Origin of the sequence: Streptosporangium fragile, from assembly GCF_039534445.1 — a bacterium.
GTDB classification, from domain to species: domain Bacteria; phylum Actinomycetota; class Actinomycetes; order Streptosporangiales; family Streptosporangiaceae; genus Streptosporangium; species Streptosporangium fragile.
Genome location: NZ_BAAAVI010000030.1, coordinates 1 through 57,671 on the forward strand (window position 1 = coordinate 1; position 57,671 = coordinate 57,671).

Annotated in this window: 50 protein-coding genes (1 of these 50 running past the window's edge); 38 read left to right on the forward strand and 12 right to left on the reverse strand. The window is 72.9% G+C overall.

Going from position 1 to position 57,671, the window contains the following annotated elements; genetic code table 11:
* The first annotated feature begins 107 nt into the window (after nt 1–107).
* Together allB and alc are read left to right on the forward strand one after the other, a co-directional pair.
* Nucleotides 108–1,421 carry an allantoinase AllB gene (gene allB / locus ABD841_RS20750; protein WP_425582014.1) on the forward strand — a complete coding sequence of 438 codons (1,314 nt, stop codon included), beginning with the start codon at nt 108–110 and terminating at the stop codon, nt 1,419–1,421.
* Nucleotides 1,418–2,437, forward strand: coding sequence for an allantoicase (gene alc / locus ABD841_RS20755; RefSeq protein ID WP_344974146.1), 1,020 nt, complete (start codon nt 1,418–1,420; stop codon nt 2,435–2,437). The genes allB and alc overlap by 4 nt, the downstream gene beginning before the upstream one ends.
* Before the next feature lie 182 nt (nt 2,438–2,619).
* Here alc and pknB read toward each other — a convergent pair whose 3' ends face one another.
* From pknB to thiO, 4 genes are all read right to left on the reverse strand, one after another.
* Nucleotides 2,620–4,593 (reverse strand): Stk1 family PASTA domain-containing Ser/Thr kinase, encoded by a 1,974-nt coding sequence (gene pknB / locus ABD841_RS20760; RefSeq protein ID WP_344974147.1) that lies wholly within the window; start codon nt 4,591–4,593, stop codon nt 2,620–2,622.
* Nucleotides 4,594–4,668: 75 nt separating this feature from the next.
* Nucleotides 4,669–5,427 carry a thiazole synthase gene (locus tag ABD841_RS20765; protein WP_344974149.1) on the reverse strand — a complete coding sequence of 253 codons (759 nt, stop codon included), beginning with the start codon at nt 5,425–5,427 and terminating at the stop codon, nt 4,669–4,671.
* A gap of 46 nt (nt 5,428–5,473) precedes the next feature.
* A complete protein-coding gene (gene thiS, locus ABD841_RS20770; protein ID WP_344974151.1) occupies nt 5,474–5,674 on the reverse strand; it encodes a sulfur carrier protein ThiS in 201 nt (66 codons plus the stop codon).
* Nucleotides 5,671–6,792 (reverse strand): glycine oxidase ThiO, encoded by a 1,122-nt coding sequence (gene thiO, locus ABD841_RS20775; RefSeq protein ID WP_344974153.1) that lies wholly within the window; start codon nt 6,790–6,792, stop codon nt 5,671–5,673. Before thiO ends, thiS begins: the two co-directional genes overlap by 4 nt.
* Nucleotides 6,793–7,119: 327 nt before the next feature.
* On the opposite strand from thiO, the gene ABD841_RS20780 reads away from it, so the two are divergent.
* From ABD841_RS20780 to thiE, 3 genes are read left to right on the forward strand one after another with little or no spacing between them, the layout of a single operon-like run.
* Nucleotides 7,120–8,298 (forward strand): NAD(P)/FAD-dependent oxidoreductase, encoded by a 1,179-nt coding sequence (locus ABD841_RS20780; protein ID WP_344974155.1) that lies wholly within the window; start codon nt 7,120–7,122, stop codon nt 8,296–8,298.
* A gap of 51 nt (nt 8,299–8,349) precedes the next feature.
* Entirely contained in the window at nt 8,350–8,724 is a 375-nt protein-coding gene (locus ABD841_RS20785; protein WP_344974157.1) for an Rv2175c family DNA-binding protein, read from the forward strand.
* Nucleotides 8,702–9,340 carry a thiamine phosphate synthase gene (gene thiE, locus ABD841_RS20790; RefSeq protein WP_344974159.1) on the forward strand — a complete coding sequence of 213 codons (639 nt, stop codon included), beginning with the start codon at nt 8,702–8,704 and terminating at the stop codon, nt 9,338–9,340. Before ABD841_RS20785 ends, thiE begins: the two co-directional genes overlap by 23 nt.
* Nucleotides 9,341–9,391: 51 nt before the next feature.
* On the opposite strand, the gene ABD841_RS20795 is transcribed toward thiE, so the two are convergent.
* Nucleotides 9,392–10,462, reverse strand: coding sequence for a polyprenyl synthetase family protein (locus tag ABD841_RS20795; RefSeq protein ID WP_344974161.1), 1,071 nt, complete (start codon nt 10,460–10,462; stop codon nt 9,392–9,394).
* 387 nt (nt 10,463–10,849) lie between these two features.
* On the opposite strand from ABD841_RS20795, the gene metF reads away from it, so the two are divergent.
* Complete coding sequence (gene metF / locus ABD841_RS20800; protein WP_344974163.1) at nt 10,850–11,782, forward strand: methylenetetrahydrofolate reductase [NAD(P)H]; 933 nt, start codon at nt 10,850–10,852, stop codon at nt 11,780–11,782.
* 71 nt (nt 11,783–11,853) lie between these two features.
* On the opposite strand, the gene ABD841_RS20805 is transcribed toward metF, so the two are convergent.
* The gene (locus tag ABD841_RS20805) at nt 11,854–12,402 is read right to left on the reverse strand and encodes a GNAT family N-acetyltransferase (RefSeq protein ID WP_344974166.1); all 549 of its coding nucleotides are present in this window, start codon (nt 12,400–12,402) and stop codon (nt 11,854–11,856) included.
* Nucleotides 12,403–12,547: 145 nt separating this feature from the next.
* On the reverse strand, nt 12,548–13,024 hold the full coding sequence (locus ABD841_RS20810) for a YbaK/EbsC family protein (RefSeq protein ID WP_344974169.1): 477 nt from the start codon (nt 13,022–13,024) through the stop codon (nt 12,548–12,550).
* Nucleotides 13,025–13,143: 119 nt separating this feature from the next.
* Between ABD841_RS20810 and ABD841_RS20815 the strand changes: the two genes are divergently transcribed.
* Nucleotides 13,144–13,986 (forward strand): L,D-transpeptidase family protein, encoded by an 843-nt coding sequence (locus tag ABD841_RS20815; RefSeq protein WP_344974172.1) that lies wholly within the window; start codon nt 13,144–13,146, stop codon nt 13,984–13,986.
* Nucleotides 13,987–14,351: 365 nt separating this feature from the next.
* The gene (locus tag ABD841_RS20820) at nt 14,352–14,798 is read left to right on the forward strand and encodes an SAV_6107 family HEPN domain-containing protein (protein WP_344974175.1); all 447 of its coding nucleotides are present in this window, start codon (nt 14,352–14,354) and stop codon (nt 14,796–14,798) included.
* Nucleotides 14,799–14,957: 159 nt separating this feature from the next.
* Here ABD841_RS20820 and ABD841_RS20825 read toward each other — a convergent pair whose 3' ends face one another.
* The 3 genes from ABD841_RS20825 to ABD841_RS20835 all read right to left on the reverse strand — a co-directional run bounded on the left by ABD841_RS20825 (nt 14,958) and on the right by ABD841_RS20835 (nt 18,491).
* A complete protein-coding gene (locus ABD841_RS20825; RefSeq protein ID WP_344974178.1) occupies nt 14,958–16,088 on the reverse strand; it encodes a PP2C family protein-serine/threonine phosphatase in 1,131 nt (376 codons plus the stop codon).
* Between the two features lie 218 nt (nt 16,089–16,306).
* Nucleotides 16,307–16,801 carry a transcriptional regulator BldD gene (bldD, locus tag ABD841_RS20830; RefSeq protein WP_030910010.1) on the reverse strand — a complete coding sequence of 165 codons (495 nt, stop codon included), beginning with the start codon at nt 16,799–16,801 and terminating at the stop codon, nt 16,307–16,309.
* Nucleotides 16,802–17,246: 445 nt separating this feature from the next.
* Nucleotides 17,247–18,491: an arginine deiminase gene (locus tag ABD841_RS20835; RefSeq protein ID WP_344974181.1), complete on the reverse strand. Its 1,245-nt coding sequence runs from the start codon at nt 18,489–18,491 to the stop codon at nt 17,247–17,249.
* Between the two features lie 492 nt (nt 18,492–18,983).
* Between ABD841_RS20835 and pyrR the strand changes: the two genes are divergently transcribed.
* From pyrR to metK, 14 genes are all read left to right on the forward strand, one after another.
* A complete protein-coding gene (pyrR, locus tag ABD841_RS20840; protein ID WP_344974183.1) occupies nt 18,984–19,553 on the forward strand; it encodes a bifunctional pyr operon transcriptional regulator/uracil phosphoribosyltransferase PyrR in 570 nt (189 codons plus the stop codon).
* Nucleotides 19,550–20,479 carry an aspartate carbamoyltransferase catalytic subunit gene (locus ABD841_RS20845; protein WP_344974186.1) on the forward strand — a complete coding sequence of 310 codons (930 nt, stop codon included), beginning with the start codon at nt 19,550–19,552 and terminating at the stop codon, nt 20,477–20,479. The genes pyrR and ABD841_RS20845 overlap by 4 nt, the downstream gene beginning before the upstream one ends.
* A 1-nt stretch (nt 20,480) precedes the next feature.
* A complete protein-coding gene (locus ABD841_RS20850) occupies nt 20,481–21,818 on the forward strand; it encodes a dihydroorotase (RefSeq protein ID WP_344974189.1) in 1,338 nt (445 codons plus the stop codon).
* Nucleotides 21,819–21,987: 169 nt separating this feature from the next.
* Nucleotides 21,988–23,178: a glutamine-hydrolyzing carbamoyl-phosphate synthase small subunit gene (gene carA / locus ABD841_RS20855; protein WP_344974192.1), complete on the forward strand. Its 1,191-nt coding sequence runs from the start codon at nt 21,988–21,990 to the stop codon at nt 23,176–23,178.
* On the forward strand, nt 23,171–26,467 hold the full coding sequence (gene carB, locus ABD841_RS20860; RefSeq protein WP_344974195.1) for a carbamoyl-phosphate synthase large subunit: 3,297 nt from the start codon (nt 23,171–23,173) through the stop codon (nt 26,465–26,467). Before carA ends, carB begins: the two co-directional genes overlap by 8 nt.
* A 35-nt stretch (nt 26,468–26,502) precedes the next feature.
* On the forward strand, nt 26,503–27,348 hold the full coding sequence (locus ABD841_RS20865) for a dihydroorotate dehydrogenase electron transfer subunit (protein ID WP_344974197.1): 846 nt from the start codon (nt 26,503–26,505) through the stop codon (nt 27,346–27,348).
* The gene (locus ABD841_RS20870; protein WP_344974200.1) at nt 27,338–28,312 is read left to right on the forward strand and encodes a dihydroorotate dehydrogenase; all 975 of its coding nucleotides are present in this window, start codon (nt 27,338–27,340) and stop codon (nt 28,310–28,312) included. The genes ABD841_RS20865 and ABD841_RS20870 overlap by 11 nt, the downstream gene beginning before the upstream one ends.
* Complete coding sequence (gene pyrF, locus ABD841_RS20875) at nt 28,309–29,019, forward strand: orotidine-5'-phosphate decarboxylase (RefSeq protein WP_344974203.1); 711 nt, start codon at nt 28,309–28,311, stop codon at nt 29,017–29,019. Before ABD841_RS20870 ends, pyrF begins: the two co-directional genes overlap by 4 nt.
* Nucleotides 29,020–29,446: 427 nt before the next feature.
* Nucleotides 29,447–29,770: an integration host factor, actinobacterial type gene (mihF, locus tag ABD841_RS20880; RefSeq protein ID WP_184543660.1), complete on the forward strand. Its 324-nt coding sequence runs from the start codon at nt 29,447–29,449 to the stop codon at nt 29,768–29,770.
* Between the two features lie 185 nt (nt 29,771–29,955).
* Nucleotides 29,956–30,555 carry a guanylate kinase gene (gene gmk / locus ABD841_RS20885; RefSeq protein ID WP_344974207.1) on the forward strand — a complete coding sequence of 200 codons (600 nt, stop codon included), beginning with the start codon at nt 29,956–29,958 and terminating at the stop codon, nt 30,553–30,555.
* Between the two features lie 12 nt (nt 30,556–30,567).
* Nucleotides 30,568–30,831 carry a DNA-directed RNA polymerase subunit omega gene (gene rpoZ, locus ABD841_RS20890; protein ID WP_184543662.1) on the forward strand — a complete coding sequence of 88 codons (264 nt, stop codon included), beginning with the start codon at nt 30,568–30,570 and terminating at the stop codon, nt 30,829–30,831.
* Nucleotides 30,832–31,121: 290 nt separating this feature from the next.
* Entirely contained in the window at nt 31,122–32,312 is a 1,191-nt protein-coding gene (gene coaBC / locus ABD841_RS20895; RefSeq protein WP_344974213.1) for a bifunctional phosphopantothenoylcysteine decarboxylase/phosphopantothenate--cysteine ligase CoaBC, read from the forward strand.
* Between the two features lie 78 nt (nt 32,313–32,390).
* On the forward strand, nt 32,391–32,759 hold the full coding sequence (locus ABD841_RS20900) for a hypothetical protein (protein ID WP_344974216.1): 369 nt from the start codon (nt 32,391–32,393) through the stop codon (nt 32,757–32,759).
* A 339-nt stretch (nt 32,760–33,098) separates the two neighbouring features.
* Nucleotides 33,099–34,286 carry a methionine adenosyltransferase gene (gene metK, locus ABD841_RS20905; protein WP_344974219.1) on the forward strand — a complete coding sequence of 396 codons (1,188 nt, stop codon included), beginning with the start codon at nt 33,099–33,101 and terminating at the stop codon, nt 34,284–34,286.
* Between the two features lie 125 nt (nt 34,287–34,411).
* Here the strand turns inward: metK and ABD841_RS20910 are convergent, their stop codons facing one another.
* A complete protein-coding gene (locus tag ABD841_RS20910) occupies nt 34,412–34,879 on the reverse strand; it encodes an ATP-binding protein (RefSeq protein WP_344974222.1) in 468 nt (155 codons plus the stop codon).
* Between the two features lie 220 nt (nt 34,880–35,099).
* Between ABD841_RS20910 and ABD841_RS20915 the strand changes: the two genes are divergently transcribed.
* The 3 genes from ABD841_RS20915 (at nt 35,100) to ABD841_RS20925 (ending at nt 38,355) form a co-directional block, all read left to right on the forward strand.
* Nucleotides 35,100–36,689 carry an NsdA family TPR-like regulatory protein gene (locus tag ABD841_RS20915; RefSeq protein WP_344974225.1) on the forward strand — a complete coding sequence of 530 codons (1,590 nt, stop codon included), beginning with the start codon at nt 35,100–35,102 and terminating at the stop codon, nt 36,687–36,689.
* Nucleotides 36,690–36,813: 124 nt separating this feature from the next.
* Nucleotides 36,814–37,287 (forward strand): hypothetical protein, encoded by a 474-nt coding sequence (locus ABD841_RS20920; protein ID WP_344974227.1) that lies wholly within the window; start codon nt 36,814–36,816, stop codon nt 37,285–37,287.
* Between the two features lie 456 nt (nt 37,288–37,743).
* Entirely contained in the window at nt 37,744–38,355 is a 612-nt protein-coding gene (locus ABD841_RS20925) for an FMN-binding negative transcriptional regulator (RefSeq protein ID WP_344974230.1), read from the forward strand.
* Between the two features lie 195 nt (nt 38,356–38,550).
* Here the strand turns inward: ABD841_RS20925 and ABD841_RS20930 are convergent, their stop codons facing one another.
* Nucleotides 38,551–39,900, reverse strand: a complete 1,350-nt coding sequence (locus tag ABD841_RS20930) for a M14 family zinc carboxypeptidase (RefSeq protein ID WP_344974233.1) — start codon at nt 39,898–39,900, stop codon at nt 38,551–38,553.
* Nucleotides 39,901–40,169: 269 nt separating this feature from the next.
* On the opposite strand from ABD841_RS20930, the gene ABD841_RS20935 reads away from it, so the two are divergent.
* From ABD841_RS20935 to ABD841_RS20995, 13 genes are all read left to right on the forward strand, one after another.
* Nucleotides 40,170–41,825 (forward strand): PucR family transcriptional regulator, encoded by a 1,656-nt coding sequence (locus ABD841_RS20935; RefSeq protein WP_344974236.1) that lies wholly within the window; start codon nt 40,170–40,172, stop codon nt 41,823–41,825.
* A gap of 107 nt (nt 41,826–41,932) precedes the next feature.
* Entirely contained in the window at nt 41,933–43,402 is a 1,470-nt protein-coding gene (locus ABD841_RS20940; protein ID WP_344974239.1) for an amidohydrolase, read from the forward strand.
* A 381-nt stretch (nt 43,403–43,783) separates the two neighbouring features.
* Nucleotides 43,784–45,406, forward strand: coding sequence for a peptide ABC transporter substrate-binding protein (locus ABD841_RS20945; protein WP_344974242.1), 1,623 nt, complete (start codon nt 43,784–43,786; stop codon nt 45,404–45,406).
* 12 nt (nt 45,407–45,418) lie between these two features.
* Nucleotides 45,419–46,348, forward strand: a complete 930-nt coding sequence (locus ABD841_RS20950; RefSeq protein ID WP_344974245.1) for an ABC transporter permease — start codon at nt 45,419–45,421, stop codon at nt 46,346–46,348.
* On the forward strand, nt 46,314–47,339 hold the full coding sequence (locus ABD841_RS20955; protein WP_344974248.1) for an ABC transporter permease: 1,026 nt from the start codon (nt 46,314–46,316) through the stop codon (nt 47,337–47,339). Before ABD841_RS20950 ends, ABD841_RS20955 begins: the two co-directional genes overlap by 35 nt.
* A 36-nt stretch (nt 47,340–47,375) precedes the next feature.
* The gene (locus ABD841_RS20960) at nt 47,376–48,386 is read left to right on the forward strand and encodes an ABC transporter ATP-binding protein (RefSeq protein WP_344974251.1); all 1,011 of its coding nucleotides are present in this window, start codon (nt 47,376–47,378) and stop codon (nt 48,384–48,386) included.
* The gene (locus ABD841_RS20965) at nt 48,383–49,459 is read left to right on the forward strand and encodes an ABC transporter ATP-binding protein (protein ID WP_344974254.1); all 1,077 of its coding nucleotides are present in this window, start codon (nt 48,383–48,385) and stop codon (nt 49,457–49,459) included. Before ABD841_RS20960 ends, ABD841_RS20965 begins: the two co-directional genes overlap by 4 nt.
* 52 nt (nt 49,460–49,511) lie before the next feature.
* Nucleotides 49,512–51,758, forward strand: coding sequence for a primosomal protein N' (locus ABD841_RS20970; RefSeq protein ID WP_425582015.1), 2,247 nt, complete (start codon nt 49,512–49,514; stop codon nt 51,756–51,758).
* Nucleotides 51,759–51,807: 49 nt separating this feature from the next.
* The gene (locus ABD841_RS20975; RefSeq protein ID WP_344974257.1) at nt 51,808–53,457 is read left to right on the forward strand and encodes a hypothetical protein; all 1,650 of its coding nucleotides are present in this window, start codon (nt 51,808–51,810) and stop codon (nt 53,455–53,457) included.
* Between the two features lie 40 nt (nt 53,458–53,497).
* Nucleotides 53,498–54,880: a hypothetical protein gene (locus ABD841_RS20980; protein ID WP_344974259.1), complete on the forward strand. Its 1,383-nt coding sequence runs from the start codon at nt 53,498–53,500 to the stop codon at nt 54,878–54,880.
* A 107-nt stretch (nt 54,881–54,987) separates the two neighbouring features.
* Nucleotides 54,988–55,536, forward strand: a complete 549-nt coding sequence (gene def / locus ABD841_RS20985; RefSeq protein WP_344974261.1) for a peptide deformylase — start codon at nt 54,988–54,990, stop codon at nt 55,534–55,536.
* Nucleotides 55,537–55,541: 5 nt separating this feature from the next.
* Entirely contained in the window at nt 55,542–56,471 is a 930-nt protein-coding gene (gene fmt, locus ABD841_RS20990; RefSeq protein ID WP_344974263.1) for a methionyl-tRNA formyltransferase, read from the forward strand.
* A gap of 5 nt (nt 56,472–56,476) precedes the next feature.
* Nucleotides 56,477–57,671, forward strand: the 5' portion of a protein-coding gene (locus tag ABD841_RS20995) for an RsmB/NOP family class I SAM-dependent RNA methyltransferase (RefSeq protein WP_344974265.1). It continues 563 nt past the right edge of the window; 1,195 of the gene's 1,758 nt are visible here — the first part of the coding sequence; the start codon lies at nt 56,477–56,479; the stop codon falls past the right edge of the window.

Genomic DNA, 57,671 nt, shown 5'->3' on the forward strand with positions numbered 1-57,671 from the left:
GCGCGGGCGGCACACCGGGGCCGGGGCGCCCGGGCCCGCCTGCGGCGGCGCGGGGACGGGGCGAGGCGGGCGGCCGGGACGGGCCGCGCGAGGAAAGCGGAGAGGTGATGAGCATGGGAGCCGGGGACGTGCCGGACCTGGTCGTCCGGTCGCGGCGGGCCGTGCTGCCGGACGGCGAGCGCCCGGCGGCGGTGGCCGTGCGCGGCGGAAGGATCGCCGGGGTGCACGCCTACGACGCGGACCTGACCGCCGCCGAGCAGGTCGACCTCGGCCACGTCGCGCTGCTGCCCGGCCTGGTCGACAGCCACGTGCACGTCAACGAGCCGGGCCGCACGCACTGGGAGGGCTTCGCCAGCGCCACCCGGGCCGCCGCGGCGGGCGGGGTGACCACGATCGTGGACATGCCGCTCAACTCGCTGCCGCCGACCGTGAACACCGCCGCGCTGGCCGCCAAGCGGCGGGCCGCGGACGGGCAGTGCCGGGTGGACGTCGCCTTCTGGGGCGGGGCGATCCCCGGTAACCTGGCCGACCTGCGGCCGCTGCACGAGGCGGGCGTGCGCGGGTTCAAGTGCTTCCTGTCCCCCTCCGGCGTGGACGAGTTCCCGCCGCTGGACCTGGACGGCCTGCGGGCCGCCATGGTGGAGATCGCCTCCTTCGACGGCCTGCTGGTCGTCCACGCCGAGGACCCCGCGCTGCTCGCCGACCCCGCCGGGCCGGGGTACCGGGAGTTCCTCGCCTCGCGGCCGGGCGAGTCCGAGCGCCGCGCGGTCGAGCGGGTCGCCGAACTGGCCGGGGAGACCGGGGTGCGGACGCACATCCTGCACGTGTCGTCCGCGCTCTGCCTGGAGCCGCTGGCCGACGCGCGCCGGCGGGGGGTACGGCTCACCGCGGAGACCTGTCCCCACTACCTCACGCTGGCGGCCGAGGACGTGCCGGAGGGCGCGACCCAGTTCAAGTGCTGCCCGCCCATCCGTTCCGCGGCCAACCGCGACGAGCTCTGGCGCGGGCTCGCCGACGGGCTGCTGAGCTGCGTCGTCTCCGACCACTCCCCGTCCACCCCGGACCTGAAGGTGCCCGACTTCGCCGCCGCCTGGGGCGGGATCTCCTCCCTGCAGCTCGGCCTGACCGCCGTCTGGACCGAGGCCTCGCGGCGCGGGCACGGCCTGGGCGACGTGGTCCGGTGGATGGCCGCGGGCCCCGCCGCGCTGGCCGGGCTGCGGGGCAAGGGCGCCCTCGCCGAGGGCGCCGACGCCGACCTGGTCGCCTTCGACGCCGACGCCCCGCACACCGTGGACGTCGCCGCCCTGCACCACAGGAACCCGGTCACCCCCTACCACGGCCGGACCCTCACCGGCGTGGTCCGCACGACCTGGCTGCGCGGCCGGGCCGTGGGGGAAGATCCGCGAGGGAGCCTCCTTTGACGCCCCGTCCCGCTGCCGGCGCCTCCGATGTCCCGCGCCCCTCCGGCCCGCCCGGCACCGCCGGGGCCGGTTTCACCGCGCTGCCCGACCTCGCCCTGCGCACCCTCGGCGGCTCCGTCATCGCCGCCAACGACGAGTCCTTCGCCGAGCGGGAGAACCTGATCCGCCCCGGCCGGCCCGGCTTCCGGCCGCACACCTTCGGCGCCAAGGGGCAGGTCTACGACGGCTGGGAGACCCGCAGGCGGCGCGAGCCCGGCCACGACTGGGCCCTGGTCAGGCTCGGCATGCCCGGCGCGATCCGGGGCGTGGTGATCGACACCGCCTGGTTCACGGGCAACTACCCGCCCCACGCCTCCGTCGAGGCCACCGCGGCCGGGGGCTACCCGACGGCCGCCGAACTGGAGTCCGCCGACTGGGTGGAGATCGTCCCCCGCAGCGCCGTCACGGGCGACGCCGAGCACTTCTTCGAGGTGGCCGACGAACGCCGCTACACGCACGTCCGGCTGAACATGTTCCCCGACGGAGGCATCGCCCGGCTGCGCGTGCACGGCGAGGTCAGGCCCGACCTGAGCCTGTACGAGGGGCTCGGCCTGGACCTGGCCGCCCTGGAGAACGGCGGCCTCGTCACGGGCTGCTCCAACGAGTTCTACTCCTCGCCCAACAACGTCATCGCCCCCGGCCTCGCCCGCCACCAGGCCGAGGGCTGGGAGACGGCCCGGCGTCGCGACGGCGGGAACGACTGGCTGGTGATCCGCCTGGCCGGCGCCGGCGTCGTCAGGCTTGCCGAGATCGACACGACCAACCTGGTCTTCAACGCCCCGGCCGCGGTCACCCTCACCGGCACCGCGGACGGGGACACCTGGTTCCCGTTGCTGCCGCGGACCCGCCTGCTGCCCGACACCCCGCACCGCTTCCGTATCGAGGGCGCGCCGCCGGCCACGCACGTCCGGGTGGACATCCATCCCGACGGCGGCCTCGCGCGGGTCCGCCTCCACGGTTTCCTGACCGGCGGCTGACCGCCCGGCCCCGGGCGGGGCCGCCGTCCGCTTCCCGTCGTCCGCCCGTTCCCCGCTGCTCGCGGGCCGGGTGCCTCCGGGCGCCGGTCCCGGTCATGACGCCGGCCCCGGCCGGCCCCGTATGCGCGGATCCCGGTTCCGGGCCCGGGAGCGGGCCCGGAACCGGGATCCGGAAGGTCAGCTCAGTGCCAGATGGTCACTTCGGTGCCGGGGGGAACCGGCTGGCCGCCCGCCGGGATCTGCGCCACGACCACCCCCCGGCCCAGGGCTTTTTTCACCTTCACCCGCATCCCCGCCGTCTGGAGCTCCTGCCTGGCGGCCTTGACGTCCTTGAACACGATGTTCGGGATGACGATGACGTTCTGGCCGGGGTCGTTGGGGTTCTGGCCGTTCTCCCACGGCCAGTGCCACTCGGGATTGGCGCACTGCGAGAGGGTCAGCCGGACCACGGCGCCCTTGTCGACCTCCGTGTTGGGCTGCGGGTCCTGGGCGATGACGGTGCACGGCTGGGCGGCGTCGACCTGCTCGACGAACTCGGGGACGAAACCCGCCGTGCGCAGCGTCTGGTCGGCCTGGTCGCGGGGCATGCCCTTGACGTCCGGCATGACGAGGCCCGCGCTGACGACCAGGTTGACCTTGCTGCCCTCCTTGACCGGGTTGCCCACGGCGGGACTGGTGCGCATCACCTGGTCACGGGGGACGGTATCGCTGGCCTGCCTCCGGACGCTCCCGGGGACGAGCCCGGCCTCGGCCAGTTTGACGCGGGCGTCGGGGGCACTCAGCCCCACCACGTTGGGCACGGCGACCCGCTTGGGGCCGGCCGAGGCGATGATGATCAGCTTGGTGCCCGGCTCGACCTCGGTGCCCGAGGTCGGTTCGGTGCGCAGCACGTTGCCCTTGGGCACCTTCTCGTCGTTCTCGGCCTTGCCCTCCTCGACGACGAAGCCGCGCTGTTTGGCCTCGGTGGCGGCGAGCGTGGCGTTCTGCCCGATCAGGTAGGGCACCTTGATCGAGGTGTCCTGCGAGAACAGCCAGCCGGTCACGCCGACCGCGATCACCATCACCACGGCCAGCCCGATCAGGAACCACCGGGCCCGCGGGCGCCGGCGCTCCTTCGGTGCCGCCGGTGCCGCCGGTGCCGCCGGCGGTGCCTGGCCGCCGGCCGGGCCGGTGAGCAGGTCGGCGCGGGGCTGGATGAGGGTCTGGTTGACCGGCCCGGGCGCGGGGGCCGCCGGGTGGACCTGCGTGGCCGCCGCCGGCCCGGCCGGGACCGGAGCCGCCGGGACCGCCGGGACCGGGCCGCTCTCGCGGGGGAGCATCCGGTGCGCGTCGACGGCGGCGACCAGCATCGCGGTGGCGTCGGCCGGCCGGCCGGCCGGGTCGCGGGCCGTCGCCTGGGCCACCAGCGTGTCGAGGAGCGGGTGGGAGCCGGGCAGCAGCGCCGAGGGCACCGGCACGGTGTCGTGCACGTGCCGGTAGGCCACCGACATGGGGGTGTCGCCCTCGTACGGCTGGCGGCCGGTCAGCAGCTCGAACAGCATGATGCCGGCCGCGTAGACGTCGCTGCGGGCGTCGGCGGCGCCCGAGGTCACCTGCTCGGGCGACATGTAGCCGATGGTGCCGATCATGACACCGGTGCGAGTCTGGTTGGTCGCCTCGATCGCCCTGGCCAGGCCGAAGTCCACGACCTTGACCCGCCCGTCGTCGGCGATCAGCACGTTCTCCGGCTTGACGTCACGATGGACCATCCCGGCCTGGTGGGCGGCGCCCAGCGCGGCGAGGACGGGGATCATGACCTCGAGCGCCTCGCGGGCGGGGAACCTGCCCCGGGCGCGAAGCACGTCGCGCAGCGTGCGCCCCGGCACGTACTCCATCGACAGGTAGACGTTGCCGCCGTCCGTGCCCTGGTCGAACACGTGCACCACGTTGGGGTGCGACAGGCTCGCCACCGACTTGGCCTCGCCGATGAAGCGCCGCACGAAGGCGGGGTCCTCGGCCAGTGTGCGGTGCATGACCTTCACAGCGACCATGCGGTCGAGCCGGATGTCCAGGGCCAGATAGACGGTCGCCATGCCGCCCCGGGCGATCCGGGACTCGACGCGATAACGCCCGTCGAGGAGTTTCCCGACTAGGGGGTCCGTAAGCGTCGTGTCCACGTGCCCGAGTTTACGGGCGATTTGAGTCCCGCCGGGTCTGCGAATCCCAAACCGATGCCGAGACGTGGTCGTTTTCTATCGATGAAGGGGCGAGGACGCCTCCGCGTAGCGACGCCGGGGTATCCGTCCGGCCAGGTGGGCCGCCCGGCCCGCGGCGACGGCCGACCGCATGGCCTGCGCCATCAGTTCCGGCTGCCGGGCACGGGTGACCGCGGTGGCGAGGAGCACCGCGTCACAGCCCAGCTCCATCGCCAGCGCCGCGTCGCTGGCCGTGCCGATCCCGGCGTCCAGGATGACCGGCACGTTCGCGAACTCCACGATGAGCTCGATGTTGTGCGGGTTGCGGATGCCGAGCCCGGAGCCGATCGGCGCGCCCAGCGGCATCACCGCCGCGCAGCCCGCCTGCTCCAGCCTGCGCGCCAGCACCGGGTCGTCACCGATGTAGGGAAGCACCGTGAACCCGTCGGCGACCAGGCGTTCGGCGGCGTCGAAGGTCTCCAGGGGGTCGGGCAGCAGGGTCCGCTCATCGGCGATCACCTCCAGCTTCACCCAGTCGGTCTCCAGCGCCTCCCGGGCCAGCCGGGCGGTCAGCACGGCCTCCCCTGCGGTGAAGCAGCCCGCGGTGTTCGGCAGGACCTTGATGCCGCGCCTGCGGAGCACGTCGAGCACCGAGCCGTGGGCGGAGGGGTCGAGCCGTCGCATCGCGACCGTGGTCAGCTCCGTCCCCGAGGCGACGAGCGCCGCGTCCAGGACCTCCAGGGAGGGTGCGCCGCCGGTGCCCATGATGAGGCGGGAGGAGAACTTCTCCCCGCCGATGATCAGATCGTCGTTCATGTCCGTCATCCTCTCCGCACCGCTCCCCGCGCCGTCGTGAGCACCGTCATCCTCCCTGTACCGCCGTGAGCACCTCGACCCGGTCGTCCTCGGCGAGCGCCGTGGAGTCCCATGCGCCCCGTGAGACGACCTCGTCGTTCACCGCGACGGCCACCCCGCTCCTGTTCGCGGTCAGTATCCGTACGGCCTGCGCGACGGTCGCCCCGTCGGGCAGTTCGTGCGCGGTCCCGTTGATGGTCACCTTCATGGGCGCTCCCGGAAGCGGAGGGGCGAGCAGATCGTGGAGAGTTCCCGGTCCGCCTCGCCCCAGCAGAGGTCGGCGGTGAGCGGGGCGAGCAGCACCCCGCCCCGGTGGTGGCCGGTGGCCAGCCACAGCCCCGGCACGGAGGCGGGGCCGACCAGCGGCAGGTTGTCCGGGGTGCCGGGGCGCAGCCCGGCGACCACGTCGGCCACCTCCAGCTCCGTCACGCCGGGGACGAGCTCCCGCGCGTCGCGCAGCAGCTCCCACAGCCCGCCGGCGGTGACGCGGGTGTCGAAGCCCATCTCCTCCTGGGTGGCGCCGAGGACGACCTCCCCGTCCCCGCGCGGCACCAGGTACACGTTCGAGCCGTGGACGGCTCCGCGCACGCACCGCCGGAGGACCGGCGCGGGGGAGCGCAGCCGCATGATCTGGCCCTTGACGGGCCGCACCGGAGGCAGCGCCTCGGGAGGCAGCCCGGCCAGGTTCCCCGACCAGGCGCCGGCCGCCAGCACGACCCGGTCGGCGCCGACGGTCTCGCCGGTCGCCAGCCGCACCCCGGTGACCGCGTCCGACGCCGTGAGCACCTCGGCCACCCGGGACCGGAGCAGCGCGCCCCCGGCGCGTTCCAGGGCCGCCAGGAGCGCCCTGGTGACCCTCCTGGGGTCGACCCAGGCGTCGCCGCCGGCCAGCATGCCGCCGCGGACGGCGGGGGCGAGCATCGGCTCGAGGCGGCGGCACTCGCGGCCGGTGAGGCGTTCGGCGGGCAGCCCCAGTTTGTCGACGAACGCGGCCAGGTCGTCCAGCGCGGCCAGGTCGTCGGAGCCGAAGGCGACGTCGAGCGTCCCGTCGGTGCGGTAGTCGAGGTCGTGCCCGCTCGCCTCGGCGAGCTCGGCGGCGAAGGCGGGCCATCTCTGCAGGGAGGCCAGGCCCAGCCGGAGCAGCGGCTCCTCCGTGTAGGTGACCTCGCTGACCGGTGCCAGCATGCCCGCCGCCGCGTGTGACGCGCCCGAGGCGGGCGCGGGGTCGGCCACCGCGACCCGCAGGCCGCGCCCGGCCGCGCGCCAGGCGACCGACAGCCCGATCACGCCCCCGCCGATGACGAGGACGTCGAAGCGGTGTGCCATGTGTGCTCCGCTCCCTTCGCCGGCATGACCCGGATCAGGTTCCTGGCGGTCGAGGGCTCGCTTGCGGCTCGCCCGGATCCTCGCGTCCCGCCCCGTGCCCGGCCGCGCCGTCATGCGGCGCCGTTCCCGGAACGTCGGTGGTCGCTGGGCTCCTCGCGTCCGCAGCCCTCCTCTCAGCCCGGTGCGTATCCGGGCTCCCGCGCGTCTTCTCCCCCCACCCTAAGGGTTCTCGCACCGCACTCAGTGCGTGGGATGTGAGCTAAATACCGTTTTCGTTATCAACGACCGTTGGTAGGAGGCGCCTCCTGACGCTTATCGTCGTGAAGTGTGAATCATGTCGTGGTAGTTGGGGCCGGTCTCGCCGGTGTGCGCAGCGTCGAAGCCTTACGGGCCCACGGGTTCGGCGGCACGATCACGATGATCGGTGAGGAGCGGCACCGTCCCTACGACCGCCCGCCCCTGTCCAAGGGCGTGCTGCTCGGGGAGACCGACTCCACGATCGTCGACTCCGACCTCGACGCGCTCGAGGTCGACTTCCGTCCCGGCGTGGTCGCCAAGGGACTCCATCCCGGCGTGGTCGAGACCACCGAGGGCGAGCTGGCCTACGACGGCCTGGTGATCGCCACCGGCGCGCGCCCCGTCCGGCTGCGCGGCGACGGCCCCCAGCACGTCCTGCGCACCATCGACGACGCGCTCGAACTGCGCTCCCTGCTCACCGAGGGCACCGGGGTCGCGGTGATCGGCGCCGGCTGGATCGGCGCCGAGGTGGCCACCGCCGCCCGCAAGGCCGGCTGCGCCGTGACCGTCATCGAGGCCGCCGACACGCCGCTGGCCGCCGCGCTCGGCCGGGTCGGCTCGTACACCGCCCCCTGGTACGAGGAGGCGGGCGTCGACCTGCGCCTGGGCACCCTGGTCGCCTCCGTCGACCAGGGTGGCGTCACCCTGGCCGACGGCTCCGCGGTCGAGGCCGAGGTGGTCGTCACCGGTGTGGGCGTGCGCCCCGCCACCGAGTGGCTGACCGGGTCCGGCGTCCGGCTGGACAACGGGGTCGTCACCGACGAGCACCTGCGCACCTCGCTGCCGGACGTCGTCGCCGTGGGCGACTGCGCCGCCTGGTGGTCGCGCCGCTACGGCCGCCGCCTCCGCGTCGAGCACTGGGACACCGCCCTGGGCGCCCCGGAGGTGGCCGTCGCCACGCTCCTCGGCGAGACCGCGGTCTACGACCCGGTCCCCTACTTCTGGTCCGAGCAGTTCGGCCACATGGTCCAGTACGCCGGGCACCACGACGGCGCCCGAATGATCATGCGCGGTGACCCGGCGGCCGAGGGGAAGGCCAGATGGGGGGTGTGCTGGCTGACCGACGACGATCGGCTCACCGCGATCCTGGCGGTCAACCGCCCCCGCGACCTGCTGCAGGGGCGCCGCCTCATCGAGAGCGGGCACCGGCTCGACGCCGGACGCCTCGCCGACCCCGCGGTGGCGCTGCGCGACTGCACGGTGGCCTGACCTCGCCTCCGGGGTGTTTGGCGGAGGGCACGATGTGGTAGTGGTGGTTTCGTGACGCTTTCTGTTGCGCAGATCGACCGGGAGACCGACCAGCTGGTGGGCGAGTGGCTCACCCTCACCGAGGTGGCCAGGAGGCTCAACCTCAGCACCGGTCGCGCAAAGCAACTTCTCAAGGACCACAAGCTCATCGGGGTGCGCCGGGACGGGGGAGAGCCCCAGGTGCCCGCCGCGTTCATCGCCGGAGGCGATGTCGTCAAGGGGCTGCCCGGCACCCTCACCGTGCTTCTCGACGCCGGATACGACGACGTCGAAGCCCTCCGCTGGCTTTTCACGCCGGACGACACCCTCCCGGGTTCGCCGGCCGAGGCGATCCTCGCGGGCCGCCACACGGAGGTCAAGAGGCGTGCCCAAGCCCTCGCTTTCTGACGCCCGCCTGTACCTGTGCACCGACGGGCGCCGTGACCGGGGAGACCTCGCCGACTTCCTGGACGCCGCTCTCACGGGCGGGGTCGACATCGTCCAGCTGAGAGAGAAGGGCCTGGAGGCGCGTCAGGAGCTGGAGCTGCTGTCCGTCTTCCGCGAGGCGTGCGACCGGCACGGCAAGCTCCTGGCCGTGAACGACCGGGCGGACATCGCGTACGCGATCCGCCCCGACGTGCTCCACCTCGGCCAGGACGACCTGCCGGTGGCCGTCGCGCGCGACATCCTCGGCGACGACATCCTCATCGGGCGTTCCACTCACGCCCCCGAGGAGGCGTCCGCCGCGGCCGTCGAGCCCGGCGTCGACTACTTCTGCTGCGGCCCGATCTGGCCCACGCCCACCAAGCCCGGCCGGCCCGCGCCGGGCCCCGGCCTGCTCCGGCACGCCGCGGCCCTGGGGACCGACCGGCCCTGGTTCGGCATCGGCGGCATCGACCTCGCCAACCTGGACGAGGTCATCTCGTACGGCGTGCGCCGGGTCGTGGTCGTGCGGGCCATCACCGAGGCCGACGACCCCAAGTCGGCGGCCGAGGAGTTCAAGCGGCGCCTGGCCGCCGTCTGACCCTCGCCCCGGCCGGCCGCCTCTTCCGGAGGTCCGGGCCGCGGCGGCCGGTCAGGTGCGGCGGGAGGTCGCGGCCACGGCCAGCTCGGCCAGGGCCGCGCGGGCGTCCTCGGTGATCGGGGAGCTCTCCAGGGAGACGAGCGCGTTCTCCAGATATCCCTTGATCATCTCCTCGCACGCCGCGAGGGCGCCCGTCTCCTCGATGATCTGCCGCAGTCGGTCGACCCCGGCCGTGTCCAGGTCCGGGTCGCCGAGCGTGCCGCGCACCGCCTCGGCCTGCTCCGGTGAGGCCGCCGCGAGCGTGCGGGCGATGAGCATCGTCCGCTTGCCCTCCCGCAGGTCGTCGCCCGCGGGCTTGCCGGTCTCCTCGGGATCGCCGAAGACCCCGAGGATGTCGTCGCGGAGCTGGAAGGCGATGCCCACGCACCGCCCGTACTCCTCGCAGAGCCGGTCGATCCACGGTCGCCCGCCCTGCGCGGCGAGCACCAGGCCGAGCCGCAGGGGCTGCTCCACGGAGTACTTGCCGCTCTTGAACAGGGCCACGCGCAGCGCGCTGTCGAAGGTGCCCTCACCGTGCGCCTGCTCCAGCAGGTCCAGGTACTGGCCGCACATCAGCTCGGTGCGCATGTCGTCGTAGACCTGCTGGGCCGCCTCCAGCGAGGCGCGGGGCAGCCCGCTGGTCCGCCACATCTCGCCGGACCAGATGAGCATCAGGTTCCCCAGCAGGATGGCCGCCCCCTCGCCGAACTGCTCGGCGGAGCCGTGCCAGCCGGCCTTCCTGTGCAGTTCCTCGAACCTGCGATGCGCCGAGGGCATGCCCCGGCGCAGGTCGCTGGCGTCCATCACGTCGTCGTGCACCAGGGCGCTGGCCTGCAGCAGCTCCAGCGAGGCCGCGGCGGAGAAGAACGCCGGGTCGTCGCCGCTTCCGCCCGCGCCACGCCAGCCCCAGTAGCAGAAGGCGGGCCGTAGTCGCTTGCCGGCCGAGAGGAAGTCCTCGACCGCGGTGATCAGAGGCACCACCTCGGGGGCGCCGACCTGCGGTCGCCGCCGGTCGACGAACTGCCGGAGGGAACGGTCGACCTCGGAGCGGATGGTGTCGAGCGCGGCTGCGGAAGCGGTCATGGTACGAGACTAACCGTCGAAGGAAGATATGCGGATCTAGGGTCTGTTCTGCTGATATTTCCACCAAAGTGGTCATCAGGCTTTCCGAAAGCGGCCGTCCGGTGGCTCCTGTCACGCGCCCTCGGTGTGGCGTCGCCTGTGACGTCGCCCACCGTTCGGTGGTTCCTGTCACGCGCCCTCGGTGTGGCGTCGCCCACCGTCCGGCGGCTCTGTCGTGCCGCCGTTGCCGCGGTCTCGGGCCCCCGGCGCCCCCGCGGTGCCGCCCCCGGCGGGGCGGCGGTCATCCGGCGTTCCCGGGGCCGCGTTTCCGTGGCCGGTTCCGGCCGGGGCGGGGCGGGGGCAGGGTGGGAACGACCACCGGGGCGGCCGGGCCAGTACCCTGGACCCATGGCTCTGGGTCGCCCGTCCGTCCTTCCCGATCGCGTTCCCACCGTCCGCGAGCTCCTCGCCGCCGGTGCCCGCTCGTTCTCCTTCGAGTTCATGCCGCCGAAGACCGAGGAGGGGGAACGGCACCTCTGGCGCGCCGTCCGCGAGCTGGAGGCGCTGCGCCCCACCTTCGTGTCCGTCACTTACGGCGCCGGCGGCAGCACCCGCGACCGCACGGTCGACATCGTGGAGCGCATCGCCCACGAGACCACGCTGACCCCGGTCGCCCACTTCACCGCCGTCAACCACTCCGTCCGCGAGCTGCGCCACCTGGTGGGCCGGTTCGCCGGGGCGGGCGTGCGCAACATCCTCGCCGTGCGGGGCGACCCGCCGGGTGACGTGACGGGTGAGTGGGTGCGCCACCCCGAGGGCGTCCTGTACGCCGAGGAACTGGTCCGGCTGATCCGCCAGGCCGGCGACTTCTGCGTGGGCGTGGCCGCCTTCCCGTACAAGCACCCGAGGTCGCCCTCGATCGAGTCCGACACCGAGTACTTCGTGCGCAAGTGCCGCGCGGGCGCCGACTACGCGATCACGCAGATGTTCTTCCGCGCGGACGACTACCTGCGGCTGCGTGACCGGGTGGCGGCCAGGGGCTGCGACACCCCGATCATCCCCGGCATCATGCCCGTCACGCAGATGAGCACGATCGCCAGGTCCGAGCAGCTCTCCGGCGCGCCCTTCCCGCCCGAGGTGGCCGCCCGGTTCGAGGCCGTCGCCGACGACCCCGCGGCCGTGCGCAGCCTGGGCATCGAGCACGCCGCCGAACTCTGCCAGACCCTGCTCGACGAGGGCGCGCCCGGCATCCACTTCATCACCTTCAACCGCTCCAGCGCGACCCGCGAGGTCTTCCAGGCTCTCGACCCCGCGCCGAGCGTGGCCCCGCTGCCCGTCTGAGCCGCCCGGGTCCGCCCCGCCCTCCCCGGCTGGGCGGCCCCGGCTGGGCGGCTGTTCCGGTTCGTTCCCGCTCAGCCGCGCAGCGGCAGCGCCGCCCCGAGGATCGCGTAGCGTTCGTAGCCGCCGGGGAAGACGAACCCGGTGAGCAGGTCGACGAAGCCGATGCTGCGGTAGAGGTGCCGGGCGGCGGTGGGCCGGTCGCGTGTCGACAGCACCGCGGTGCGCTCGGGGCGGCCCGCGCACATGCCCCGGACCAGCGACCGGCCGATGCCCTTGCCCTGGTAGTCGGGGTGCACGTGGATCTCGGCGAGTTCCAGCGCGTCGCCCAGCCACCCGCGGGCGCTTCCCTCGCCGCCCTTCTCCGCGAGGGCGCGGCTGACCACGTCGTGCCACCACTGCCCCGGGACCCCGTGGAAGCCGTAGGCGACCCCCACCGGCGTGCCGTCGGAGCGCTCGGCGAACAGGCAGGCGAACCCGGGGTTGCCGGCGTGGTTGCCCATGATGACCTTGCGACCGGCGATCTGGTCGGCGGGCGGGTTCATCGCCGCGATGTAGACGTCGAGGACCGCGTCCAGCCGGGAGGTGAACTCATCGGGGTCGATCCGTCGCAGTCCGATCACGCGTCGCACCCTAGCAAAACAGACATCTCGCCGGTCGTTGATAGGCATGAAAGCGACGTTCAGTATTTTTTATGGGTTTTTTGGTCGGGCTCTTCGGCGCGGAGGCCTTCCGGAACCCGGGCCCGCCGCCGCGCGGCGGACGGGGTCATTCGACGTCGACCGGGGTGCCCCCCGTGATGCGGAGCAGCTCGTCGAAAGAGGTGGGGAAGACCGTGTGCGGGTGACCGGCGGCGGCCCAGACCACCTCGTGCTTGCCGAGCCAGGTGTCGACCAGGGTCCGGATCGGGGCGGGGTGGCCGACCGGGCCGACGCCGCCGATGACCTGGCCGGTGGCCGCGCGGACGAAGTCGGGGGTCGCCCGCTTCACCTTCGCCGCGCCGACGGTCTCGGCGATCAGGTCGGTGTTCACCCGGTGGGCGCCGCTGGTCAGCACCAGGAGCGGAACGCCGTCGGCGTCGAACACCAGGCTGTTGGCGATGGCGCCGACCTCGCAGCCGAGCTGCGCGGCCGCGGTGGCCGCGGTCGGGGTGGCCTCCGCGAAGACGACGATCTCGCCGGGAACGCCGTGCTCGCGCAGGACGGCGGCGACCTTCTCGATGTTCGGATGCAACTTTTCTGGCACGCGGCCACTCTAAACAGATTGACTGTCGATTGCCGTCTCCTGATCGGCGGCAGACCCGACGGGGCCGTGCGCTATGGTCCCTTGGTCCGGTCACCAGCGATATGAGGAGTTGATCGAAAGTGGGGGTTGGACGGCGGCCCGCAGCGGCCGCGCTGATGACTGCCGGGGCCGTGCTGCTCTCCATGGCAGGTGCCACCGCCGCCCACGCCGCGGCGCCGGCCGTCGCGTACGCGCCGGTCACCGCGTTCGCCGAGGTCGCCGCGGGCACCCCGGCCGCGGCGGGGAAGACGGGTGCGAAGGCCGAGGCGTCCGGGTTCGCCGCTCCCGGCAAGACGCTCAAGCTCGGAGCGAAGGGCTCCGCGGTGAAGGTGCTCCAGACCCGCCTGGCCGAGCTCGGCTACTCGCCCGGCCGGATCGACGGCCGCTACGGCGGGGCGACCCTGACGGCGGTCTGGGCCTTCCAGAAGGTCAACGGCATCACACCGACCAGCACCGTGGCGAAGAAGACCTGGGCCGCCCTGGAGGCGCCGCAGGCTCCGAAGGTGCTCGTCCCGAACGGCAAGCCGACCCGGGTGGAGGTCAACCTCACCAAGCAGGTGATGGTCCTCTACGTCGGCGGCGCGGTGAAGCTGATCAGCCACACCTCCTCCGGCAGCGGGATCCCGTACTGCGAGACGGCCACCTGGGAGGGGAAGACCCAGCGGTTCTGCGGCGACGCCCGTACGCCGACGGGCGACTACAAGACGACCTGGCGCCGTGACGGCTGGCACCGGTCCTACCTGGGCCAGCTGTACAACCCGATCTTCTTCAACGGCGGCATCGCCTTCCACGGCGCGCTCTCGGTGCCGCTGACGCCCGCCTCCCACGGGTGCGTCCGGCTGCCGATGCACGTGGCGGAGGTCCTTCCCGACCTGCTCGGCACGGGGGTGCCGGTGCACGTGCGAGGCAAGTTCGCCCGCTAGGCGTCCCTGCCACGTGCGAGGCGAGTTCGCCCGCCGGGCGTCCCGGCCACGAGCGAGGCCCCGGAAGATCTCGATCTTCCGGGGCTTTCGCATGCCCGGGAAGATCGAACTTTTGTTCGTGGGTTCACTTGACACCATTAGTGATCGAATTTATGTTCGATGTAATGACGCGGGGCTCGCGGCCCGCGTCCAGGGCGGTCGGCCTGGCCCTCGTCGTCGGCGGAGACGATCGGGCCAGGCCGTGGCGGGCGGGGAGAGGGGAAGCTCCTCGTCCGGCCGCCCGGCGGATTGTCGGTGAGGTCTGCGAAGGTGGTCTCACCGGCGAAAACGCCGGGAGCCGCTTGCGACCAAGGAGGCTGAAGCGCATGACCCCTCGGCTCAGCGATTCCGGTGGGCCCCGGCTCTCGTCCACGGTGCGGGCGCATCTCGCCGACGCACGCGACTGCCTCGAAGAGGCCGCCGCGGCCAAGACCTCCGCCGCCCGTTACGTCGCCGCCCACATGGCGGCGCTCCGGGCGGCCGCGGCCGTGCTGGCCGCACGGCCCCGTCCCATGCAGGGCCGCAGACGCAGGCTGCGCAGCGCCTGGGAGCTCCTGCCCGAGGCCGAGCCCCGGCTGGCCGACTGGGCGCCCTATTTCGAGACGAGCGCCGTCAAGCGGGCCTCCGCCGAGGCCGGGGTGACCCGCGTGATCTCGCCACGCGACGCCGAGGAGCTCATCTCCGAGGCCGAGCGCTTCGTCACCGAGGTGGAGACGATGCTCGGCGTGCCCGTCCAGCCGACGCTGCCGACCCGCGTCCCCCTCGCCGGCTAGGTCCCGTCCCCTCCCGGCACCGCCGGGAAGGCCACTGGAGCGCCCGGCCCTCTCCGGCGCCCCCGGACGGCGGATCCCGGCTTTCCCCGTCCCCGCCCGGCGTCACCGCTCGTCCGCCCCGGCGGACACCGGGCACGTGGCGGGCACGCGGTCGCCGTGCTAGGCGGCCGAGGAGGTCTCGTGGGCCGCGCGGTGGCGCAGCAGGAGCATGGCCGCGTCGTCACCCAGCGGCCGGCCCACGTGGCGCAGCAGGTCGGCGCGGAGGGCGTCCAGCGAACCCTGCGGGTCGGCCCCGTTCAGCAGGTGCGCCCTCGCCGCCAGCGGGTAGAACCGCCCGGTCCCGTCGCGTGCCTCGATGACCCCGTCGGTGTAGAAGAGCACCTGGTCGCCCGGCTCGAACGGGACGTGGTAGAGCACCGGGTCGATCGCCTTGAGCGATCCCATGCCCAGCGGCAGCGCCTCGTCCGGCGGCTCGGCGAACCAGCGCCCGCCCTCGGCGTCGAGCACCATGGGCGGCGGGTGGCCGCAGTTGATGACGCCGATCGTGGAGCCGCCGTTGATCTCGGCCAGCACGGCGGTCACGAACTGCTCGCCCGAGAGCTCCCGGGTCAGGGCGTTCTCCAGCCGCGTCACGACCCCCTGGAGCCTGCGCTCGTCGTGGGCCGCCTCCCGGAAGGCGCCGAGCACCACCGCGGCGGTCTCCACCGCCTCCAGGCCCTTGCCCTGCACGTCCCCCACGATGATCCGCACCCCGTGCGGGGTGGTGACGACCTCGTACAGGTCACCGCCGATGCGGGCCTCGGCCGTGGCGGAGGTGTAGGAGACGGCCACGCCGATCCCGGGCCCCGCCCGGCGCGGCACCGGCCGCAGCAGCACCCGCTGGGCGGCCTCGGCCACCGAGCGGACGTCGGCGAGTTGCCGCTCGTGGCGGAGCCGGCCCGCGCTGGCCAGCACGCTGGCCACCGTGACGCCGAGAATGGCGATCATCGTGATGTTGGTGCGGGGCGTCCAGAGGATGTCGTTGTAGAGGCCGAGCACGACGCACAGCGCCAGCGCGATGGCGCCGACCGCGGTGGTGCGGGCCAGGCCGCACGCCACGCTGGCGAAGGCGGGGCCGAGGGCGAGCAGGGGGAGGAGCCCAGCCGTGGGACCGGACCCGAAGTCGATGAGGGCCACCACGGCCATCACGACGAACGGCAGGAGCTTGAGCGTCTCCTGGGTCTTACCGGTGCCGATGGACGTCAGCAACCGGAGAAAGGCGCGTGTCCTGGTCGATCCCAGCAACGCCATGACGGCGCGCAGACGGCTCTGGGGGCGCGCTTGAGAGCGATCGTGCCGATCCTCCCCGGGGGCCATGTCCACCACATCTCGCTAAGTGCATGTTTGCCTTTTCCTACCACAGCAACGGTCGTCTGCGGCGCGGCGTGAAGGCCATGTTCACTGAGAGAGCAAGATTTTCGGCGGGGTGGGCACGCCGGCCCCCGGCGCACCCACGACCGTGCAGGCCGTCAGAAGGACTCGACGGCGCGGCGCGCCTCGGGGTCCAGCACCCCCCAGCCGATGAGCTCCTCGGTCAGCTCACTGGGGGACTTGTCGTAGATCACGGCGAGGGAGCGCAGGTCCTCCTGGCGGATGGAGAGCACCTTCCCGTTGTAGTCACCGCGCTGGCTCTGGATGGTCGCCGCGTAGCGGGCGAGCGCGCCGGCCTTCTCCTTCGGCAGCTGGGCAAGACGCTCAAGATCGATCACAAGCTTCGGCGTCGGGCCGAGGGGGCTCGGGGCGGCGCCCCCGGGCAGCAGTTCCGAGACCGGGACCCCGTAGAAGTCGGCCAGCTCGGCGAGCTTCTGCACGGTCACGGCACGGTCGCCGCGCTCGTAGGAGCCGACCACGACCGCCTTCCAGCGCCCGCGGGACTTCTCTTCGACCCCGTGCAGGGACAGGCCCTGCTGGGTGCGAATCGCGCGGAGTCGTGCACCCAGCGACTTGGCGTACTCAGACGGCATCGTGTTGGCCCCCCGGCTCTCTATGTGCTGCTCTCACTTTGATTGTGCTACCTCGCAACTTATGACCCAGCCACCGGGTTGGCGCCTGGGGTAGGCACCATCGGTGACCGGAGCGTCAGGGTTCACCCGATAACGCCGCGAGGTGTGGTTACGGACAGTGACGGTAAAGCTGTGGGCGCCTAAGGTCAAGCTGATTGGAAAAAAGATGTCGATTCCGATCCGATGTGGTCCGCCTCAAACGCCGCACTTGTCCTATCCGGGACGGTGAATCTTCCTGCTCCTCCGGTGCCGCCGGCGGATTCGTGTCCCTCCCGCGGATTTCGCGGCGACATCATCGGCGCCGCGACGGGGAGAGTATGATCTTCAGGGACGCGCCGCCGGGGAACACCCGGCGCGACGGTTCCGCCCGGACGGCGCGGGCGGGGCCGGGTCAGACGGGGCCGGGTCAGACACCATCGCGTTCGAGCGGGCAGCTCATGCAGCGTGGGCCGCCCCGGCCGCGGCCGAGTTCGCTGCCCCGGATCGTGATCACCTCGATGCCGTTGGCCCGCAGGTGGTTGTTGGTGGTGGTGTTGCGCTCGTAGGCCACGACCACGCCGGGGCGCAGGGCCAGCACGTTGCATCCGTCGTCCCACTGCTCCCGTTCGGAGGCGTAGACGTCCTGCGTGGCGGTGAGGACCTTGATGTCGTCCAGGCCGATGGCGTGGGCGATGGCCCGGTGCATGTCCTCGGGGGCGTGATCGGTGATCTTGAGTTCCTTCTCGTTGTCGCCGGGCTCGACCGTGTAGGAGGGCAGCATGCCCAGCCCCGCGTACTTGGTGAAGACGCCGACGTCCACGTTGGTCATGACCGTGTCGAGGTGCATGAACGCCCGGGCCTTGGGCATGTCCAGGGCGACGATCTTCGTCGCCGCGCCCCTGGCGAACAGGCTGCGCGCGAGCATCTCCACCGCCTGCGGCTGGGTGCGCTCGCTGATCCCGACCAGCACCGCGCCCCGGCCGATGACGAGCACGTCGCCTCCTTCGATGGTGGCCGGCGCGGCGCGCATGCCGGGCATCCAGACGTCGTAGCCGCCCTCTTCCGGCCGGTCGTAACCGGAGGCGAAGACCGGGTGGTAGCGGTAGACCGCCTCCATGTTCACGGTCTCGCGGCGGCGGGCCTTCTTCCGCATCGCGTTGATGGAGACGCCGCCGTAGATCCAGCACGAGGTGTCGCGGGTGAACAGGTGGTTGGGCAGCGGCGGGAGCACGAAGTCGTCCGGCTTGAGCGTGTGGAAGGCGAGGCTCCGGGGGTCGGTGCCCATCTCGACCAGTTCGCGTTTGGTGATGCCGCCGATGAGGTAGCGCTGGAGCGCGGTGGAGTCCATCGCGTCGAGGGCGTTGCGGATCGCGTCGACGGCCATCGGCCCGAAGTAGCGCTCGTCGGCGATGCCGTCCAGGATGTGCTTGCGGGCCTCGGGGATCTCCACCGTCTCGCGGAGCAGGTCGGCCAGCAGATGGACGGTGACGCCCTGGTCGGCGAGGACCTTCTGCCACTCCTCGTGCTCCTCCACGGCGCGCTGCACCCACAGCACGTCGTCGAAGAGGAAGTCGTCCTTGTTCGAGGGCGTGAGCCGTTTCAGCGCGAGGTCGGGCCGGTGGATCAGGACCTGGTGGAGCCGGCCGACCTCGGAGTCGACGTGAAAGGTCATCTGTCTTCCTCCGCAATCCTTCCGCAATCCTTCCGCGGTCCTTCGCGGACGGCGGCGAGGTCGCCGGAGGGCGGTGCCGGTCGTCTCCGGGCGGCCGCCCGCCGCACCTCACTGTGTGATATCGCCACGTTTTTCAGTAATACGGACGTAGAACGCATTACCTCCTGAATACCCCGGAAGTTGATGAAGATCACAATATTTGTTCCCTTTTGGGGTGACTGCGAGAGTGTCCCTTCACCCGCCGTGACCGCCACCGGGCCTCGTCGGCACGCCGTCGCGACCGCCGCCGCGAATGCCGTCGGGCCCCGCCGCCACCGCCGTCGCCATGCCGTCGCGACCGCCGCCGCACCCCGCCCGTACCGGCCTCGGGCGCCGTTCTCCGAGGTAGCACGGGTGAGGGCCGGTTCGGAGCAGTCACCGCGCGGCTGATACCGTGAGGTCATCGACTTCCTTTAAGACCCGTCCCGTGAGGCGGGAAAGGTGGTGTTCTTCTTGGCCGATGCCGTTTCGCATGCGCGCGGCAGCGCGCACGCCGTTCTCGAAGGGCCCGACATCAGCCGGGCTCTCATCCGCATCTCCCACGAGATCCTGGAGCGGACCAAGGGCGGTGAGAACGTCGTCCTGCTGGGCATTCCCACGCGGGGCGTGCACCTGGCCCGCCGTCTGGCCGCCCACATCAAGCAGTTCGAAGGCCGCGCGGTCCCCGTCGGCTCCCTCGACGTGACGATGTACCGCGACGACCTGCGCCTGCGCCCCGCCCGCGCGCTGGGCCGCACCGAGTTGCCCGCCGACGGCATCGACGGCAGGGTCGTCGTCCTCGTCGACGACGTGCTGTACTCGGGCCGCACCGTCCGCGCCGCGCTCGACGCGCTCAACGACCTGGGCCGCCCGCAGGCCGTGCAGCTGGCCACCCTGGTCGACCGCGGCCACCGCGAGCTGCCCATCCGCCCCGACTACGTGGGCAAGAACCTGCCGACCGCCAAGTCCGAGATCGTCAAGGTCTACCTGGAGGAGAACGACGGCCGTGACGCGGTCCTGCTGCTGAAGGAGGACGACAGGTGAAGCGGCACCTCATCTCGGCGGCCGACCTGAGCCGTGACGACGCCCTGCTCATCCTGGACACCGCCGACGAGCTGGCGAAGATCTCCGAACGCTCCATCAAGAAGCTTCCCACCCTGCGCGGCCGGACGGTGGTCAACCTCTTCTTCGAAGACTCCACCCGGACCAGGATCTCCTTCGAGGCCGCGGCCAAGCGTCTCTCGGCCGACGTCATCAACTTCTCCGCCAAGGGCTCCAGCGTCTCCAAGGGGGAGTCGCTCAAGGACACCGCGCTCACCCTGGAGGCGATGGGCGCCGACGCCGTGGTCATCCGCCACAGCGCCTCCGGCGCGCCGCACCGGCTGGCCGGCTGGGTGCGCGGCAGCGTCGTCAACGCGGGCGACGGCACCCACGAGCACCCCACCCAGGCCCTGCTCGACGCCTTCACCATGCGCCGCCGCCTCGGTTCGCTGGACGGCCGGCGGGTCGCCATCGTCGGTGACGTGCTGCACAGCCGGGTCGCCCGCTCCAACGTGCTGCTGCTGGCCACGCTCGGCGCCCAGGTGACCCTGGTCGCCCCGCCGACCCTGTTCCCCGTCAACGTCGACTCCTGGCCGTGCGAGGTCTCCTACGACCTCGACGCGGTGCTGCCCAAGTCCGACGTGGTGATGATGCTGCGCGTGCAGCGCGAGCGGATGAACGCGGCGTTCTTCCCCACCGAGCGGGAGTACAGCCGCCGCTACGGCCTCGATCGCGACCGCGTGGCCAGGATGCCCGACCACGCCCTCGTGATGCACCCCGGCCCGATGAACCGGGGGATGGAGATCGCGGCCGAGGTGGCCGACTCGCCGCGCTCGACGATCGTCGAGCAGGTCGCCAACGGGGTGACCGCACGCATGGCCGTCCTGTACCTGCTGCTCGGCGGGGCCGACCTCGGGGGAGAGAACTGACATGAACGACCGCACCCAGACCTCCGCCGCGGCCCGCGACGGCCTCGTCATCAGGGGCGCGCGGCTCCTGGGCGGCGAGCCGGTCGACATCCTGGTCCGCGACGGCGTCGTGGCCGGGATCGGGCAGGGGCTGAGCGCCGGCGAGAACGCCGAGACGGTCGAGGCGGCGGGCCTGGTCGCCCTGCCCGGCCTCGTCGACCTCCACACCCACCTGCGGGAGCCCGGCCGTGAGGACGCCGAGACCGTCGCCACCGGCACCCGCGCCGCCGCCCTCGGCGGCTACACCGCCGTGCACGCCATGGCCAACACCGAGCCGGTCGCCGACACGGCGGGCGTCGTCGAGCAGGTCTGGCGCCTGGGCCAGGAGGCCGGCCGCTGCGACGTGCAGCCGGTCGGCGCCGTCACCGTGGGCCTCGCGGGCGAGAACCTGGCCGAGCTCGGCGCGATGGCCGACTCCGCCGCCCGGGTCCGGGTCTTCTCCGACGACGGCAAGTGCGTCTCCGACGCGGTGCTCATGCGCCGGGCGCTGGAGTACGTCAAGGCCTTCGACGGCGTCATCGCCCAGCACGCCCAGGAGCCGCGGCTGACCGCGGGCGCGCAGATGAACGAGGGCGCGGTCTCCGGCAGGCTCGGCCTGACCGGCTGGCCCGCGGTCGCCGAGGAGGCGATCATCGCCCGCGACTGCCTGCTCGCCGCGCACGTCGGCTCGCGCCTGCATGTCTGCCATGTCTCCACGGCGGGCTCGGTGGAGATCATCCGCTGGGCCAAGTCCAAGGGGTGGGACGTCACCGCCGAGGTGACCCCGCACCACCTGCTCCTGACCGACGATCTCGTCGAGGACTCCCCGGTCGGTTCCTACAACCCGATCTACAAGGTCAACCCGCCGCTGCGCACCCGCGCCGACGTCCAGGCGCTGCGCGAGGCGCTGGCGGACGGCACGATCGACTGCGTGGCCACCGACCACGCCCCGCACCCGGTCGAGGACAAGGAGACCGAGTGGGCCGCCGCGGCCATGGGGATGATCGGCCTGGAGACGGCGCTCTCGGTCGTCCAGGAGGCGATGGTGGAGACGGGGTTGCTCGACTGGGCCGGCGTCGCCGAGCGCATGTCGTACGCCCCGGCGAGGATCGGCAGGCTGCAGGGGCACGGGCGGCCGATCGAGGTCGGCGCGCCGGCCAACATCACCCTGTACGACCCGGCCGTGCGGGCCGAGGTCGACCCGGCGGGTTACGCCTCCAAGAGCCGCAACACGCCGTACGAGGGCCGGACCCTGCCGGGCCGCGTGATGGCGACCTTCCTGCGCGGCAGGCCGACCGTCCTCGACGGAAAACTCGCGTGACGACGTCCGCCCGCCGCGCGCACGCGACCGGCCACGCGCGGCGTTCCGAGTGCCCTTCTCTCTCCGCTCCGGGGCGCGGGGGCGTCCCACGCGGCGAAGGGGTGCCCATGCAGTGTGCCGGATATTTCATACTTTGCGGAGCGATGACCGAGATGATCGGGGTGTGTGAGTGACCGCAGTGCTAGTGCTGGAAGACGGCCGCGTCTTCCACGGGACCCCTTACGGCGCCGAGGGCGAGACCTTCGGCGAGATGGTCTTCAACACCGGGATGACCGGCTACCAGGAGACGCTGACCGACCCCTCGTACCACCGGCAGATCGTCGCGATGACCGCGCCGCACATCGGCAACACCGGGGTCAACGACGAGGACCCCGAGTCCTCGCGCGTCTGGGTCGCCGGCTACGTGGTGCGCGAGCCCGCCCGCATCACCTCCAGCTGGCGGTCCAAGCGTTCCCTGGACGAATACCTCAGGGAGCAGGGCGTCGTCGGCATCGCCATCCCCGGCACCCGCGCCCTCACCCGCCACCTGCGGGAGAGGGGCGCCATGCGCGCCGGCGTCTTCTCCGGCCCGGCGCTCGCCCCGGTCGAGGAGCTGCTGGAGCGCGTCCGGCGCAGCCCCGCGATGGAGGGCGCCGACCTGGCCGGCGAGGTCTCCACCCCGCGGCCGTACGTCGTGCCCGCGATCGGCCCCAAGCGGTTCACCGTGGCCGCCGTCGACCTCGGCATCAAGGCCATGACCCCGCACCGGATGGCCGAGCGCGGCTGCGAGGTGCACGTCCTGCCGGCCTGGAGCACCGCCGCCGACATCCTGGCCCTCAACCCGGACGGCGTCTTCTTCTCCAACGGCCCCGGCGACCCCGCCACCGCCGACGGCCCGGTCGAGGCGCTCCGCGGGGTCCTCGACGCGGGCACGCCGTTCTTCGGCATCTGCTTCGGCAACCAGGTCTTCGGCCGCGCCCTCGGCCTGGGCACCTACAAGCTCCGCTACGGCCACCGGGGCGTCAACCAGCCCGTCCAGGACCGCCGCACCGGCAAGGTCGAGATCTCCGCGCACAACCACGGCTTCGCCGTGCAGGCTCCCCTGGACGGCGCCTTCGACACCCCGTACGGACCCGCCGAGGTCAGCCACGTCAACCTCAACGACGACTGCGTCGAGGGCCTGCGGCTGCTCGACCGCCCGGCCTTCAGCGTCCAGTACCACCCCGAGGCCGCGGCCGGCCCGCACGACTCCGCCGGGCTGTTCGACCGCTTCTGCGCGTTGATGGAGCAGGCACGGGGAACGGACAGCGGAGTGAGCGCGACCACGGGCACGACCGCGAGCCCGAGCACGAGCACGACGGAGGGAAGCAAGGGTGCCTAAGCGCACGGACATACAGTCGATCATGGTGATCGGCTCCGGGCCGATCGTGATCGGCCAGGCCTGCGAGTTCGACTACTCCGGCACCCAGGCCTGCCGCGTGCTGCGTGCCGAGGGCTTCCGCGTCATCCTCGTCAACAGCAACCCGGCGACCATCATGACCGATCCGGAGTTCGCCGACGCCACCTACGTCGAGCCCATCACCCCGGAGATCGTCGAGAAGATCATCGCCAAGGAGCGCCCCGACGCGCTGCTGCCCACCCTCGGCGGCCAGACCGCGCTGAACACCGCGATCTCGCTGTACGAGGCCGGCGTCCTGGACAGGTACGACGTCGAGCTGATCGGCGCCGACGTCGAGGCCATCCAGGCCGGCGAGAACCGCGAGATGTTCAAGACCATCGTCGCCAAGGTCGCCGCCGAGCGCGGCCTCAACGCCGAGTCGGCCCGCTCGTTCATCTGCCACACCATGGACGAGTGCCTGGCCGCCGCGGCCGAGCTGGGCTACCCGCTCGTGGTGCGGCCCTCCTTCACCATGGGCGGCGTCGGCTCCGGCTTCGCCCACGACGAGGAGGGCCTGCGCCGCATCGCCGGGGCCGGCCTCGACGCCTCCCCGACCACCGAGGTGCTCCTGGAGGAGTCCATCATCGGCTGGAAGGAGTACGAGCTGGAGGTGATGCGCGACCGGGCCGACAACGTCGTCATCGTCTGCTCCATCGAGAACATCGACCCGATGGGCGTGCACACCGGCGACAGCGTCACCGTGGCCCCCGCGCTGACCCTCACCGACCGCGAGTACCAGAACATGCGCGACGTCGCCATCGCGGTCATCCGCGAGGTCGGCGTCGACACCGGCGGCTGCAACATCCAGTTCGCGGTCGACCCGCGCACCGGCCGCATGGTCGTCATCGAGATGAACCCGCGCGTGTCGCGCTCCTCGGCGCTGGCGTCGAAGGCCACCGGCTTCCCGATCGCCAAGATCGCCGCCAAGCTCGCCGTCGGCTACACCCTCGACGAGATCCCCAACGACATCACCAAGGAGACCCCGGCGTCGTTCGAGCCCACGCTCGACTACATCGTGGTCAAGGTGCCCCGCTTCGCCTTCGAGAAGTTCGCCGGGGCCGACCAGACCCTCACGACCCACATGAAGTCGGTCGGCGAGGCCATGGCCATCGGCAGGTCCTTCCCCGAGGCGCTGCAGAAGGCGCTGCGCTCCCTGGAGAAGAAGGGCGCCGCCTTCACCTGGGCCGGGGAGCCCGGCGACAAGGACGAGCTCCTGACCGCCTGCCGCACCCCGCACGACGGGCGCCTGGTCACCATGCAGCAGGCCATCCGCGCCGGGGCCACCGTCGAGGAGCTCGCCGCGGCCACCTCGGTCGACCCGTGGTTCCTCGACCAGCTCATGGCCATCGACGAGGCCGCCGCCCGGCTGCGCGAGGCGCCCCAGCTCACCGCCGAGGTGCTGACGGAGGCCAAGCGGTACGGCTTCAGCGACGTGCAGATCGCCGAGCTGCGCGACATGACCGAGGCGCGGGTGCGCGACCTGCGCCACGCGCTGGGCGTCCGCCCCGTCTACAACACCGTCGACACCTGCGCCGCCGAGTTCGCCGCCCGGACCCCGTACCTCTACTCCACCTACGACGAGGAGACCGAGGTCCCGTACGGCGACCGGCCCAAGGTCCTCATCCTCGGCTCCGGACCCAACCGGATCGGCCAGGGCATCGAGTTCGACTACGCGTGCGTGCACGCCTCCTTCGAGCTGTCGGCCGCGGGATACGAGACCGTCATGGTCAACTGCAACCCCGAGACGGTCTCCACCGACTACGACACCTCCGACCGGCTCTACTTCGAGCCGCTCACCCTGGAGGACGTCCTGGAGGTCGTCCACGCCGAGCAGCAGACCGGACCGGTCGCGGGCGTCATCGTCCAGCTCGGCGGCCAGACCCCGCTGGGCCTGGCCCAGGCCCTCAAGGACGCCGGGGTCCCGATCGTCGGCACCTCGCCGGAGTCCATCCACCTCGCCGAGGAGCGCGGCGCCTTCGGCCGGGTCCTCGCCGAGGCCGGCCTGCCCGCGCCCAAGCACGGCACCGCGGTGACCGAGCAGGAGGCGCTGGCCATCGCCGAGGAGATCGGCTACCCGGTCCTGGTCCGCCCCTCCTACGTGCTGGGCGGCGCCGGCATGGCCATCGTCTACGACGACGAGACCCTGACCTCCTACATGGCCAAGGCCGGCGCGGCCAGCGACCACCCGGTGCTGGTGGACAAGTTCCTCGACGAGGCCGTCGAGATCGACGTCGACGCCCTGTTCGACGGCGAGGAGCTCTACCTCGGCGGCGTGATGGAGCACATCGAGGAGGCCGGCATCCACTCCGGCGACTCGGCGTGCTCGCTGCCGCCGATGACGCTGGGCAGTTTCGACATCAAGCGGATCCGCGCCGCCACCGAGGCCATCGCCCGGGGCGTCGGCGTGCGCGGCCTGCTGAACGTGCAGTACGCCATGTCGGCCAACATCCTGTACGTGCTGGAGGCCAACCCGCGCGCCAGCCGGACCGTCCCGTTCGTCTCCAAGGCCACGGCGGTGCCGCTGGCCAAGGCGGCGGCCCGGGTGATGATGGGCGCCACCGTGGCCGACCTGCGCGCCGAGGGCATGCTCCCCGCCGAGGGCGACGGCGGCACCCTGCCGCTGGACGCGCCCATCGCGGTCAAGGAGGCCGTGCTGCCGTTCAACCGGTTCCGCGGCGTCGACATCGTGCTGAGCCCCGAGATGCGCTCCACGGGCGAGGTCATGGGCATCGACGAGTTCTTCGGCACGGCCTACGCCAAGTCCCAGGCCGCCGCCTACGGCTCGCTGCCGACCAAGGGGCGGGCCTTCGTCTCGGTCGCCAACCGCGACAAGCGTGCGATGATCTTCCCCGTCAAGGCGCTCGCCGACCTCGGGTTCGAGATCCTGGCCACCGAGGGAACCGCCGAGGTGCTGCGCCGCAATGGCGTCCATGCCAAGATCGTGCGAAAGCAGAGTGAGGGAACCGGTCCCGACGGGGAACCGACCGTCGTCCGGCGCATCCTGGACGGGGAGGTGGATCTCATCGTGAACACGCCCTTCGGCAGCCCCGGCCAGTCCGGGCCGCGGCTGGACGGCTACGAGATCCGCACCGCGGCCGTGCTGCGGGGCATCCCCTGCATCACGACCGTCCAGGGCCTGGCCGCGGCGGTGCAGGGCATCCAGGCGATCGTCCGCGGAGACGTCGGCGTACGGTCGCTCCAGGAGCACGCGAAGCGGTTGCGGATGCCTTAGCGGAGGTGAGGGAGACGCCTGTTACTCCGGTACAGGTGACGGGCACGGTGCTGACGACGCGCCGCGTCGACGCCTACCATGCGCTGACCGTGGTGGCGCCCGGCATCGCCGAGAGGTTCCGGCCGGGCCACTTCGTCGCGGTCGCCGTGGGCGGGCCGAACACGTCGATGCTGACCCGCCGTGCCTTCTCCGTCCACGACGTCAAACCCGACTACGGCGGCACGGTCGAGTTCGTCTTCTCCCCGCGCGGGCCCGGCACGGCCTGGCTGGCCGAGCGCCGCGCCCGCGACACCCTCGACCTGGTCGGCCCGCTCGGCCGCCCGTTCCCGCTGCCCCGCGACCCGGTGACCTGCGTCCTGGTCGGCGCCGAGCACGGCTCGGCGCCGCTGTTCACCGTGGCCGACGCCCTCCAGCGGCGCGGCTGCCGCGTCGACTTCGTGCTCGGCGCGGCCTCCGCTGACCGGGTGTTCGGCGCCCTGCGCGCCAGGAGGATGGGGGAGACCACCACGCTCACCACCGAGGACGGCTCCCTGGGCATGCGCGGCCGGGTGACCGACGTGCTGCCCGGGGTGATCGCCGACGTCCGCGCCGACGCGGTCTACGCCTGCGGGCCGATGTCCGTGCTGCGCGGTGTCACCGCGGTGGCCGTCGAGTTCGACATCCCGGTCCAGGTGGCCGTGGAGGAGCGGATGGCGTGCGGGATCGGCGTGTGCATGACGTGCGTGCTGCCGGTCATCGGGGATGACGGTGTCACCCGGATGGTGCGCTCGTGCGTCGAAGGACCGGTCTTCCGGGGCGAGCGCGTCCGCTTCGACGACGTGGGCACGATCCCGTTCGACGCGCTGGGAGCACCCGGTGGGGGAACGCGGAATGCCGGTTGACATGCGGACGTACCTCGGGCACGTGGAACTGGTCAATCCCGTCACCACGGCCGCGGGGTGCGCGGCATCCGGCTCCGAGCTCGCCCAGTTCTTCGACCTGGGCAGGATCGGCGCGCTGACCACCCGGTCGATCACGATGGCCCCCAGGGCGGGCCGCCCCACCCCCAGGATGGCCGAGACCCCCTCGGGCCTGCTCAACGCGGTCGGCCTCCAGGGGCCGGGCGTGGACGCCTTCCTGGAGCGCGAACTGCCCTGGCTGGCCCAGCGGGGCATAAGGACCGTGGTGTCCATCGGCGGCGGCACCGTCGCCGAGTACAGCGCGCTGGCCCGCAGGCTCACCGACGCCCCCGGCGTCACCGCCGTCGAGGTCAACCTGTCCTGCCCCAACATCGAGGACCGGGGCCGGGTCTTCGCCCGTGACGGCGCCGCCTCGGCCGAGGTGGTCGCCTCCGTGCGCTCGGTGATGCGCTACGACGTGCCCGTGGTGGCCAAGCTCTCCCCGGACGTGATGGACATCGTGAGCGTCGCCCGCGCGTGCGTCGACGGCGGTGCCGACGCGCTCTCGATGATCAACAATCCGCTCGGCATGAGCATCGACACCGAGGTCATGCGCCCCACGCTCGCGGCCGTCACCGGCGGGCTCTCCGGGCCGGCCATCCGCCCGCTGGCCGTACGCTGCGTGTGGCAGGTTCACGCGGCCCTGCCCAGCGTGCCCATCATCGGCATGGGCGGCGTGCTGACGGGCAGGGACGCCTTCGAGCTCATCCTCGCCGGCGCCTGCGTCGTCGCCGTGGGGACGGCGCTGTTCCACGACCCCTACGCCTGCCTGCGCATCCTCCGCGAGCTGGAGGAGCTCCTGGCGGCGCGGGGGTTCCACCGCCTGGCCGACGCGGTCGGGCTGGCCCATCGTCCGCCGGGGGCGTCCACCCGGCACCGCATAGACCTGGAGGAGAGTTCCCTGTGACGCCCGCACCCATCGCCGTCGCCCTGGACGCGCCCGACCTAGAGACCGCGGCGCACTGGGCGAGCCTGGTCACGCCCCACGTGAGCACGGTCAAGGTCGGCCTCGAACTCTACCTCCGTTACGGCCCCGATGTGATCGCCTCCGTCCGCGGCGCGAGCGGAGTCCGGGTCTTCCTGGACCTGAAGCTCCACGACATCCCCAACACCGTCTCCGGCGCCGCCAAGGCCGTCGCGCGGCTCAAGCCCGCCATCCTGACCGTCCACGCCACCGGCGGGCCCGCGATGATCCAGGCGGCCGCGGACGCCCTGCCGGACACCCAGATCGCGGCCGTGACGCTGCTCACCTCGCTCTCGGAGGCCGATCTGGAGCGGGTCGGCCTCAACGGCCCGTCCGGCGACGCCGTGCGCCGTCTGGCGGCCCTGGCCGTCGGCGCGGGCGCCCGGGCCCTCGTCTGCTCGCCGCGCGAGGTCGCCACCGTGCGCGCGGAGGTCGGGCCCGACATCGTCCTGATCACCCCCGGCGTCCGCCCCGCCGGCGCCGCCACCCAGGACCAGGCGAGGGTGGCGACCCCCGAGCAGGCCCTCGCCGACGGGGCGGACCTGCTCGTGATCGGCCGTCCGATCACCGGCTCACCCGACCCCGGCGCGACCGCCGCCGGCATCGCCGCGGCCCTGCGGCGCACCGCCGCGGCCGGACGGCGCCCGTGAGGTTCGGGACGGGGCCGGGAGCCCGGGGCGGCGTCCGCGAGCCCGGAGGCGGGATCCGGGAGCCCGGGGAGGGCGCCTGCGGGCCGTCGGGTCGGGACGGCGCCCGGGAGGTTCGTGAGGCCCTCCGGGAGGTTCGTGGGGCCGTCCGGTCGCGACGGTGCCCGGGAGGTTCCTGAGGCCCTTCGGGAGCCGGGGAAGGGCACCTGTGGGCCGCCGGACGACGCCCGTGATCGGCATTGTGATCCAACCCCGAAAAACTCGGCCTTGAGCGTAGTTTCATCGACATAGAGCGATGTATCGTTCACGTAAAGTCACGAAGTAGATTTTCTCGGGGGATAAAGTGGTCTTGACGTTGCTTGAAACGCCATGACCAGCTAGTTTCCCTTCCCGTCCGAGTACATCGACAGGAAATTCGAGGTGACCCGGCGTGGCTCTTCCTCCCCTTACCCCTGAGCAGCGCGCCGCAGCCCTAGAGAAGGCTGCCAAGGCCCGCCGAGAGCGTGCCGAGGTGAAGAACCGTCTCAAGCACGGTGCGGTCTCTCTGGCTGAGGTGCTCAAAGACGGGCAGACCGACGACGTCATCGGCAAGATGAAGGTCTCGGCCCTTCTTGAGTCGCTCCCCGGAGTGGGCAAGGTCCGCGCCAAGCAGCTCATGGAGAGGCTTGGCATCGCAGAGTCCCGCCGCGTGCGGGGTCTTGGCACCAACCAGCGAGCTTCGCTCGAGCGTGAGTTCGGTGGAGCCGAGAGCTAGTCTCGGTTCAATACGAGCTCAGTTCGGGACGAACACGCTCTCCCCGCACGGGGAAACGGCATCACGGGGGGTTTGGAGTGACCGGAACGTCGTGGTCCGACGAGAGTCGGGCCCCGCAGGCGACCGCCGAGAGCGGATCCGGTCGCTCCTCATCCTCGGCCGCAGGTCCGGAGAAGGCGTCAGCCTTGGCCGGGCTCACGGCCGGTAAGCGCCTGACGGTCCTGTCCGGACCGTCCGGCGTCGGCAAGTCCACGGTCGTCGCCGAGCTTCGGCGGGCACACCCCGAGGTGTGGCTGTCGGTCTCGGTGACCACCAGGAAGCCCCGTCCGGGCGAGACCCACGGGGTGGAATACTTCTTCGCCTCCGACGACGAGTTCGACCGTCTCGCCGCCTCCGGCGAGCTGCTGGAGTGGGCCGAGTTCGCCGGCAACCGGTACGGCACGCCGCGCGGCCCGGTGCTGGAGAGGCTGTCGGCCGGGGTCCCCACGCTCCTGGAGATCGACCTCCAGGGCGCCCGGCAGGTCCGCGCGACCATGCCCGACGCGCTGCTCGTCTTCCTCGCGCCCCCGAGCTGGGAGGAGCTGGAGAAGCGCCTGCGCGGCCGGGGCACCGAGCCCGAGGACGTCATCGCCCGGCGCCTCGCGGCCGGCCGGGTCGAGATGGCGGCCGAGCAGGAATTCGACGTGACCCTGGTCAACACGTCCGTCAAGGATGTATGCCACCGGCTGATAGCCTTGATGGCTGATGCTCCCGAGGCTTCACGCCCCGGACGTTCACCTAGCTAGGGGAAATCACACGTGGCAACCAGCGCCGCCTACTCCGAAGGCATCACCAACCCGTCGATCGACGCCCTCCTCGAGGTCGTCGACAGCAAGTACAGTCTCGTGATCTTCGGCTCCAAGCGGGCGCGTCAGATCAACGCCTACTACTCCCAGCTCGGCGAGGGCCTGCTGGAGTACGTCGGCCCGCTCGTCGAGACGCACGCCCAGGAGAAGCCGCTGTCCATCGCGCTGCGCGAGGTCAGCGAGGGCCTGCTCACCGCCGAGCCGATCGAGGGCTAGCCTCCTCGATGCGGACCCCTGACGAGGGCGCGGCCACCGCCGAGCCGGCGGAGCCGGGCGCCGGGGAAAGCCGTCCCGGACCGGCCGGAGATCCGGCCGCGGGGCCTGGGAGCGTTCCGGCGGCAGGACACGACGCCGCCCCGGGCCGTTCCACTCCGGATCATCCCGCCGCGGCGGGACACGGCCGGGCGGGAGCCGCCGAGGGCGGTCCGGCCGGAGAGGCGTCTCCGGGAGCCGGCGCGAGCGCGCCCGGGCCCGGCCCGGATTCCGCGACCCGCCGTAAGCCCCGCGTGGTGCTCGGCGTGAGTGCCGGCATCGCCGCCTACAAGGCCTGCGAGCTGCTGCGCCTGTTCACCGAGTCCGGACACGACGTGCGCGTCGTGCCCACCCGGGAGGCGCTGCGCTTCGTCGGCGAGCCCACCTGGGCCGCGCTGTCCGGGAACCCGGTCACCACCGACGTGTGGGAGTCCGTGCACGAGGTGCCGCACGTCCGCATCGGGCAGGGCGCCGACCTGGTGGTCGTCGCTCCGGCCACCGCCGACGTGCTCGCCAAGGCCGCCCACGGGCTGGCCGGCGACCTGCTCACCAACACCCTGCTCACCGCGCGCTGCCCGGTGGTGTTCGCCCCCGCGATGCACACCGAGATGTGGGAGCACCCCGCGACCCGCGCCAACGTGGCCACGCTGCGCGAGCGCGGCTCGATCGTCGTCGACCCCGCCGTGGGCCGTCTGACCGGCGCCGACACCGGCCCCGGCCGGCTGCCCGACCCGAAGGAGATCTTCGAGGTCTGCCGCCGCGTCCTCGCCGGGCGCCCCGCCGACCTGACGGGCCGGCGCGTGGTCGTCTCCGCGGGGGGCACCCGCGAGGCCATCGACCCGGTCCGCTTCATCGGCAACCGCTCCTCCGGCCTGCAGGGTTACGCGCTGGCCCGCGCCGCGGTCGCCCGGGGTGCCGAGGTGACCCTGGTGGCGGCCAACGTCGCGCTGCCCGACCCGGCCGGGGCCCGGGTGGTCCGGGTCGAGTCGGCCCTGCAGACGCGCGCCGCCGTGCTCGACGCGCTGGAGGGCGCCGACGCCGTGGTCATGGCGGCCGCGGTCGCCGACTTCCGGCCCGCGACGCGGAGCGAGTCGAAGATCAAGAAGACCGGCGCCGAGCCCGACGCCGTCCACCTGGTCAAGAACCCCGACATCCTGGCCGAGCTGGGGGAGCGGCGCCGCGACGGCCTCAAGCCGTACCCGCGGGTGATCGTGGGGTTCGCGGCCGAGACCGACGACGTCCTCGCCAACGGCCGGGCCAAGCTCGCCCGCAAGGGCTGCGACCTCCTCGTCGTCAACCAGGTGGGTGACGGTCTCGCCTTCGGCACCCCCGACAACGCGGCGACGATCCTGGTCGCCGACGGCGATCCGGTCGACGTCCCCCGGGGGCCCAAGGAGGTCCTCGCCGACGTGGTCTGGGACCTCGTCGCCGCGCGTCTCGTCTGACCACTTGCCGCGCCCACCCTCCCGGCGGATACTGCGTCCGAGGTGACCTGGAACGTCAGGACAGGGAGGGGTCCGATCATGCCGGTTGCCGCCGCCGTCCGCGCCCGCTGCCGCGCGTTGCTCCCCCCGGGTGAGGAACTCTGCTACGTCCTGCCCGCCCTGTCGGTGAGCGCCCCGGGAATGGCGACCTTCCTCATCGTCGTCACCGACCGTTCCATCCTGGTGCTGTCCACCAAGCTCTTCAACCGTGACGCGCCCACCTCGGTGTACGCCACGCACTCCCGCCGGACCCGCCTCGGCCCCGTGGAGTTCTCCACGGGCGTGTGCATCGAACTGGGCGGCATGGTGTTCGAGATCGACGAGGAGTACGCCGCGGTGATCTCCGCCGCCGACGCCGAGGTCTTCGCCCCGGAGACCCTTCCCTGCGACCCGCTCCCGGATCTCTGACCCGCTCCCGGCTCTCTGACCCGGTTCCGCGATCACGGAGAAGGGATCGCGAAACCGGAAGGCCGGGATTCGGGGATCACGGCCACTGGGTCTGCGGGCCGAGAGAATGTAAGATTTTTGATATTCAGGTTGGTTTTCGACGGCTCGCTCTTCCGAGTCGCCCCAGGCATTTCGCAAAGGCCGGCCTGATGTCGGCGTATCGATTCCCCGCGACACGATTCGAGACGGTTTCGCGACGCCACCACAGGTGGGGCTAGACTTCGGCGGAGCGCTACTGGTGTCCCCGCCGACGCCAGAGCCCCCAAGACGCCAGCAGCCGCTGCATGAGGAGCCACTGACTTGTCCCGTCGCCTGTTCACCTCCGAGTCGGTCACAGAGGGCCACCCGGACAAGATCGCCGACCAGATCAGTGACGCGATTCTCGACGCCATGCTCAAGGGTGACCCCAAGAGCCGTGTCGCGGTCGAGACGCTGATCACCACCGGTCAGGTCCACGTCGCCGGAGAGGTGACGACGGAGACCTACGTCGACATCCCCGGTCTGATCCGCGAGAAGATCCTGGAGATCGGTTACGACGCCTCGCACAAGGGCTTCGACGGCGCTTCCTGCGGCGTGTCGGTGTCCATCGGCGCGCAGTCGCCCGACATCGCCCAGGGCGTCGACGACGCCTACGAGACCCGCGAGGGCGAGGGCGTGGACGAGCTCGACCGTCAGGGCGCCGGCGACCAGGGCCTGATGTTCGGCTACGCCTGCCGCGAGACCCCCGAGCTGATGCCGCTCCCGATCCAGCTCGCGCACCGCCTCGCCGAGCGCCTGTCGCAGGTGCGCAAGAACGGCACCGTGCCGTACCTGCGTCCCGACGGCAAGACCCAGGTCACCATCGAGTACGACGGTGACCGCCCGGTCCGGCTCGACACCGTGGTCGTCTCCACCCAGCACGCCGCCGAGATTGACCTCAAGGAGATGCTCGCTCCCGACATCAAGGAGCACGTGGTCGACCCGGTCCTCGCCGGCGTGGACATCGAGACCGAGGGCTACCGTCTCCTGGTCAACCCGACCGGCCGCTTCGAGATCGGCGGTCCCATGGGCGACGCCGGCCTGACCGGCCGCAAGATCATCGTTGACACCTACGGCGGCATGGCCCGTCACGGCGGTGGCGCCTTCTCCGGCAAGGACCCGTCCAAGGTCGACCGCTCGGCCGCCTACGCCATGCGCTGGGTCGCCAAGAACATCGTCGCCGCCGGCCTGGCCGACCGCGCCGAGGTCCAGGTCGCCTACGCCATCGGCAAGGCTCACCCGGTCGGCGTGTTCGTCGAGACCTTCGGCACCGAGAAGGTGGAGATCAGCAAGATCCAGGAGGCCGTGCTCAAGGTCTTCGACCTGCGTCCGGCCGCGATCATCCGCGACCTCGACCTGCTCCGCCCGATCTACTCGGGCACCTCCGCCTACGGTCACTTCGGCCGCGAGGGCTTCTCCTGGGAGTCCACCGACCGCGCCGAGGCCCTGCGCACCGCCGCCGGCCTCTGACCCGACCTCCGGACGGCCCTCGTGAGACTCCTCACGGGGGCCGTTCCGCGTCATGGGGCCGTGCCGCGGCGCCCGCACGTCCGGAAAAGCCACGGAGAAGTGTCAGGTGCGCACGTCCCGCCGGGTCACCGTGGTTCCCCGGCGGCGAACAGGGCCCACACGGCGTGGCCGAGGGCCTGGCTGCCCCGGTAGCCGACCTGGGAGGCCAGGGCCGCGACCAGGGGGAGACCCCGGCCGTCCTCGCCGAGGGCGTCCGGCCGGTCCCGGCGGGTGAACGAGGGGGTGGGGCCCCAGCCGCAGTCGTAGACCGTGACGCGGGTGGCCGTGGCCCTGCGGAGAACCTCGACGATGAAGGTGCCGCGGGCCTGCCCGCTGGCGGTGTGGCGGACGGCGTTGGCGGCGAGTTCGGCGGCGACCTGCTCTGCGTCGTCCCGGACGGGCGAATCGGCCAGGAGGAAACGGACGAAGCGCCGGGCTTCCGGGACCTGGTCGGGGCGGCCGGGGAAGGTCCGTCGCCAGGTCATGCCGCCGGGACGGAGCCGTACCATCGCGTCGATCAGCTCCGGGGCCACGTCGTCGTGGGTGGTGGTCACGTTCTCTCCTGCTGGGGAGTGTGGAAACCGTCAGGAGAACGGTGGCCTGACCCGGGGCTGCGGGAGCCCTCCGGGCGATCACCCGGGCTACCCCGCTCGAACCCGCTCCCACCTGCGTGAACGCGCCCTCGGGCGGCCCAGCATCCCCACTTGCGCATCGGGCTGTCATCCTCCGTGACCGTCGTCGTACGATCCGTGTGCGTTGGCGGAAGGAGCGACGATGGCCGCCGAGGGGTACCGGGTCCTGCTGGAGTGCAGGCGCCGCAGCAGGGCGCTGCGGGCGCAGTCTCTGACGTTCGACCAGATCGCCGGGGTGTTCGCCCTCGACCACGCGGTCAGCCCGCTGCGCCTGTACCGCTACGCCCACGGTCGTACGGCGGCCGACGTGGTGGCCGCCTACAACGACCTCGACCCGGCGGGCACCGCCACCCTGCGCCCGGCGCGCTTCTACGACTACGAGACCTGGCCGCAGGCCGGGCGGCGTCCCGGTGCCAGAGCCGTCGCCCTCTTCGCCCGCATCTACCAGACCGCCGCCCGCCGCCTGGTCACCGACGAGGTCTACGCCTCCTACGGCGCACGCGACCGCGACCTGCTGGACCAGGCCGACCACCGCCACCTCGACCCGCACCACCACCTGTGCGAGGTGTCCGCACCGGCCGTCCCGGGCACCATGGGAACGCAGGCACTTCCCCCACTCGTTCCCGCGCCCGCGCCCGCTCACTGCGCCGACCTGCTGCGCGCGCTGAGCGCCGAGGAGGCCGACGTGAAACGCCGCGAGCTGCTCTTCGAACTGGCCCTGGTCCTCGGCGGGGCGCCCGCCCTGGGCCTTCTCCGCCACCTCACCCCGCCGGAGCGGGAACGCCTGGCCGCCGCCACCCGGCACCGGAGCCCCATCGACGCCGGCACGATCGACGTGCTCGAACGGCTCACCGCCCGCCTGTGGGCCATGGACGAGTCGTCCGGTCCCCGGCAGGTCCTCCCGGTGGCCGAAGCCAAACGCGCCATGGTCGAGGACCTGCTCAAGCAGGGCTCGCTCACCCCGGCCCTGCGCGACCGGCTCCTGCGCGTCTACTGGAGCCTGAGCCACATGGCGGGGTGGAGCCGCTTCGATCTGATGGACTACGCGGGGGCCACCCGCCGGTACACGGAGGGCCTGGCGGCGGCCCACGAGCTGCAAGCCCCTCCTCTGCTCGCCCACATGCACGGCCTGCTGGCTGACATGGCACTTCACCGGGGCAGGTCCACAGTCGCCATGGACCACGCCTTCGCGGCTGAGGGATGGGCCAAGAGCAGCGGCAACCGCCTGCAGCAGGCGGCGACCTCTCTCATCGTCGCCCGGGTGCTTTCCAGAACGAGACATGACGATGAAGCTCTCCGTGTGCTCGACCGTGCCATCACGCTCGCGGGAAGGAAACACAGTGTCATGGGTCTCCGGCACCTGTTCTGGTGCAATCCAGACCGTGTTTCGCGTCACGCCGTTTTCTGCCTGGTCGGGCTTGAACAGCCTGACCGGGCGATCGGCGCGGCGGATCCGATCATGGCAAAGATGAGGGCCGGTTCGAATCAAGCCGGTTGGAATCGCGAGCGAGGCATCCTGCACCTCGAATACGCGACCGCGTTGATCCAGAAGCGCGAGATTCCGGCAGCCGCCGCGATGGTCGGTGAAGCCGCCCAAGTCACCACGCGGCACAGTTCCGCCCGGCTCGTCCATTCCGTACGGCAGGCCCGTGCCCGGCTCCAGCCGTGGGCCGACAATCGCCACGTCCGAGACCTGGACGAACGGCTGCGTGCTCTCTCCATCGCACGTTGACGTCGATCCGGCGCCGGGCTGTGGAGTATTTCTGCCTGTTCGGGCCTGCTTTCATCCGAGGGGCAACGGTGATTTTTCCGTAGGTTTGCGCACCATGGGTCTGGGCGAGGATGGATTGAAATGAGTGGAGGTGTTTGCGGTTTACTCCGGCCCTGCGCGTGTCGGTCTGATGGTTGCCGTCACGGTTGGAATGTCACTGCTGGCGGGTTGTGGCGATGACGAACCGCCAAAGCCGACGGCGGCTCAGGCGGAGGCGATGCTGAAGGCCGACATCGACTGGCTGGTGAAGCTGATCCACGTGAAAGACGTCAGAGTGGCGGTCGAAGGAGGCAGGGACATTCCCTGTGGGGAGGGAAAGGAGAAACGGTCGTACGCGGTCGCCGGAGCGGACACGTCAAGCATCGATGGGCCGGTCAACACGTTTAATATGCTGACCGGCGGGCTGGGCCGGCGTGGGTACATGGTTGTCTCCGTCGACTGGAAAACGCCGGGTAACGAGCTGGTCAAGGGTGAATCGCGGGTCAGGATCACGGTTGACTCCTCGCGGAAACAACATTTCGAATTATCCGGTGAGGCCCGATGTCTGAACCGTGGTTGATGGTTGAACCACCCCGAAGGCGCGGGATTCGTCTCCGGGGTTCTTCGGCTCCCACGCCGGGCCCGGTGCCGCCGTGGCGAGAGCCTCGCCCATCGTCTTCCAGTGCTTCCCGGCGGACGTACCGCGATAGTTATTCAGCGAGCGGAGGACACCCGCCTCTCCCTCGGGGCCGAGTGCGGGGAAGAACCCGGCGGTGAAATCGGGGTCGTCGCGCCGCCCGGTGAGCTCGCCGAAGGCCCGGTCGTAGTCGTCTTTGGCGGAGTGGAGCGTCGGCTGCGGCAGCTCGGGGAAGGTTTTCGCGAGCTTCCTTCCCTCGGCGGTGCCAAGGACGGGCGTCGTGAAGTTCTCCCTCTTCGCTGGAATGTCACGGGTTTGTCGGGGGCGTCAAGGTGGGCGGGGGAGGCTTGTCCGGCGCCACGCTGACAGAAGACCGGCGGCGGCTGTTTCATCGGGCACATGCTGGAACAACCGATCTACGCGATCGACGACCCGTGGGTGCTGCGGGAACTGGTCGCGGCCCACGGGTGGGCGACCCTGGTGAGCGTGTCGGACGGCGGGGAGCCCGTGGTCTCGCACCTGCCGGTCATCCCCGACCCGGCCAATCCGGGGCCTGCCGTGGTGGGGCATCTCGCCCGCGCTGACGCGGAGGTCCACGGGCTCGGGCGACGGCCCGTGGTGATCGTCGTCGAGGGGCCGGAGGGGTACGTCTCGCCGACCCTCTACCGGGCGGGTCCGTACGTGCCGACGTGGAACTTCGTCACACTCCACCTGCACGGCACGCCGCGGGTGCTCGGCCCGGAGGAGACCTACCGGGTGCTCTCCGACACCGTGGACCACTTCGAGGCGGGCCGCCCCGAGCCGTTCCGGCTGGACTCGGTCGAGGAGTACGCGCACCGGATCGCCCCGGGGGTGACGGGGTTCCGCCTGGTGCCCGACCGGGTGGTGGGCAAGGCCAAGCTGAGCCAGGAGAAGCCCGCCGAGATCGTCAAGCGGGTGATCGAGGCACTCGACAGCGGCGGCGCGTACGGCAACCGTGCTCTCGCCGAGGCCATGCGCGCCGCGAGGTGAGGCCGGTCCACGCTTCGGGCCCGGGGCCCGGGGGCCGGGGGCGCACGCGGAAGCCTTCACCGCCCACCCGGAAAGGCGGCCTCTCGCGCGGGTGCGGGGGTGACCGTGCTGATCCGGGTGCGGGCCGTGTGAGCGAGAGTGCTGGCCGCGTGAGCGAGGGTGCTGGCCGCGTGAGCGAGGGTGCGGCCGCGGGATTCACGCGTGGGTCGCGCCGGCCAGGATGCCGCCGTACTGGATGGCGACCAGGTGGCCGATCGGGATCGTCTCGTCCGGGGTGCCGGCTTCCGCCTCGGCGCACCAGGCGGCGTAGGTCTCCGACAGCGCGCGGGCCCGCTCCCGGATGACCGGGGTGCCGTTGCCGATGGCCAGCTCGCCCTCCAGGGCGCGCAGCAGCATGCCGCCGAACCGGAGCCGGACGCTGTGCACGGTGCCGTGACAGGACTGCCGCTCGGCGACGGTGGCGGGCCGGTCGTTCTCCGGGGCCTCGGCGCGGTGTCGTGCCGTGGTGTCCATGCCCTCCACCAACGGCACGAAGAACCTGCTCGCCCGGACGAACGGGGAGCGGGTCACCAGGTCGGCGGAGACGGCGGCCAGCGTCCCGTCGAGCACGGCGAACGTCTCCCGCAGGTCCGTCGCGTGGGCCCGGAGGAGGTCGGCGTAGGAGATCCCCGCGGGGGAGCGGTCGTCCGCCGCCGGGTCGCGCCAGTAGGGCAGCTCGGCGGCCAGGCAGAGCGTGCCGTACCGGGCCGCGTACGAGTCGCTGGCCCCGCCCGCGATCTGCGCCGCCGGGTCCTCGCCGAGTGCCTCGATGTAGTCGTAGGCGTCCTCCATGCGGGGGGTGAGGAAGACGGCCTCCTCCAGTGTCCGCACCGAGGGGTGCTCGGGCTCGCCCGCGTGGAGGGGCACCCCGTAGCGGCCCGGCAGTGCCTTGAGCACGGTGTGCAGGGCGGGCACCGGGCGGTTGAGGTAGAAGAACGCCCCGCCCATCTCACTGTTGTGCAGGGTGGTCATGAACGCCGGGCGGGTGTCGTCGATCAGCCGCATCAGGGCCAGCGTCTCGGGCGTCACCCGGTCGAAGTAGGCGCGCTTGTAGGCGAAGGGGAAGGTCCACTCGACCTGCTCGTCGCCCGCGGGCCGGTAGAAGTGCCTGCCGTAGTGGGCCTTGGTGAACGGCCCGGCGAACCACCCCTCGTTGAGCCTGGTGCCGTCCGGGTCGAGGCAGCCCACGATGTGCCAGGTGCAGCCGGTGGACGCGCGCAGCCCGGCGTCCTCGCACAGCCGGGTGGCGAGGTGGACCACGGTGAGGCCGCCGATGGGCTCGTTGGGGTGGGGCATCGCGCCGACGATCGCGTGGCGCGGCCCGTCCCTCACGGTCAGGCAGAGGATCGGCTCGCCCAGGGCCGAGCTGCCCACCCGCCGCAGCGAGGCGACACCGGGGTGATCGTCGGCCAGCCGGGTGAGGGCGGCCGTGATCTCGTCCACGGTGGCGAAGCGGTCGTAGTCGGGAACGGAGTCGAGTTCGTCGCTCAGCGCAGGATCGATCACGCTCTCAGTGTGCCGATCGCGCACCGGTGCGGCACCGTGGCAGGTCCCAAGGTCGTACGGCGGTCTTTGTGGTAATCGTCAACGGTCGCCACCGGATGGATGGACTGCTTGAATTGACGTTTTCGGTCCGCTTTGAAGGGTCCGTAGCGAACAGTCCATATTGGAGGGTCCGTGATGAACGATCCGTGGCGAAGGTCCGTGACGAACGGTCCGCGGTGAACGGTCCACGTCGGGACGGTCCGCGCCGGACCCGGCGAGGACGAGACGAGATGAACGGGAGGAAGCGGATGTCCCAGGCCGACCTGCTGCCCGACGCCTCGATGATGCGGCCCTACCGGCCCCCGCTGAGCCAGGTCCTCCGGACGCTGGGGGGCGACGTGCTGACCGCCGCGTACCTCCCCGGCGACCCGCACCTCACCGTCGGCGAGCCCGTCGTCCACGACCCCGACGACCCACTGGAGGAGCGTCCCGGGTGCGTGCTGCTCGCCGTCGGGGCCCGCGCCGCCAGCCCGGCCGCCCGGGAGCTCCTGCGGCGGGCGGGCCGGCACGGCTACCACGCCGTGGTGATCAAGGATCGGGGCGCGGAACTGGCCCCGCTCATCGAGGCCGCGCGGCAGGCGGGGGTGGCGCTGCTCGTCGCGCCCGAGCAGGTCCCGTGGCGTCAGCTCGACGCGCTGCTGACCGCGGCGACCGCCGGCCCCGGCGAGATCACCACGACCTACTCCGCGGTCGGCATGGGGGACCTGTTCGCCCTGGCCAACGCCATCGCCTCGACGATCGGCGGCGCCACCTGCATCGAGGACCCGCAGGGCAACGTGCTGGCCTACTCCAACATCCCCGGCCAGGAGATCGACGAGATCCGCAAGCTCGGCATCCTGAGCCGCAAGACGCCGAAACGGCCGACCAACCGGACCGAGTACAGCCGCGTCTTCCGGTCAGACGCCCCCGTCGGGTTCGCCAGCCTCGAACCCGGGCACACCCCGCGCCTGGCGACGGCGGTGCGGGCCGGCTCCCAGCTGCTGGGCTTCATCTGGGTGCTCGACGGGACCCCGCCGGTCGTCCCCGGCGCCGTACAGCTCCTGGAGGACGCCGCGCGGATCACCGCCCTGCACATGCTGCGCGCCCGCAACCCCAGCGACCCGCAGCGCTGGCAGCGCGCGGAGACGCTGCGCGCGCTGCTCGACGGCGCCACCTCCGAGTCCGCGGCGGTCGCCCGGCTCGGCCTGACGGCCGACACCCCGGTGGCGGTCGTCGCGTTCGCGCCCGTGGGGCCGGGGTCGGAGCCCGGCACCGCCGTGGCGAGCGTCGCCGACCTGATCAGCCTGGGCTGTGAGGCCTGGCACAACGAGGCGGTCTGCACGACGGGCTGGGGGAAGGTCTACGCGCTGCTGCCGGTCACGCCCGGCACACCGCCCGGGAGCCTGGTGCGGGTCGTGACGGACGTGGCCGCTTCGGTCCGCAAGTCCACCGGGATCGGCCTGCACGCCGGGATCGGGCCCGTGGTCGGGCGGCTGGCCGACGCCCCCGTCTCGAGCAGGCTCGCGGACCGGGTCGTCCGAGTGCTGGCGGAGACGGCGGGCGGGACGGCACGGATCGCCACCGACGAGCAGGTGCGCAGCCGCATCGCCCTGCTCGACCTGGCCGAGCGCGACGAGGTCGCGGCCGGGCAACTGCTGGCACCGGTACGGCGGATGCTGGAGCACGACGCCGCGCACTCCACCACGCACGCCGCCACGCTGCTGTCGTACCTGGACGCCTTCGGCGAGGCCGCCAAGGCGGCGGCCGAGCTGTCGGTCCACGAGAACACGCTGCGCTACCGCATCCGCAGGCTCCAGGAGCTGTTCGACGTCGACCTGGCCGACCCGGCGGAGCGACTCGTCATCTGGCTCCAGCTCCGCCTGCTGCACATGCGCGGCGAGATCTGACGACCGCCGCCCGGACGGTGGTGCTGTGGCGGGGCACAATGGCGGCCAGGGGAAATGTCCGCCCCCGACGATGAGTGATCGCCATGTGCCCGCCTAGCGTCAGCCCCATGTCTTCTCGCCTGCTGCTGCGCAACGCGCGGATCGGTCCCGGGGGCCCGGTCCGCCACGTCCTGATCGTCGATGGCCGGGTCGCGGAGGTGAGCGCCGAGCCACCGCCCCCCGGCGGGCCGGCGGGCGAACCGGCCGAGATCGTGGACGTCGGGGGCGGCACCCTCCTGCCCGGCCTGTGGGACGCCCACGTGCACTCCCTGCAGTGGGCGCAGGCGCGCCGCAGGGTCGACCTGACCTCCGCGCGGTCGGCGCGGGAGGCCGTCGAGCTGGTCGTCCCACACGCGGGCCCGGCCGGGCTCACGATCGGGTACGGGTTCCGCGACGGCCTGTGGCCGGACACCCCGCACAAGTCGCTGCTGCAGGCGGCGGCGCCGGACCGGGCCATCGCCCTGGTCAGCAACGACCTGCACACCGCGTGGCTCAGCCCGGCGGCACTGGCGGCCGTCGGCAGGGGCGGGCACCCGACCGGGGTGCTGCGCGAGCGCGACTGCTACGACGCGATGGCCGAGCTGCCCCCGCCGCCGCGGGAGGAGCTCGACCGGTGGGTGGCCGAGGCCACCACCGCCGCCGCGGCCAGGGGGGTCGTCGGCCTGCTGGACTTCGAGTTCGCCGACAACGTCACCGACTGGTCCCGGCGGGTCGCCGAGCACCGGATCGACGTCCGGGTCGCCTGCTCGATCCCGAAGGACCGGCTGGAGGAGGCGATCGGCCGCGGGCTGCGCACCGGGGACCCGGTCGCGGGGTCGGAGGGCCTGCTGGAGGTCGGCCCGGTCAAGATGTTCGTGGACGGTTCCCTGAACACCAGGACCGCCTACTGCGAGGACCCCTACCCGGGCACCGCCGCGCGCGGGCTGCTGGAGACCGGCCCGGACGAGTTGTACGCGGTCATGTCCCTGGCCGCCCGGCACGGCATCCACCCGGCGGTGCACGCCATCGGCGACCTGGCGGCGGGCATCGCGCTGGACGCCTTCGAGCGGGTCGGCTGCCCGGGCAGGATCGAGCACGCCCAGCTCGTCCGCGCCGAGGACTTCGCCCGGTTCGCCCGCCCGGGTCTCGTCGCCGGGGTGCAGCCCGCCCACGCGCCGGACGACCGGGAGGTGGCCGACCTGCACTGGTGCGGCCGGACCGGCCGGGCCTTCGCCTACGCCGACCTGCTCGCCGCCGGGGCCACCCTGGAGCTGGGCTCCGACGCCCCGGTGGCGCCGCTGGACCCCTGGGACGGTATCGCCTCCGCCGTGACCAGGACCGACGACGAGCGGCCGCCGTGGCACCCGGAGCAGGCGCTGCCGCTTCCCGTGGCCCTGGCGGCGGCCGGCAGGGGACGGACCGGGGTGCGGCCCGGCGACCCCGCCGACCTGGTGATCACCGAGTCCGACCCGGCCGCGCTGGGCGGGGAGGACCTGCGCCGCATGCCGGTCCTCGGCACCCTCCTCGGCGGCCGCTGGACCCACCGCCGCTCCATCTGACCGGCCGCCTCACCCCGCCTGCCCGGCGTATCCGCCGTGTCCGTGTCCCATGTCGTCCGGGTGTGCTCGTCGCGTGCCGCGCCGGCGTGGTGCCCGCCCGTGTTCCGTGCCGGTCCGCCGCGTCCGCGTCCGGACCCGGGACAACCCGGCGGCAACCCGCCGGTAACACGGGAGTCACCGGCCGGTGGCCCGCTGTTGCGGGAGACAAAGGGGTGCCGCGCGGTTGAACCTCTCCGACAATGAACCGCCCGGCCCCGCTGTCCTACGCTCAGGCCCAGGCGATCGCCCCTTTCCCGGTTGAGCGTAGGACACCCCCACGTAACCCGGCAGCTGCCGTATCTGGACCTTCCCCCCCGCCAAGCACCATGGAGGTGCCAGCAGATGTCTGACCAATCACCACGGAACCGGGGCAGGAGCCGGGCGGCGGCCGCGGCGGTCGCCGGGGCGCTGGCGATCACCCTCGCGGCCTGTTCCGGCGGCTCCGGAGGGGCCGGCGGCGGTGCCGCGCCGGCCGGTGAGAAGGCCTACTCGGTGGGTGTGACCACCTACTTCCTGTCGCACTTCCTGCCGGGCAAGGTGACCGGCTCGAACGTCGACTACGCCCTGTTCACGCCGCTGACGAGGGTCGACGCGGCCACCGGCAAGGCCGTCAACGCGGTGGCCGAGTCGATCGAGTCCGACGACAACAAGGTCTGGACCATCAAGATCAAGCAGGGCTGGACGTTCCACAACGGCGAACCCGTCACCGCGCAGTCCTTCGCCGACTCGTGGAACGCCACCGCCTACGGGCCCAACGCCTACACCAACAACTACATGTTCGCGAACTTCAAGGGCTACGCGGACCTCAACCCGGCCGACGGCAAGCCCGAGGCCAAGACCCTGTCCGGGGTCGAGGTCACGGACCCGGACACCCTGAAGGTCACCCTCGACAAGCCGCTCGCGCTGCTGCCGTACGTGCTGGCCCAGTCGGCCTTCGCGCCGGTCCCCAAGGCCGCGCTCACCGACGCCGACGCCTTCGACCGCAAGCCCGTCGGCAACGGCCCGTACCAGATGGAGGGCGAGGGCGTCGTCACCGGCGCGACGAAGGTGAGCCTGAAGAGGTTCGCCAAGTACGCCGGCACGCCCGGCGACGCCGAGCGGATCGAGGTGAAGTCCTACCAGGACGAGGGCGCCGCCTACCGCGACCTGCAGGCGGGCAACGTGGACGTCACCCTGGTGACCGGCAACAACCTCACCAGCGCGTCCACCCAGTTCAAGGACCGCCTCGTCCAGGCGCCGTTCCCCGCGCTGATGTATCTCGGCTTCCCGCTCTGGGACGAGCGCTTCGCCGACATCCGGGTCCGGCAGGCGTTCTCGTACGCCGTGGACCGCCAGACGATCGTGAAGTCGCTGCTGCGCGGCTTCGGGCAGCCCGCCACGGGCCTGGCCGGGGCGACCGTCCCCGGCGGGGGCACGAGCGACTGCTCCGCGTGCGCCTACGACCCGGTGAAGGCCAAGGCGCTGCTCGCCGAGGCCGGGGGCTGGAAGGGCCCGCTGAAGCTGTGGACGTACCAGGACCCGCTGAACACCGTGATCCTGGAGGCCATCGGCAACCAGCTCCGGACCAACCTCGGCATCGAGGCCGTCACCACCCAGGCCCAGCCCGTCGACCAGCTCTACCCCAACATGGCGGCCAAGAAGATCGACGGCCCGGTCCTGCTCTACATGGGCGCGGGGTACCCGCACCTGTACGCGCTGGCCGACCAGCTCTTCACCAAGACCTCGGCCTCCAACATCACCGGTTACGACGACAAGGAGTTCGCCTCCCTCCTGGGCAGGGCGGCGAGCGCCGGACCGGACGAGGCCATCGGGTTCACCCAGGAGGCCACCGGGCACGCGCTCGGCGACCTGCCGCTCGCGCCGCTCTTCTGGCCGGTCGGCGGCCTGGCGCACTCGGCGAAGATCGGCGGGGTGAGGCCCGAGTTCCTCGGCGGCGTCGCCCTCGCCTCGGTCACGGTCGGCTGAGGGGGCCGTCCCGTGGGTGGGTACATCGTCCGCCGGCTGCTCATGGCGGTCCCGGTCCTCTTCGGGACCACCTTCATCATCTACCTCGCGGTCTATGCCCTGCCCGGGGACCCGATCCAGAGCCTGGCCGGCCCGAACCAGGTGGTCTCGCCCTCGGTCGCGCAGGCGATGCGCGAGCGGTACCACCTGGACGAGCCGCTCCTGATCCGCTACGGCCTCTACCTGCGGGGGCTGCTCGGCGGGGACCTGGGCGTCAGCTTCAGCGGACGCCCGGTCTCCGAGATCATCGCGGCGAGCTGGCCGGTCACCTTCCAGCTGGGCCTGACCGCCTGGCTGTTCACGGCGGTGATCGGGGTGCCGCTGGGCGCCCTGGCAGGCGTCCGGCGCGGCCGGGCGGCGGACCTGCTGGTGCTGGCCGGGACCACGTTCCTGATGGGCGTGCCGTTCTTCGTGGTCGCCTACGTCGCGCAGATCGTGCTGGGCGTCAACCTCGGCTGGCTCCCGGTGTCGGGTACGGAAGCGGGCTGGCCGCTCGCCTACGTGCTGCCCGGCCTGGTCCTCGCCCTGTACGGGCTGCCCCAGGTGACCCGGCTGACCCGCACGAGCGTGCTGGACAACCTGGGCGCCGACCACGTCGACACCGCGATCGCCAAGGGCCTGCCCCGGCGGACCGTGGTGCTCCGGCACGTGGTGCGCAACTCGCTGGTCCCGGTGGTGTCGCTGCTCGGGGTGAGCCTCGGCTACCTGCTCAGCGGGACCGTCCTGATCGAGGGGATCTTCAACCTGCCCGGCCTGGGCTACCAGATCTTCGTCGCGGTCCCGCAGCACGACGGCCCCGTCGTCGTCGGCGTCGGAACCCTCCTCGTCATCGTCTTCCTCCTGGTGAACCTGATGGTGGACCTGCTCTATGGCATCCTCGACCCCCGCATCCGCCTCGACTGAGCCCCCGCCCGAGCCCTCGGCCGGGGCCGCGTCCAAGTCCGTGTCCGAGCCCTCGGCCGAGCCCTCGGCCGGGGCCGTGTCCGAGCCCGTGTCCGGATCCTCGCCGGGGTTCCGGTGGGGCCGCCGTTCCGGGCTCCGGCGGGGCCGCGGCTCCGGGGCCTGGCACGAGCTGCGCCGCCGGCCCTCGTTCCTCGTCCCGGCCGCCTTCGCGCTGCTGGTCTGCGTGATGGCCGCGGTCCCCCAGGCGTTCGCCGGCTGGTTCGGCCACGGCGACCCCCGCCGCTGCGACCTGGCCGACAGCGCGCTCCCGCCGGCCCCCGGGCACCCGTTCGGCTTCGACATCCAGGGCTGCGACCTGTACAGCAACGTCGTGTACGGGGCGCGCTCCTCGGTCCTCATCGCGATCCTGGCCACCGCCGGGATGCTGGTGGTCGCCGTGGTCCTGGGCGGGGTGGCCGGCTACTTCCGCGGCTGGGTGGACGCCCTCGTCAGCCGCGTCATGGACGTGTTCTTCGGCTTCCCCTCGCTCGTCGGGATGATCGTCATCCTGCAGACGCTCAGCGTGCACAACGAGCCGGCGGTCGCCGGGGTGCTGGTCCTGTTCGGCTGGCCGGTCCTGGCCCGCGTCATGCGGGGCTCGGTGCTCGCCACGGCGAGCAGCGAGTACGTCACCGCCGCGCGCGGCATCGGCGCGAGCGCCCCGCGCATCCTGCTCCGCCACGTGCTGCCCAACTCCTTCGGACCGGTCGCGGTCCTGGCCAGCCTCAACGTGGGCCTCGTCATCGCCTCGGAGTCGGCGCTCACCTTCCTCGGCGTCGGCCTGCGGACCCCGGCGATCTCCTGGGGGGTCCAGCTCAACACCGCCCAGCAGTACTTCACCTCGGCCCCGCACCTGCTGATCTTCCCCTCGGTGTTCCTGACCGTGACCGTGCTCAGCTTCGTGCTCCTCGGCGACGCGCTCCGCGACGCCTTCGACCCCCGGCTCCGGTAGGCGCCGGTGGAACCCCCGACAGGAAGGGCGCGCGCCATGGGCCCGCTGGAATCGTCACCGGGCTTCGACGGCTCGGCACCCCTGCTCGCCGTCGAGGACCTGCACGTGGAGTTCGCGAGCCCGCACGGGGCGGTGCGGGTGCTCAACGGCGTCGGATACACCGTGGAGGCCGGTGAGACGCTCGCCGTACTGGGCGAGTCGGGCAGCGGCAAGAGCGTGACCGCTCGGGCGATCATGGGACTGGTCCGGCCGCCCCGGGGGCGGGTCACCGCGGGCGCCGTGCGGCTGCGCGGCGTCGACCTGCTCGCCCTGCCCGAGGAGGGCAGGCGCCGGCTGCGGGGCACCACCGTCGCCATGGTCTTCCAGGACGCGCTGTCCGCGCTGAACCCGGTGCTCACGGTCGGCGACCAGATCGCCGAGCTGTTCCGCGCCCACCGTGGCCTGTCGAGGAAGGACGCCCGCCGGGAGGCCGTCGCGGTGCTGGACGCGGTGCGCATCCCCGCCGCCGCCCGGCGGGCGGGCGACTACCCGCACCAGTTCTCCGGCGGCATGCGCCAGCGGGTGGGCATCGCGCTCGCCATCGCGCTCAGGCCGCAGGTGATCATCGCCGACGAGCCGACCACCGCCCTCGACGTGACCGTGCAGGCGCAGATCATCCGCCTGCTGGGGGAGATCCAGCGCGAGCACGGCACCGGGCTGGTGCTCATCACCCACGACATGGGCGTCGTCGCCGAGATCGCCGACCGGGTCGCCGTCATGTACGCCGGGCGGGTGCTGGAGCGGGGGACCGCCGCGGAGGTCTACGCGCGCCCCGCCCACCCGTACACCGAGGCGCTGCTGGACGCCGTCCCCCGGCCGGACCTGCGCGGCCGGCCGCTGGCGGTGATCCCCGGCGCGCCGCCCGACATGGCCAGACCGGAGCCCGGGTGCGCGTTCCGGCCCCGCTGCGGGTACGCCGCGGCGGCCTGCGCGCAGGCCGCGCCGGCGCACGAGATCGGACCGGGCAGGCTCACCGCCTGCCACGAATGGAAGCGGGTGGCGTCGTGACCGAGACGGTGCTGGAGGCGCGCGACGTGGTCAGGCACTTCCCGATCACGCGGGGCGCGGTGCTGCGACGCGAGGTCGGCCGGGTGCGTGCCCTGGACGGGGTGAGCCTCACCCTGGCCAGGGGGGAGACGCTCGGCATCGTGGGCGAGTCGGGGTGCGGCAAGTCGACCCTGGCCAGGGTGCTCACCGCGCTGGACCGGCCCACCTCCGGCGAGGTGAGGGTGCTCGGCATGCCGCTGGGCCGGATGCGCGGGCGCGAGCTGCGCCGCGCCCGGCGTCACGTCCAGCTGGTCTTCCAGGACCCCTACGGCTCGCTCGACCCCCGCATGACCATCGCCGAGATCGTCCGCGAGCCGTACGAGGTCCACCCCGACCTCGTCCCGCGCGGCCTGCGCGAGCGCCGGGTGCGCGAGCTGCTGGAGGTGGTGGGCCTCAACCCCGACCACGCCGACCGCTTCCCGCACCAGTTCTCCGGCGGGCAGCGGCAGCGGGTCGGCATCGCCCGCGCCCTGGCCCTCCGGCCGGACGTGCTGGTCTGCGACGAGCCGGTCTCGGCGCTGGACGTCTCGGTGCAGGCGCAGATCGTCAACCTGCTGGAGCGGCTGCGCGAGGAGTTCCGGCTCGCGTACGTCTTCATCGCGCACGATCTGGGCGTGGTGCAACACCTCGCCGACCGGGTGGCGGTGATGTACCTCGGCAGAGTGGTGGAGACCGGTTCCGAGGCCGACGTGTACCGGCACGCCGCCCATCCCTACACGCGGGCGCTGCTGGCCGCCGCACCCGTGCCCGACCCGGCGTCGCGCGGCACCCGGCAGGAGACCGTCCTGGCGGGAGAGCCGCCGAGCCCGGTGGACGTGCCCTCCGGATGCTCCTTCCACCCCCGCTGCCCCGTCGCCGCGCAGGCCGTGGCGGCCCCGGAGAGCGGGCGGGACGTGCGGGTCCCGGAGACCGTGGCGGCCCCGGAGAGGGAGAGGGACGTGCGGGTCCCGGAGACCTGCCGCCGGCTGCCGCCCCCGCTCGACCCCGGTGCCCGGCCCGGTCACCTGGTGGCCTGTCACCTCGCCGACCGGTAGCCCCGGACGGCGGGTCGCATCCGCACCCGCCGGTATCTGGTAGGACAAGTGGGTGACCCACACCTCCCCATCTCCGGACGACGGCGCCCTGCTGCCGCTCCACGCCGTGCGCGAGCGTCCCGCGCCCGGAGACGGGAAGGCGCGGGAACGGGCCGCGGGGGGCTCCCAGACGGCCGGGGGCGCGCGTGGGGCGGTCCGGACGGTGAAGGGGACGCCGGGCGCGGCCGGGGCGGCAGGGAGCGCCAGAGGCGTTCCGGAGCCCGCCGCCGAGCTGCCGGTCGCCCGGGTCGCCGTCGACAACCCCCTGCCGCACCTCGACCGGCTGTTCGACTACCTCGTCCCGGCGACCCTGGACGCCGAGGCGGTGCCCGGCTGCCGGGTCCGGGTCCGGTTCGCGGGCAAACTCGTCGACGGGTTCCTGCTGGAGCGGGCCGAGACCACCGAGCACCAGGGCACGCTGACCCGCCTGGAGAAGGTCGTCTCCGCCGAGCCGGTCCTCACCCCCGAGATCGCCCGGCTGGCCCGCGCGGTGGCCGACCGCTACGCCGGAACCCTCGCCGACGTCCTGCGCCTGGCCGTCCCGCCCCGCCACGCGCGGGTCGAGGCCGAGGCCGCCCCGCCGCCCGGTCCCGTGTCCGGCGGCGCGGTGCCGTCCGCGGCCTCCGTCCCCGATCCCGAGCCCCCCGTCCCCGATGCGGGAGCCGGGACCGGGGCCGGGGTCGGCCCGGCGGAAGCGGGGCCCTGGGCGGAGTACCCGGACGGACCGGCGTTCCTCGCGGCCCTGGCCGCCGGGGGCTCCCCGCGGGCCGTGTGGACCGCGCTGCCCGGCACCGGCCCGGACGGCCCCGGGTGGCCGGCGGAGGTCGCGGCGGCCGTGCGGGAGACGCTCCGCGGCGGCCGGGGAGCCCTCGTGGTGGTGCCCGACGGCAAGGACCTGGCGCTGGTCGACGCGGCGCTCGGCGCCGCCCTGGGGCCCGACCGGCACGTGGCGCTCTCGGCGGACCTCGGGCCCGCCGAGCGCTACCGCCGGTGGCTCCGGGTGGCCCGGGGCCGGGTGCGCGTCGCCGCGGGCACCAGGGGCGCCGCGTTCGCCCCGGTCAGGGATCTCGGGCTGGCGGTCATCTGGGACGACGGCGACGACCTGCACGCCGAGCGGCTGGCCCCGTACCCGCACGCGAGAGAGATCCTCGCCCTGCGCGCCTACCAGGCGCGGGCGGCCATGCTCATCGGCGGGTACGCCCGCACGGCGGAGGCCACCCAGCTCATCGCCGCGGGCTGGGCGGGGCCCGTCACCGCCGCCCGCGAGACGGTCAGGGCCAGGGCCCCGCGGGTCCGCCCGGCGGGGGAGGACTCCGAACTGGCCAGGGACGAGGCGGCCAGGGCCGCCCGGCTGCCCAGCCTCGCCTGGCGCACCCTGCGGGCGGGCCTGGAGAGCGGTCCGGTGCTGGTGCAGGTCCCCCGGCGGGGCTACCTGCCCGCGCTGGCCTGCCAGAACTGCCGCGCCCGCGCACGCTGCGGGCACTGCGGCGGGCCGTTCGCGCTGCGCGGCGGTCACGCCGTCCCCTACTGCCGCTGGTGCGGCCGGATCGCCGGCGAGTGGCGCTGCCCGGCCTGCGGCGGGGCGCGGGTCCGGGCCCTGGTGGTCGGTGCCCGGCGCACGGCCGAGGAACTGGGCCGGGCCTTTCCCTCCGTCCCGGTCAGGACCTCCGGCAAGGACGGGGTGCTCGCCACGATCGGCGCCGGCCGCGCCCTGGTGGTGGCCACCCCGGGGGCCGAGCCGGTGCCCGAGGGCGGGTACGCCGCGGCCGTGCTGCTGGACGGCTGGGCGCTGCTCGGCCGGCCGGACCTGCGCGCCGGCGAGGAGGCGCTGCGCCGGTGGATGAACGCCGCGGCGCTGCTGCGGCCCCGGGCCGAGCTGGTCGTGCTGGCCGACTCCGCGGTGCCCGCCGTGCAGGCGCTGCTGCGGTGGGATCCCGTCACCCATGCCGAACGGGAACTGGCCGACAGGACAGAACTCGGTTTCCCCCCGGCGGTGAGAATGGCGACGCTTACCGGCTCTCCCGCGGCGGTCAGGGAAATGCTCGCCGAGACGGCGCTGCCCGATCAGGCCCAGGTGCTCGGCCCGGTCCCCGTCGACGCGCCCCTGGGCGACGACGTGCGGGAACGCGCCATGGTGCGCATCCCGCGAGGCTCCGGGGCGGCGCTGGCCGCGGCGCTCAAGGGGGCCGTCGGAGTACGCTCGGCGCGCAAGGCTCCGGACGTGGTCAAGGTATGCATTGACCCCCTCGATGTGATTTGAGTTGTTTCCCCGATTCGCGGTGCTGGCAGTAAGCCGTTAATTTTCCCCTGTGTCGATCGAATGGGTGAATCGGGCCGTAGACGACCTGCGCGCGTGGGGGCGTGCGCAAGGCCTGGACGTTGACGTGGACGAGGTGCGGCTGCTCTGCGACTACGCCAGCGACTACCTGGACGTGAACGAGCTGGGTGACTTCACCCCGCTCGCCTTCGAGGAGCTGCTGCTCAACATCTATCCGCGCAAGGTCATCGCCCCGCCGGAGAGCGCCCCGGAGACCGTCGCCGCCGCCCGCACCCTCGTCGACTTCCTTCTCGCCACCGAGGAGATCGGCGGCAAGATGGCCCACCGGATGCGGAGCGTCCTCGACCGCATCGAGCCCGAGATGCCGATCGCCCTCGCCGACACCTCCCGGTTCGGCATGGCCAAGAGCCTGTTCAGCGCGATGGGCGCCGACGCCCTCGAACAGGGCGCCGTCCTGTCCGTCTCCGACGTGGACGAGCAGCCCCTCGCCGAGGAGTGCGACTGCCCGGGGTGCTCGCCCCTGCCCCCGGTCCGGCTCGCCTCCCCGGAGACGCTCGCCCGGAGCGCGGCGCGGGTGCCCCTGCTGACCGACGCCCGGCGGCTGGTCCAGTGGATGCTCGCCGGGGGCCGCACCCCGACCGTCAAGGGCCGGCTCAGGGTCCGCGACGCCGCCGAGGCGACCGCCCAGCTCGGCGTGGCCGACCCCGGGCTGCTGTGGGAGCTGGCGGTCCACACCGGCCTGGTGGAGGTCGAGGGCACCGCCATCTTCGACGGCGAAGACTACGACCCGCTCGACACCTGGGCCGCCGCGGTCGAGTTCGTCGTCGAGAAGGACACCCGCGGCGCGGTGACCGGCGACGTCTCCCTCGACGAGGAGCTCTACGGCCTGTGCGACATGCTCTACCGGCTCCAGGCGCCGGTGCCGATCCCCCTCGTCGGCGACTACCTGGAGGAGATCGGCCTGGTCGACGAGGGCGTGATCGACGTCCCCGAGGTCGTGCGGCGGCTGGCCTACTGCGGCATCGCAGAGGCCGGCGAGGAGGTCCTGGAGCTCACCCCGCTGGCCGTGTGGGGCCTGCGGCGCCTCTACACGGACCTGGGCATGGAGGCGCCCGAGGCGCCCGACCTGGCCGTCGCCGACGCGCCGGAGCTCATCGAGGGCCTGCTCTCCGGCATGCCCGCCGAGGCGGCCGAGGCCGACATCCGGGCCTGGCTGGACAACAGGGAGCCCGCCCGGGCCGCCACCGAGCTGCTGGGCGCCGTCTCCGGCGCGCCGTCGGTCGCCCGGGGCGTCGCGGTGACGATCGTCGACCGTCTCGGCCCCGAGGCCGAGGAGGCGGTACGCGCCTTCCTGGACGACGCGGAGCTGCGCCCGCACGCCGTCCACTGGCTGACCTCGCGCGGCCTGCCCGCCCCGGCGCTCACCCAGGACGAGGTGCTCTGGATGAGCGTCGACATGCTCGCCCTGGCCCTGCCCGCGGCCGAGGAGGATCCCGAGACGTTCGCCGAGAACATGTCCGCCTCCGGTCCCCCGGCCCACGTCATCGAGGAGATGTGGCGCGTCGACCACCCCGATGTCGTCGACGTGCTCGAACTCCTCGGGCGCTCCCTGCGCGACCACAACGTGGCCAAGGCCGCCCGCAAGGCGGCTTTCAAGGCGCGTTCCCGCGCCATTGGCTGAGCCGTGTATGCGTGGGGCGTGAGTGCAGTAAGTTTCACGGGTGGCAAAGAGCGGGAAGAGTGGCAACGTCTTCGACATCGGCGAGCTCCGCAGGCTGGTCGACGAGCTGGGAGCGGCACCCCGTGAGCTGCGGGCGGCCGTCGCCGGCAGGGCCGTCACCGTCGACGGCGGCTACGAGTTCCCCCCGCGCCGCGGCGACGCGCTGAGCTTCCCCCCGATCGAGCCGGCCCCCGAGGCCGAGCTCGCGCGGGCCGTGCTCCAGGTCCCGCTGGTGCTCGACGCCGCTCGCCTGGCCGCGTGGACCGGCACCCGCCGGGTCACCCCCGAGGGCCTGCTGCCCGACCCGTTCCTGCCGTGCGCCGAGCTCGGGCTGCCCGGCCCGGCCCGGCTCCACCTGCTCTGGGTGGTCGCGGTCAACACCGGGATGCTCCGCATCTCCCGCGGCACGGTCACGCCCGGCCCGTTCGAGCTCTCCGCGGACCTGCCGCACCCGGCCCTGCTGGAGTTCTGGGACGGCGTGGTCATGGACGTCCTCGACCGCGCCGACGAGGACCTGACCGGGTCCCGGGTGGTCGACGACCACCTGGCCGAGATGCTCGCCACGCTGTACGCCGTGCGTGACGGCCTGTCCACCGCGACCCTCGTCAAGGGCGTCCTGCAGTCGCACGAGGTGGCCTGCCAGGCCCGCCCGGCCGAGATGCGGGCGCTGACCGCCGCGCTGCCCGGCCAGCTGGAGGCGGCGCTCTCCCTGCTGGGCTACTGCGGGCTCGTCGAGCGATCGCCGGCGGGCAGGCCCCGGCTCACCCCGCTCGGCATGTGGGCCGTCCGGCAGGACCTGCTGCGCGAGGGCCACGACGCGCCGACCGGTGCCGAGGTCGCGGTCTTCGCCGACATGGGCGCGGCCGAGCTCGTCGAGGCGATCCTGGCCGGCTCCGCCGCCCCCAGCGCCGTCACCGTGTGGCTGGAGTCCCGCCACCCCGAGGTCGCCGCCCGCGAGCTCGTCAAGATCGCGGCCTCCGGCACGGCCGGCCGGCGCGGCACCGCGGGCACCATCCTGGAGGAGCTGGGCCCCGAGGCCGAGGTCCCGCTCAGGGAGGCGCTCGCCGAGCCCGCCATGTGGCGCTACGCCGCCTCCTGGCTGCACATCCGGGACCTGCCCGCGCCCGCCCTCACCCCCGCCGACAACACCTGGCTCGCGGTCGACGCGCTCGCCTCCATGCTGGAGCGCGGTGACGTCTCCGAGGCGATGTGCGAGTTCGACGCGCTCGAACCCGGCGAGGACCTGGTCCGCGTCGTCGAGGAGATGGCCCTGGTCGACCACCCCGACACGCTCGCCGTCCTCGACATGCTGGGCGCGCACCACGCCGACGCCGCCGTGGCCAAGTCCGCCCGCAAGGCCGCGATGAAGGCCCGCTCCCGCTAGCGGGGGAGCTGGGGTCCGGTTCCGGTCCCGGCCCGCCTGCCGCGCGGGGGGAGGCGGGCAGGGCCCTTAGACTTGGTGAATCCCCCGCGAACGTGAGGAGATCCCTGTTGGCCATCAAGCCCATCCGCCTCTTCGGCGACCCGGTGCTGCGCACCCCGGCCGAGCCGGTGAAGGACTTCGACAAGGAGCTGCGCAGGCTCGTCAAGGACCTCACCGACACGATGATGGACGCCCCCGGGGCCGGGTTGGCCGCGCCGCAGATCGGGGTCGGCCTGCGGGTCTTCACCTACTACGTGGACGACCAGCTCGGGCACCTGATCAACCCCGACCTCGACCTGTCCGACGACAAGGACGAGGAGGGGCAGGAGGGCTGCCTGTCCTTCCCCGGCCTGTCGTTCCCCACGCCGCGGGCGGTGCGCGCCGTGGCGACCGGCTTCAACATGCACGGCGAGCCGGTCACCCTGGAGGGCACCGACCTGATGGCCCGCTGCTTCCAGCACGAGACCGACCACCTCGACGGTGTGCTGTTCATCGACCGGATGGATCCCAAGCAGCGCAAGCTCGCGATGAAGGCGATCCGCGAGGCCGAGTGGAGCGGGCTGTCGGCCCCCGCCGTCAAGTTCTCCCCGCACGCCACCCACGGGAAGGCTCTGTAGGAACCGTGCGCCTGGTCTTCGCCGGCACCCCGGACACCGCCCTGCCCTCGCTGCGAACCCTGATCGACTCGCCGCGCCACGACGTCGTCGCCGTCGTCACCCGCCCGGACGCCCAGTCGGGCAGGGGCCGGAAGGTCCACCCGAGCCCGGTCGCCGAGCTCGCCGAGGAGGCGGGCGTCGAGGTGCTCCGCCCGCAGAAGGCGGGTGACCCCGCGTTCCTGGAGCGGCTGCGGGAGATCGGCCCCGACTGCTGCCCGGTGGTCGCCTACGGCGCGCTCCTGCCGCAGGCCGCCCTCGACATCCCCCGGCACGGCTGGGTCAACCTGCACTTCTCGCTCCTGCCCGCCTGGCGCGGCGCGGCCCCCGTCCAGCACGCCGTGCTGCACGGCGACGAGATCACCGGCGCGTCCACCTTCCGGATCGTCAGGGAGCTGGACGCCGGTCCGGTCTACGGCGTGGTCACCGAGGAGATCCGGCCCGCCGACACCAGCGGCGAGCTGCTGGCCCGCCTCGCCGAGTCCGGCGCCGAGCTGCTGCTGGCGACCCTCGACGGGATCGAGGACGGCAAGCTGGAAGCCGTCCCCCAGCCCGCCGACGGCGTGAGCCTCGCCCCCAAGATCGGCGGCGACGACGCCCGGATCGACTGGTCGGCCCCCGCCATGCGGGTCGACCGCCTCATCCGCGCCTGCACCCCCGCCCCCGGAGCGTGGACCGAGTTCCGCGGCACGCGGGTCAAGCTCGGCCCCGTGCGCCCCGCCCCCGGCGCTCCCGGGCTGGCCCCCGGTCGGATCGCGGTGTCCAAGCACTCCGTCCTGGCCGGCACCGCCACCCACCCGGTCGAGCTGGGCGAGGTGCAGCCGCAGGGCAAGCGCCTGATGCAGGCGGTGGAGTGGGCCCGCGGCGTGCGGCCCACGGACGAGGATCGGCTGGTCTAGAGATCATGAGCAACGGGGGGAAGGGCCGCAACGCTCCACGCGGCGGCGATCACGGTTCCGGCGGCCGCTCACGCGCCACCGGCGGCCAGGGCTCGGGCGGCCGGGGTCAGGGCTCGGGCGGCCGGGGTCAGGGAGCGCCGGGCCGGGGCCAGGAGAGCGGTCAGGGCACCGCGGGCCGGGCCCAGAGTGTCCCGGGCCGCGGGCAGGGCTCCGGCGGCCGGGGCGGCGCCCCGGGCGGGCCCGCCGGGCGCGGGGGCGCTCCACGGCCGCACGGCGGGGGCGGGAAGCGGCCGGGCGGCCGGGGCGGGCGTCCGGCCAAGCCGGTCCGCGACGAGGCGCGCAACGTCGCCTACGATCTGCTGCGCGCCGTCGACGAGCGTGACGCCTACGCCAACCTGCTGATGCCCACGCTGCTGCGCGAGCGCCGCCTGTCCGGGCGCGACGCGGGCCTGGCCACCGAGCTGGCCTACGGCACGCTGCGCGGCCTCGGCACCTATGACGAGATCGTCGCCGCCTGCAGCGACCGGGCGCCGGAGGACATCGACCCGCCGCTGCTCGACGCCATCCGCCTCGGCGTGCACCAGCTCCTCAAGACCCGGGTCCCCCCGCACGCGGCCGTCGGCACGACCGTCGACCTGGTACGGCTGCGCGTGGGGGTCGGCGCGTCGAAGTACGCCAACGCCGTGCTGCGCAAGGTCTCCACCCGCTCCCTGGAGCAGTGGCTGGCGATCGTCGCCCCCGACCCCGCCGGCGACCCGGTCGGCCACCTGGCCGTGGTCCACAGCCACCCCCGGTGGATCGTCGCCGCGCTGCGCGACGCCGTGGGCGGGGACTTCGACGAGACGGCCGCGCTGCTCGCCGCGGACAACGAGCGTCCCCGGGTGGCCCTGGTCGCCCGCCCCGGCCGGTCGTCGGTCGAGGAGCTGACGGCCTCCGGCGCCGAGCCGGCGGCGTACTCGCCCTACGGGGCCTACCTGCCGGAGGGCGACCCCGCGGCGGTTCTCGCGGTGGCCGAGTCGCGCGCCGCCGTCCAGGACGAGGCCAGCCAGCTCGTGGCCCTGGCCCTGACGCGCGTCCCGCTCCGGGGCCGCGACTCCCGCTGGCTCGACATGTGCGCCGGCCCCGGCGGCAAGGCGGGCCTGCTCGACGCCATCGCGATCCACGGCGACCTCGCGGGCGTCCCGGCGGCGTCCGGCGGGG

What these genes read in the sequence shown, in the direction of transcription:
- ABD841_RS20960 (WP_344974251.1), top strand. Translation starts at nt 47,376, where the DNA reads ATGGGCCCGCTGGAATCGTCACCGGGCTTCGACGGCTCGGCACCCCTG.
- ABD841_RS20850 (WP_344974189.1), top strand. Translation starts at nt 20,481, where the DNA reads ATGAACGACCGCACCCAGACCTCCGCCGCGGCCCGCGACGGCCTCGTC.
- ABD841_RS20820 (WP_344974175.1), top strand. Translation starts at nt 14,352, where the DNA reads ATGACCCCTCGGCTCAGCGATTCCGGTGGGCCCCGGCTCTCGTCCACG.
- allB (WP_425582014.1), top strand. Translation starts at nt 108, where the DNA reads ATGAGCATGGGAGCCGGGGACGTGCCGGACCTGGTCGTCCGGTCGCGG.
- ABD841_RS20765 (WP_344974149.1), bottom strand. Translation starts at nt 5,427, where the DNA reads ATGAACGACGATCTGATCATCGGCGGGGAGAAGTTCTCCTCCCGCCTC.
- metF (WP_344974163.1), top strand. Translation starts at nt 10,850, where the DNA reads ATGGCTCTGGGTCGCCCGTCCGTCCTTCCCGATCGCGTTCCCACCGTC.
- ABD841_RS20795 (WP_344974161.1), bottom strand. Translation starts at nt 10,462, where the DNA reads ATGACCGCTTCCGCAGCCGCGCTCGACACCATCCGCTCCGAGGTCGAC.
- ABD841_RS20925 (WP_344974230.1), top strand. Translation starts at nt 37,744, where the DNA reads ATGCTGGAACAACCGATCTACGCGATCGACGACCCGTGGGTGCTGCGG.
- ABD841_RS20825 (WP_344974178.1), bottom strand. Translation starts at nt 16,088, where the DNA reads ATGGCGTTGCTGGGATCGACCAGGACACGCGCCTTTCTCCGGTTGCTG.
- ABD841_RS20870 (WP_344974200.1), top strand. Translation starts at nt 27,338, where the DNA reads ATGCCGGTTGACATGCGGACGTACCTCGGGCACGTGGAACTGGTCAAT.
- ABD841_RS20940 (WP_344974239.1), top strand. Translation starts at nt 41,933, where the DNA reads ATGTCTTCTCGCCTGCTGCTGCGCAACGCGCGGATCGGTCCCGGGGGC.
- thiO (WP_344974153.1), bottom strand. Translation starts at nt 6,792, where the DNA reads ATGGCACACCGCTTCGACGTCCTCGTCATCGGCGGGGGCGTGATCGGG.
- ABD841_RS20935 (WP_344974236.1), top strand. Translation starts at nt 40,170, where the DNA reads ATGAACGGGAGGAAGCGGATGTCCCAGGCCGACCTGCTGCCCGACGCC.
- ABD841_RS20835 (WP_344974181.1), bottom strand. Translation starts at nt 18,491, where the DNA reads ATGACCTTTCACGTCGACTCCGAGGTCGGCCGGCTCCACCAGGTCCTG.
- thiS (WP_344974151.1), bottom strand. Translation starts at nt 5,674, where the DNA reads ATGAAGGTGACCATCAACGGGACCGCGCACGAACTGCCCGACGGGGCG.
- ABD841_RS20945 (WP_344974242.1), top strand. Translation starts at nt 43,784, where the DNA reads ATGTCTGACCAATCACCACGGAACCGGGGCAGGAGCCGGGCGGCGGCC.
- ABD841_RS20900 (WP_344974216.1), top strand. Translation starts at nt 32,391, where the DNA reads ATGCCGGTTGCCGCCGCCGTCCGCGCCCGCTGCCGCGCGTTGCTCCCC.
- bldD (WP_030910010.1), bottom strand. Translation starts at nt 16,801, where the DNA reads ATGCCGTCTGAGTACGCCAAGTCGCTGGGTGCACGACTCCGCGCGATT.
- ABD841_RS20955 (WP_344974248.1), top strand. Translation starts at nt 46,314, where the DNA reads ATGGCATCCTCGACCCCCGCATCCGCCTCGACTGAGCCCCCGCCCGAG.
- ABD841_RS20915 (WP_344974225.1), top strand. Translation starts at nt 35,100, where the DNA reads ATGGCCGCCGAGGGGTACCGGGTCCTGCTGGAGTGCAGGCGCCGCAGC.